The sequence below is a fragment of the Synergistales bacterium genome, assembly GCA_021736445.1.
Lineage (GTDB): Bacteria > Synergistota > Synergistia > Synergistales > Aminiphilaceae > JAIPGA01.
Window position 1 is genome coordinate 1 of sequence record JAIPGA010000003.1, and the last position, 57,671, is coordinate 57,671.

The 57,671-nt window shown below is 64.7% G+C and carries 50 protein-coding genes, 1 tRNA gene and 1 pseudogene (1 of these 52 running past the window's edge); 2 read left to right on the top strand and 50 right to left on the bottom strand.

The features are described 5' to 3' along the window. The 43 genes and pseudogenes from K9L28_00985 to murJ form a co-directional block, all read right to left on the bottom strand. The coding region (locus K9L28_00985; protein MCF7934909.1) for a DNA-directed RNA polymerase subunit beta at positions 1-1,724 on the bottom strand (1,724 nt) is incomplete at its 3' end. A gap of 128 nt (positions 1,725-1,852) precedes the next feature. Then, positions 1,853-1,939 (bottom strand) — tRNA-Leu (locus K9L28_00990). A 107-nt stretch (positions 1,940-2,046) separates the two neighbouring features. Continuing rightward, positions 2,047-3,030 carry a threonylcarbamoyl-AMP synthase gene (locus K9L28_00995; GenBank protein ID MCF7934910.1) on the bottom strand — a complete coding sequence of 328 codons (984 nt, stop codon included), beginning with the start codon at positions 3,028-3,030 and terminating at the stop codon, positions 2,047-2,049. Beyond that, a complete protein-coding gene (gene tgt / locus K9L28_01000; GenBank protein ID MCF7934911.1) occupies positions 3,027-4,163 on the bottom strand; it encodes a tRNA guanosine(34) transglycosylase Tgt in 1,137 nt (378 codons plus the stop codon). Before tgt ends, K9L28_00995 begins: the two co-directional genes overlap by 4 nt. Next, on the bottom strand, positions 4,160-4,963 hold the full coding sequence (locus K9L28_01005; GenBank protein MCF7934912.1) for a TatD family hydrolase: 804 nt from the start codon (positions 4,961-4,963) through the stop codon (positions 4,160-4,162). Before K9L28_01005 ends, tgt begins: the two co-directional genes overlap by 4 nt. Positions 4,964-5,004: 41 nt before the next feature. Then, entirely contained in the window at positions 5,005-6,936 is a 1,932-nt protein-coding gene (gene metG, locus K9L28_01010; protein MCF7934913.1) for a methionine--tRNA ligase, read from the bottom strand. Positions 6,937-6,972: 36 nt separating this feature from the next. After that, positions 6,973-7,791, bottom strand: a complete 819-nt coding sequence (gene rsmI / locus K9L28_01015) for a 16S rRNA (cytidine(1402)-2'-O)-methyltransferase (protein MCF7934914.1) — start codon at positions 7,789-7,791, stop codon at positions 6,973-6,975. Then, entirely contained in the window at positions 7,782-8,561 is a 780-nt protein-coding gene (locus K9L28_01020) for a methyltransferase (protein MCF7934915.1), read from the bottom strand. Before K9L28_01020 ends, rsmI begins: the two co-directional genes overlap by 10 nt. 32 nt (positions 8,562-8,593) lie before the next feature. Then, positions 8,594-12,016, bottom strand: a complete 3,423-nt coding sequence (smc, locus tag K9L28_01025; GenBank protein ID MCF7934916.1) for a chromosome segregation protein SMC — start codon at positions 12,014-12,016, stop codon at positions 8,594-8,596. A gap of 58 nt (positions 12,017-12,074) precedes the next feature. Continuing rightward, positions 12,075-13,487: pseudogene (locus tag K9L28_01030) on the bottom strand (Rne/Rng family ribonuclease). Then, positions 13,474-14,097, bottom strand: a complete 624-nt coding sequence (locus K9L28_01035; protein ID MCF7934917.1) for a TIGR03936 family radical SAM-associated protein — start codon at positions 14,095-14,097, stop codon at positions 13,474-13,476. Before K9L28_01035 ends, K9L28_01030 begins: the two are co-directional and overlap by 14 nt. Position 14,098: 1 nt before the next feature. Further along, positions 14,099-15,931: a TIGR03960 family B12-binding radical SAM protein gene (locus K9L28_01040; protein ID MCF7934918.1), complete on the bottom strand. Its 1,833-nt coding sequence runs from the start codon at positions 15,929-15,931 to the stop codon at positions 14,099-14,101. 48 nt (positions 15,932-15,979) lie between these two features. Continuing rightward, complete coding sequence (gene rodA / locus K9L28_01045) at positions 15,980-17,083, bottom strand: rod shape-determining protein RodA (protein MCF7934919.1); 1,104 nt, start codon at positions 17,081-17,083, stop codon at positions 15,980-15,982. Beyond that, on the bottom strand, positions 17,073-17,354 hold the full coding sequence (minE, locus tag K9L28_01050) for a cell division topological specificity factor MinE (protein MCF7934920.1): 282 nt from the start codon (positions 17,352-17,354) through the stop codon (positions 17,073-17,075). The genes rodA and minE overlap by 11 nt, the downstream gene beginning before the upstream one ends. A 20-nt stretch (positions 17,355-17,374) precedes the next feature. Next, positions 17,375-18,175, bottom strand: coding sequence for a septum site-determining protein MinD (minD, locus tag K9L28_01055; protein MCF7934921.1), 801 nt, complete (start codon positions 18,173-18,175; stop codon positions 17,375-17,377). A 63-nt stretch (positions 18,176-18,238) separates the two neighbouring features. After that, positions 18,239-18,928, bottom strand: coding sequence for a septum site-determining protein MinC (minC, locus tag K9L28_01060; GenBank protein MCF7934922.1), 690 nt, complete (start codon positions 18,926-18,928; stop codon positions 18,239-18,241). 15 nt (positions 18,929-18,943) lie between these two features. Next, on the bottom strand, positions 18,944-20,656 hold the full coding sequence (mrdA, locus tag K9L28_01065; GenBank protein ID MCF7934923.1) for a penicillin-binding protein 2: 1,713 nt from the start codon (positions 20,654-20,656) through the stop codon (positions 18,944-18,946). A 10-nt stretch (positions 20,657-20,666) separates the two neighbouring features. Beyond that, on the bottom strand, positions 20,667-21,128 hold the full coding sequence (locus tag K9L28_01070) for a hypothetical protein (GenBank protein ID MCF7934924.1): 462 nt from the start codon (positions 21,126-21,128) through the stop codon (positions 20,667-20,669). After that, the gene (locus tag K9L28_01075; GenBank protein ID MCF7934925.1) at positions 21,128-21,913 is read right to left on the bottom strand and encodes a rod shape-determining protein MreC; all 786 of its coding nucleotides are present in this window, start codon (positions 21,911-21,913) and stop codon (positions 21,128-21,130) included. The genes K9L28_01070 and K9L28_01075 overlap by 1 nt, the downstream gene beginning before the upstream one ends. A gap of 24 nt (positions 21,914-21,937) precedes the next feature. Beyond that, a complete protein-coding gene (locus K9L28_01080; GenBank protein ID MCF7934926.1) occupies positions 21,938-22,993 on the bottom strand; it encodes a rod shape-determining protein in 1,056 nt (351 codons plus the stop codon). Further along, positions 22,987-23,685 carry a DNA repair protein RadC gene (gene radC, locus K9L28_01085; protein MCF7934927.1) on the bottom strand — a complete coding sequence of 233 codons (699 nt, stop codon included), beginning with the start codon at positions 23,683-23,685 and terminating at the stop codon, positions 22,987-22,989. Before radC ends, K9L28_01080 begins: the two co-directional genes overlap by 7 nt. Positions 23,686-23,691: 6 nt before the next feature. After that, on the bottom strand, positions 23,692-24,321 hold the full coding sequence (locus K9L28_01090) for an MBL fold metallo-hydrolase (protein ID MCF7934928.1): 630 nt from the start codon (positions 24,319-24,321) through the stop codon (positions 23,692-23,694). Beyond that, positions 24,318-24,773 (bottom strand): D-tyrosyl-tRNA(Tyr) deacylase, encoded by a 456-nt coding sequence (dtd, locus tag K9L28_01095; GenBank protein ID MCF7934929.1) that lies wholly within the window; start codon positions 24,771-24,773, stop codon positions 24,318-24,320. Before dtd ends, K9L28_01090 begins: the two co-directional genes overlap by 4 nt. Before the next feature lie 4 nt (positions 24,774-24,777). Next, positions 24,778-26,967 (bottom strand): bifunctional (p)ppGpp synthetase/guanosine-3',5'-bis(diphosphate) 3'-pyrophosphohydrolase, encoded by a 2,190-nt coding sequence (locus K9L28_01100; GenBank protein ID MCF7934930.1) that lies wholly within the window; start codon positions 26,965-26,967, stop codon positions 24,778-24,780. 153 nt (positions 26,968-27,120) lie between these two features. After that, positions 27,121-28,818 carry a DHH family phosphoesterase gene (locus tag K9L28_01105; GenBank protein ID MCF7934931.1) on the bottom strand — a complete coding sequence of 566 codons (1,698 nt, stop codon included), beginning with the start codon at positions 28,816-28,818 and terminating at the stop codon, positions 27,121-27,123. Continuing rightward, positions 28,787-29,107 carry a hypothetical protein gene (locus K9L28_01110; protein ID MCF7934932.1) on the bottom strand — a complete coding sequence of 107 codons (321 nt, stop codon included), beginning with the start codon at positions 29,105-29,107 and terminating at the stop codon, positions 28,787-28,789. Before K9L28_01110 ends, K9L28_01105 begins: the two co-directional genes overlap by 32 nt. A gap of 96 nt (positions 29,108-29,203) precedes the next feature. Continuing rightward, positions 29,204-30,076 carry a protein translocase subunit SecF gene (secF, locus tag K9L28_01115; protein MCF7934933.1) on the bottom strand — a complete coding sequence of 291 codons (873 nt, stop codon included), beginning with the start codon at positions 30,074-30,076 and terminating at the stop codon, positions 29,204-29,206. 22 nt (positions 30,077-30,098) lie between these two features. Then, positions 30,099-31,481 (bottom strand): protein translocase subunit SecD, encoded by a 1,383-nt coding sequence (secD, locus tag K9L28_01120; protein MCF7934934.1) that lies wholly within the window; start codon positions 31,479-31,481, stop codon positions 30,099-30,101. A 127-nt stretch (positions 31,482-31,608) separates the two neighbouring features. Then, complete coding sequence (yajC, locus tag K9L28_01125) at positions 31,609-31,920, bottom strand: preprotein translocase subunit YajC (GenBank protein MCF7934935.1); 312 nt, start codon at positions 31,918-31,920, stop codon at positions 31,609-31,611. 145 nt (positions 31,921-32,065) lie between these two features. Then, positions 32,066-32,707 (bottom strand): redox-sensing transcriptional repressor Rex, encoded by a 642-nt coding sequence (locus K9L28_01130; protein MCF7934936.1) that lies wholly within the window; start codon positions 32,705-32,707, stop codon positions 32,066-32,068. 53 nt (positions 32,708-32,760) lie between these two features. After that, positions 32,761-33,141, bottom strand: a complete 381-nt coding sequence (locus K9L28_01135; GenBank protein MCF7934937.1) for a RidA family protein — start codon at positions 33,139-33,141, stop codon at positions 32,761-32,763. A 99-nt stretch (positions 33,142-33,240) separates the two neighbouring features. Then, a complete protein-coding gene (gene eno, locus K9L28_01140; protein ID MCF7934938.1) occupies positions 33,241-34,518 on the bottom strand; it encodes a phosphopyruvate hydratase in 1,278 nt (425 codons plus the stop codon). Between the two features lie 34 nt (positions 34,519-34,552). Continuing rightward, entirely contained in the window at positions 34,553-34,831 is a 279-nt protein-coding gene (locus K9L28_01145) for an RNA-binding S4 domain-containing protein (GenBank protein ID MCF7934939.1), read from the bottom strand. 91 nt (positions 34,832-34,922) lie between these two features. Next, positions 34,923-36,080, bottom strand: a complete 1,158-nt coding sequence (gene rpoD / locus K9L28_01150; protein ID MCF7934940.1) for an RNA polymerase sigma factor RpoD — start codon at positions 36,078-36,080, stop codon at positions 34,923-34,925. A 52-nt stretch (positions 36,081-36,132) separates the two neighbouring features. Next, positions 36,133-37,884, bottom strand: a complete 1,752-nt coding sequence (gene dnaG / locus K9L28_01155; GenBank protein ID MCF7934941.1) for a DNA primase — start codon at positions 37,882-37,884, stop codon at positions 36,133-36,135. A gap of 163 nt (positions 37,885-38,047) precedes the next feature. Further along, entirely contained in the window at positions 38,048-40,012 is a 1,965-nt protein-coding gene (locus K9L28_01160; protein MCF7934942.1) for a sodium-translocating pyrophosphatase, read from the bottom strand. Positions 40,013-40,164: 152 nt separating this feature from the next. Continuing rightward, positions 40,165-40,824, bottom strand: a complete 660-nt coding sequence (locus K9L28_01165; GenBank protein MCF7934943.1) for a molybdopterin-guanine dinucleotide biosynthesis protein MobB — start codon at positions 40,822-40,824, stop codon at positions 40,165-40,167. 40 nt (positions 40,825-40,864) lie between these two features. Continuing rightward, positions 40,865-42,955, bottom strand: coding sequence for a ribonuclease R (rnr, locus tag K9L28_01170; GenBank protein MCF7934944.1), 2,091 nt, complete (start codon positions 42,953-42,955; stop codon positions 40,865-40,867). Positions 42,956-43,012: 57 nt separating this feature from the next. Beyond that, positions 43,013-44,551, bottom strand: a complete 1,539-nt coding sequence (gene guaA, locus K9L28_01175; GenBank protein MCF7934945.1) for a glutamine-hydrolyzing GMP synthase — start codon at positions 44,549-44,551, stop codon at positions 43,013-43,015. 166 nt (positions 44,552-44,717) lie between these two features. Then, positions 44,718-46,373, bottom strand: coding sequence for a chaperonin GroEL (groL, locus tag K9L28_01180; protein ID MCF7934946.1), 1,656 nt, complete (start codon positions 46,371-46,373; stop codon positions 44,718-44,720). Positions 46,374-46,441: 68 nt separating this feature from the next. After that, positions 46,442-46,729: a co-chaperone GroES gene (groES, locus tag K9L28_01185; GenBank protein ID MCF7934947.1), complete on the bottom strand. Its 288-nt coding sequence runs from the start codon at positions 46,727-46,729 to the stop codon at positions 46,442-46,444. 192 nt (positions 46,730-46,921) lie between these two features. Beyond that, positions 46,922-47,926, bottom strand: a complete 1,005-nt coding sequence (gene tsaD / locus K9L28_01190) for a tRNA (adenosine(37)-N6)-threonylcarbamoyltransferase complex transferase subunit TsaD (GenBank protein ID MCF7934948.1) — start codon at positions 47,924-47,926, stop codon at positions 46,922-46,924. 27 nt (positions 47,927-47,953) lie between these two features. Next, entirely contained in the window at positions 47,954-49,498 is a 1,545-nt protein-coding gene (murJ, locus tag K9L28_01195; protein MCF7934949.1) for a murein biosynthesis integral membrane protein MurJ, read from the bottom strand. 84 nt (positions 49,499-49,582) lie between these two features. Between murJ and K9L28_01200 the strand changes: the two genes are divergently transcribed. Further along, on the top strand, positions 49,583-50,068 hold the full coding sequence (locus tag K9L28_01200) for a hydrogenase maturation protease (GenBank protein MCF7934950.1): 486 nt from the start codon (positions 49,583-49,585) through the stop codon (positions 50,066-50,068). Here K9L28_01200 and lptB read toward each other — a convergent pair. From lptB to thrC, 6 genes are read right to left on the bottom strand one after another with little or no spacing between them, the layout of a single operon-like run. Beyond that, a complete protein-coding gene (gene lptB / locus K9L28_01205; GenBank protein MCF7934951.1) occupies positions 50,041-50,766 on the bottom strand; it encodes an LPS export ABC transporter ATP-binding protein in 726 nt (241 codons plus the stop codon). The genes K9L28_01200 and lptB overlap by 28 nt on opposite strands. A 15-nt stretch (positions 50,767-50,781) precedes the next feature. Then, complete coding sequence (locus tag K9L28_01210; GenBank protein MCF7934952.1) at positions 50,782-51,606, bottom strand: LptA/OstA family protein; 825 nt, start codon at positions 51,604-51,606, stop codon at positions 50,782-50,784. A gap of 11 nt (positions 51,607-51,617) precedes the next feature. Then, complete coding sequence (locus tag K9L28_01215) at positions 51,618-52,628, bottom strand: aspartate-semialdehyde dehydrogenase (protein ID MCF7934953.1); 1,011 nt, start codon at positions 52,626-52,628, stop codon at positions 51,618-51,620. Further along, entirely contained in the window at positions 52,625-53,839 is a 1,215-nt protein-coding gene (locus K9L28_01220; GenBank protein ID MCF7934954.1) for an aspartate kinase, read from the bottom strand. The genes K9L28_01215 and K9L28_01220 overlap by 4 nt, the downstream gene beginning before the upstream one ends. Further along, on the bottom strand, positions 53,827-54,765 hold the full coding sequence (gene thrB, locus K9L28_01225) for a homoserine kinase (protein MCF7934955.1): 939 nt from the start codon (positions 54,763-54,765) through the stop codon (positions 53,827-53,829). Before thrB ends, K9L28_01220 begins: the two co-directional genes overlap by 13 nt. Continuing rightward, entirely contained in the window at positions 54,762-55,802 is a 1,041-nt protein-coding gene (gene thrC, locus K9L28_01230) for a threonine synthase (protein MCF7934956.1), read from the bottom strand. The genes thrB and thrC overlap by 4 nt, the downstream gene beginning before the upstream one ends. Positions 55,803-56,348: 546 nt before the next feature. Here thrC and greA point away from each other — a divergent pair. After that, on the top strand, positions 56,349-56,843 hold the full coding sequence (gene greA, locus K9L28_01235; GenBank protein MCF7934957.1) for a transcription elongation factor GreA: 495 nt from the start codon (positions 56,349-56,351) through the stop codon (positions 56,841-56,843). Here greA and K9L28_01240 read toward each other — a convergent pair. Beyond that, on the bottom strand, positions 56,815-57,671 hold the 3' portion of the coding sequence (locus K9L28_01240; GenBank protein MCF7934958.1) for a D-alanine--D-alanine ligase. Its footprint extends 160 nt past the window's final position; the window shows 857 of its 1,017 coding nt (coding positions 161-1,017); its start codon lies off the right edge, out of view; the stop codon is at positions 56,815-56,817. The two genes, greA and K9L28_01240, sit on opposite strands and share 29 nt — an antisense overlap.

The window sequence follows — 57,671 nt, forward strand, 5'->3', positions numbered from 1 at the left end:
CCTTCGGTGACCAGTTCGTCGCTCAACACCCGTCCCTCGTCGTCGAGAGGGGTGTTGGCACGTCCTACGTAGAACTCGTCTTCCTCGTCGGCCGAGAGATAGGTCACCTCGTCGGTCACCACGCCCTCCTCGACCCGGCGTTTGGGTGTCACCAGGAAGCCGTACTCGTTGATCCGGGCGTAGGTGGCCAGCGAGGTCACCAGCCCGATGTTGGGCCCTTCGGGGGTCTCGATGGGGCAGACCCTGCCGTAGTGGGTGTAGTGGACGTCACGGGCCTCGAAACCGGCGCGTTCGCGGCTGAGGCCTCCCGGTCCCAGAGCGGAGAGACGCCGTCGGTGGGTGAGCTCCGAGAGGGGGTTGGTCTGGTCCATGAACTGCGAGAGCTGGCCGGAACCGAAGAACTCCCGCAGCGAAGCGGAGATGGGCCGGATGTTGACCAGCTCCCTGCCGGTGGCGCTGGAGAGATCCGGGATGGTGGTCATCCGCTCCTTGGCGATACGCTCCATACGGAGCAGTCCGATGCGGACCTGGTTCTGGAGCAGCTCGCCGACGGCGCGCACCCGGCGGTTGCCCAGGTGGTCGATGTCGTTGGTCTGCCCCTCGCCGTTGCGCAGGTCGATGAGACCCTTGATGATCTCCACGACATCCTCCACCGTCAGCAGCCGTCTGGACTCCGGAATGGCGAGACCCAGCCGCTTGTTGGCCTTGTAGCGCCCCACGCGGCCGAGGTTGTAGCGCCGGGAGTCGAAAAAGAGGCTGTTGACATACTCGCGGGCCTGCTCCATCCGTGCGGGCTCGTTGGGACGCAACCGACGGAAGAGTTCCAGAATGGCGGCGTCGGCGCTCCTGGTGTTGTCCCGCTCGAAGGTGGCCGCCAGGGAGCTGTCGACGTTCCAGATGTGGACCCTGGTGCGTCCCAGGTTCCACAGCTCCTCCAGATGCTCCTTGGTGAGGCGGTCGTTCTTTTTGATCACCTCGTCGCCGGCATCGTTCACGATAGGCTCGGCGATGAGCCGCCCCCGCACCTCCTCCTCGATGAGCTCCACCTCTTCGGCGTAGCCGCCGAAGAGGTGGAGAATCTCATCCTCCTCGGCGATCCCGAAGGCCTTGAGGAGCATGGTGACGGGGATCTTCTTTCTGTTGTCTATATTGACGGAGAGCACGTCGCCGGGAGTGAGGTCGAACTCCAGCCAGGCGCCGCGGTCGGGGATCACCTTGGCCGTAAAGGTCTCCTGCCCCGGCACGCCGTCGCCGCCGCTGAAATACACGCCGGCGGAGCGGGCCAGCTGGTTGACCACCACCCGTTCCGTTCCGTTGACGATGAAGGTTCCGTTTTCCGTCATCACCGGGAAATCGCCGAGGAAGATCTCCTCTTCCTTGATCTCCCCGTTTTTTCTGTTGACCAGTCTGATGGTTCCCCGGACAGGGCGGGACCAGGTCAAATCGCGCTGCCGCCCCTCTTCCTCGGAGATATTGGGGGGGCCGACATAGTAGCGGACGAATTCGAGAGCGAAGGAGCCGTCGTAACTTTCGATGGGAAAGATCTCTTCGAAGAGCTCCTGCAATCCTACGTGGCGCCGGTTGTCAGGGTCTTCCTCGGATTGGAAAAAGGTTTGGTACGAGTTCCGCTGAACCTCGATCAGGTCCGGCAGATCCACAAGGTCCCGGGTGCGCCCGAATGTGTAGCGCTCCCGCCTCACGTCCGTGGGGGCGACTTGCCTCATGGGAGCTACGACCTCCCTGTTAGTAGAGTTAAAATCGTTGCGGGACAGATGTGACGAGCGTGCATCATAGCAAAAGGGCCTCTCCGTGTCAATACACACGGATGGCCCTTCCGTTATCAGTCTTTCTATGGTGTCGGGAGGGGGACTTGAACCCCCACGGTCTTGCGACCACTAGATCCTGAATCTAGCGCGTCTACCAATTCCGCCACCCCGACATCTCTCATGACGGCGAAGATTGTAGCAATATACGGCGGCTTTGGCAAGTACCCCGACGCATTTCGGTGTTTCAGGAACCGCTGCGGACGGTCGCAGCCATCGGCGGTCACCTGCCTCCGGCGGCCCTGGAAAGACGGTCCCGCAAGGCTCTGCCTATGCCTTCCTCCCCGGGCCACTGGGCGACGATACGGGTCACACCGCTCCGTTCCAGTCGCCGCAGGGCCTGGAAGAACGACGCGGCATACTGCTCCGGCGTGGCGAAACGGATCTCTTCGGCGCACGGGAAGGGAGGAGGGGCTATCCCCATGTAGGCGAGGGCCTCCCCCCTTTCGAACCGATCGGCAAGGCGCCGGCTCTCCTCCTCCGTGCCGTCCCAGAGCAGCAGGGGGATCCGGGGGGCGTAGTGGCGGTACCGGGTGCCGGGGGAACGGTGTCTGTCCCCCGAGCCGCCTGCATCCACAGGACCCGAGAGTTCCTCGATCTCCTCCACGGGAAGCCCGCCGGGGCGGAGCAGCACAAGCCGCTCCCCCGTGGCGTCGATGACGGTGGACTCCAGGCCGAGACTGGTGCTCCCGCCGTCTACCACGATATCCACCCTGTGGTCGAGATCCTCCAGAACGTCGGCGGCGCAGGTTGGGCTCGGCCGGCCGCTGGAGTTGGCGCTGGGGGCGGCGACGGGACAGCCCGCGGCGGAGAGCAGGGCGAAGGCCACGGGATGGGCCGGGATCCGCACGCCTACGGTACCGAGGCCGGCGGTGACCTCCCCGGGCACATCCGGCGATGCGGGAAGCACGAGCGTCAGCGGCCCGGGGGCGAACCGCCGGAAGAGCCCTTCGGCCCGGGCGTCCACCCTGGCGATACGGTGCGCTTCGCTGTAGTCGGCGAGATGCACGATCAGGGGGTTGTCGACGGGGCGGCCCTTGGCGGCGAAGATGGCCCGCACCGCCCCGGCATCCAGGGCATCGGCGCCAAGGCCGTAGACCGTCTCGGTGGGGAAGGCCACCAGTCCTCCCCGGCGGAGGGTCTCCGCCGCCGGGGCCAGCCGCTCCGTCTCGGGGAGCAGGGGGTCCACCCTGATGGTGCGGGTCATGGGATGTAGCCTCCGTCACGGAACCGCCGCATGGTATCCCGCCGGAAGGCCGGGAAGCCCCCCTCCAGGATGGAGGCACGCATAGCCTCCATGAGTCGCTGGAAGAAGGTGAGGTTGTGGATCGTCCCCAGCCGCGCCGCCAGGATCTCGCCGGCCTTGTAGAGATGCCGCAGGTAGGCCCGGCTGAAGTTGCGGCAGCAGTAGCATCCGCACTGGGGATCCAGGGGGGAGAAATCCCTGGCGTAGGCGCTGTTGCGGAGGTTCTTCCGTCCCTCCCAGGTGAAGAGTGTCGAGGTCCGGGCGTTGCGGGTAGGCAGCACGCAGTCGAACATGTCGATCCCTCTGGCCACCCCCTCCACCAGGTTGGGGGGGTAGCCCACCCCCATCAGGTACCGGGGCTTCCCTGCGGGCAGCTCGGGAACCACGGCATCCAGCGTCTCGTACATCTCGTCGTGGGACTCCCCCACGGAGAGACCGCCCACGGCGAAGCCCGGGAAGGGCAGCCGCACCAGCTCCCTGGCGCACTGACGCCGCAGCTCCGGATAGACCGAGCCCTGGACGATGCCGAAGAGCTGCTGGTCCTCTCTATGGTGGGCCTCCAGACAGCGTTCCGCCCAGCGGATGGTGCGGGTGACGCCGGTTTGGGCCTCCTCCTCCGCGGCGGGATAGGCCACGCACTCGTCGAAACACATGGCGATATCGCTGCCCAGCCTCTGCTGGATCTCCATGGAACGCTCCGGCGAAAAGAACAGCTCGCTCCCGTCGAGATGGGACCGGAAGAGCGCGCCCCGGTCGTCCAGTTTGCGCAGATCGGCCAGCGAGAAGACCTGGAAACCGCCGCTGTCGGTGAGCACGGGGCGGTTCCAGCCCATGAAGGACTGGATCCCTCCGGCGTCGCCGACCACCTCCTCGCCGGGCCGGAGGGAGAGATGATAGGTGTTGCCGAGGATCATCTCCGCTCCGATCTCGGTGAGCTCGTCGGGCCCAGCAGCCTTGACGGCGGCCTGGGTGCCCACCGGCATGAAGGCCGGGGTGCGCACCGTACCATGGGCCGTCTCCAGCCACCCCGCCCTGGCCCCGGTCACCGGGCACTGCGCCTCCAGGGTGAAACGGCTCTGCTCCCGGGGCTTCACGGGGAATCCTCCCGGGTGTTCCAATGGAAGAGCGCCTCGGCGTTGGTCGCGACGATTCGGGCTATCTCGTCGACCGAGCTGCCCCGGGCCGACGCGGCGGCGCTGTAGACAAACCGGACCAGCGCCGGTTCGTTCCGGCGGCCCCGTCTGGGCTCCGGCGCGAGGAAGGGGGCGTCGGTCTCGCAGAGGATTCGGTCGTCGGGCACACGGGCGGCCACATCCCTGAGGGTGGTGCTCTTCTTGAAGGTCAGCACCCCGGCGAAGGAGATGTACCAGCCCAGGTCCAGGGCCGCTCTGGCATGCTCCCACTGGCCGGTGAAACAGTGGACGATCCCGGCGATCCCGTCGGCCCCTTCGCTGCGCATGATCTCCAGGGCATCGTCGTAGGCATCCCGGACATGCACCACCAGGGGCTTCCCCACGGCCCTGGCCCAGTGGATGTGTTCGGCGAAACTGCGTTTCTGCTGCTCTCTGGGGGAATGGTCGTAGTAGTAGTCGAGCCCTGTTTCGCCCAGGGCCACCACACGCGGGGCCTCTGCCAGTTCCCTGAGAGACCGGGGAAGTCCCTCCGAAACGGTGGAGGCCTCGTGGGGATGGACCCCCACGGCGGCGTAGACGCCGTGGGATGCGCACTCCCCGGCGAGCCGAACGGCTTCGCTGCTGGATTCCTCCCGGGTGCCCACGGTCAGCATACGGACAATCCCGCGCTCGCGGGCCCCCTCCAGGACATCGGCCAGATCGTCGGCGAACTGGGGCATCGTCAGATGGCAGTGTGTGTCCACAAATGTTGGTTGCGGCATGAGCGGTTCCTCCCTTCTCGCCGGAGCGCGGGCTCCCGGTGCTAGTGCACCCTGGAGCCCAGGGTGATGTCGCTGTCCACGGTGAGCAGCGAGAGCCCCTTGCCGTCGGGGGTCTCCGCCGCGCAGAGCATGCCGTTGCTGGTCACGCCCCGCAGTTTGGCGGGCTTGAGATTGCAGACCACCACAATCTTTTTGCCGATCAGCTCCTCGGCGGTGAAGTGCTCCCGGATGCCCGAGACGATGGTCCGCTCCTCGTAGCCCAGGTCGGCGGTGATCCTGAAGAGCTTGTCGGCCCCTTTCACCGGCTCGGCGGCGGTGATCACGGCAACCCGGAGTTCCACCCGGGCGAAATCGTCGATGGCGATGGTCTCCTCGTGGTCGCCGGGGTCCACGGGTTTGCCCTTTTTCATGTCCCGTTCCAGTTTGCGCTCGCTCCACTCCTTCATGTCGATCCGCGGGAAGAGCACGCCTCCTTTGTGCACCCTGGTGCCTTCCGGCATGCCGCCCCAGGGCGAATCGGCGAGCCCCGTTTCGTCAGGGGTGCCCGGGAGGCCGAGCTGCTCCCACATGCTCTTCGCGGTATCGGGGAGGAAGGGGGCGATGAGGATCGCTGTCGTACGGAGGACCTGACAGAGGCTGTTGAGCACCGTCGCCAGCCGCTCCCGCTCCTGTTCTCTGCCAAGCTTCCAGGGCATGGTCTCGTCGATATACTTGTTGCCCCGGCGGACCAGCGTCCAGATGGAACGCAGCGCTTCGTCGAAGCCGCAGCGCTGCATCGCCTCGTCAACGGCGGCGACGGTATCGCCGGCCAGGGCCTGCAGCTCCCTGTCCAGATCGTTGCACGGCCCGGGTGCGGGGAGTGTGCCGTCGCAGAACTTCTCCAGCATCTGGAGCGACCGATTGAGCAGGTTGCCCAGGTCGTTGGCAAGATCCGCGTTGATCCGCTGCACCAGGGCCTCCTCGGAGAAGTCGCCGTCCAGGCCGAAGGTCACCTCCCTGAGGAGGAAGTAGCGGAAGGCGTCCCGGCCGTAGAGCTCTACCATCTCGAAGGGATCCACCACGTTCCCCAGCGATTTGGACATCTTCCGTCCCTCTACGGTCCACCAGCCGTGGGCGAAGACGAGGCTGGGCGGCTCCAGGCCGAGGGCGAGCAGCATGGAGGGCCAGATGATACAGTGGAAGCGCGTGATGTCCTTGCCCACCAGGTGGGTGACGGCGGGCCAGAAGGTACGCACCTTCTCCTCGTCCCGGGGGTACCCGCAGGCGCTGAGGTAGTTGATCAGTGCGTCGAACCAGACGTAGACCACATGCTTCTCGTCGTCGGGGACGGGGATGCCCCAGTCCAGGGTGGTCCGGGAGACGGACTGGTCCTTCAGACCCTGACGGAGGAAGGAGACGATCTCGTTGTAGCGCCCCCTGGGACGGATGGCCCCGGGGTGCTCCTCGTAGTACTCCAGCAGCGGCCGGGCGTACCTGGAGCTTCTGAAGAAGTAGCTCTCCTCGGTCATCCACTCCAGCGGCCGGCCGCAGTCGGGGCAGGTGCGGTCTTCGGCGATCTGCGCCTCCGGCACGTAGGACTCGCAGGGTACGCAGTACCAGCCCTCGTAGGTGCCTTTGTAGATGTCGCCCTGGGCCGAGAGCTGCCTGAAGATGTGCCGCACCACCTCTTCGTGGCGGTTCTCGGTGGTGCGGATGAAGTCGTCGTTGCTGATACCCAGAGTCTTCCAGAGCTCCCGGAAGTTGGTGACCGTCCGGTCGGCGAGCTGCTGGGCCGTGATGCCCTGCTGTTCGGCGGTCCGCTGGATCTTCTGCCCGTGCTCGTCGGTACCGGTGACAAAGAGCACCCTGTCGCCCCGCAGACGGTGGTAGCGGGCCAGCACGTCGGCGGCGATGGTGGTGTAGGCGTGCCCGATATGCGGCACATCGTTGACATAATAGATCGGCGTGGTGACGTAGAATGCCTTCTCACTCATGGTGAACCCCTCCTCGTAGGTTAGCTGCGTTCTCCTCTATTCCGACTGCCCCAGTAGAAAGTCTTTGACGCTGTTTCTGGCCGCCCCGCACTGTTCGGCAACCACGGCGGCGATATCGCGGTCCGAGAGGCCCCGGTCATGCAGGGCGGCGGCCAGCGCCCGCCAGTCGCCTTTGCTCTGCCGGCTCTCCCCGCAGCCATCCACCACCAGGACGAGCTCTCCTTTCAGCCGGCCTCCGGCTGCGGTCTCCTCCAGCTCCGAAAGGGGGCCCCGGTGCACCGCCTGGTGGATCTTGGAGATCTCCCTGACCACGGCGGCCCGGCGATCCCCCAGGACCCGGCGGATGTCGGCAAGATGGCGCTCCGCCTTGTGGGGCGAGAGATAGAAGACCACCGTGCCGGGAACCTCGGCGATCCCCTGCAACGCCCGGCGGAACTGGCCGCTCTTTTCCGGCGGGAACCCGAAGAAGAGAAAGGGAGCGGTGGGAAACCCCGAGAGCACCAGGGCGGGGATCACCGCATCGGGTCCGGGAAGCACATCCACCGGAATCCCTTCGTCCCGCGCCGCCTGGAGCAGATAGCCCCCCGGATCGGAGAGGACGGGCATCCCGGCATCGGAGACCAGCGCCACCAGCTCGTCTCTGTGGAGGCGTTCCACCAGCTGGATTGTCCGCCGCCGCTCGTTGTGTTCGTGGCAGGAACACAGCGGCGTGGAGATCCCGTGGAAGCGCAGCAGCTTGGCTGTCCGCCTGGTGTCCTCGCAGGCGATGACGTCGGCTTCCTTCAGGACGCGCAGAGCCCGAAGCGTGATGTCTTCCATGTTGCCGATAGGTGTGGGAACGACGGTCAGAGGCAGGGCAATCCACTCCTGGTGTAGGCCTCCAGAAAGGCACCGCTCTCCCTGCCGTCGCTCCCGCGCACAAAGAGCGGCGGGAAGACCTTCAGTCCCGGACGCCCGTCCCGGACAGCCTTGAGCAACACGGTCTTCGCCTCCTTCGAGGGATCGGGGTGGACACACCGAAGGCCCTTGGGTTCCATGTTCCGCCCGGACAGCTCGCCGAGGAGCGTCACCAGACGGGGTGCTCGAAACACAATATAGATCCTTCCCCGGGACCGCAACAGATAGTGTGCGGCCTCGGCCACATCGCGCATTGTACAGCAGAGCTCGTGGTTGGCCACCGCCTCCTCCGGTGTCGGGCTGGGGCGGCCGCCGGAGGTGGTGCCGTAGGGCGGGTTCACGGCCAGCACATCGAAGCCCCCCGGGGGGAAGAGCCGCCGGTGTTCCCGCAGGTCGCCCTCCCGCACGGCGATCCGGTGGCCCAGCCCGTTGCGTTCGGCGTTGCCCCTGGCCATGGCGGCAAGCTCCGGCTGGATCTCCAGCCCCTCGACCGATGCATTCGGGCAACGCCAGGCGGTGAGCAGCGCCACCGCTCCGTGGGCGCAGCCGAGGTCCAGAAAGCGCTCCCCGGCTTTGACCTTCAGGGCCGCCGCAAGCAGGACGGTGTCCAGGTTGACGCGGGGCCCCCTGTGGGGCTGGCGGATGGTCAGCGAGCCGTAGAGCAGGTCATCCTCGGTATAGCCCTGCGGCTGCGCGCCCCCCGGGGATCCGTTGTGCCCCGTCGCCATGCCCGGGGTCTCCTCCGCTCCGGCAGAAGGGTTCATTCCCAGTCCTCGAGACGGACGCCCACGACTTGCGAGAGCCCCGGTTCCCTCATGGTTACCCCGTAGAGCAGGTCGGCCTGTTCCATGGTGTACCTCCGATGGGTCATCACCAGCAGCTGGATCCTTGCGGCGTACTCCCTGGCCAGATCGGCGAAGCGCCTGAGGTTCACCTCGTCCAGCGCCGCGTCCACCTCGTCCAGTACGGCGAGGGGCACCTGGGCGATCTCCATGGCGGCGAAGAGGAGGGAGATGGCCGTCAGCGACTGCTCGCCCCCCGAAAGCTGTCCGATGTGCTGGGGTTTCTTCCCGGGCGGCCGGGCGATCACCTCCACGCCGGCATCCCACAGTGTGGCGTCGCCGGTGAGCCGCAGATAGGCCTCCCCACCGCCGAAGAGGCGGCCGAAGAGGCTGTCGAAACGGTTGTTGATGCCCTCCATGGCGGCGGAAAAGAGCTCGCCGGCCTGGTGGTCGGTATGGCTGATGAATCCCTGGAGCTCCTCCCGCCCCTGCTGCAGATCGGCAAGCTGTGCGTCCAGATAGGAGAGGCGCTCTTCCAGTGATGCGTCCTCGGAGAGCACCCCGAGGTCGTAGGCGCCCAGTGCGCGCTGCTCCCGTTCCAGGGCGCGCATGGAGGAACGCAGGCTCCGCGCACCGGCGTCCGCCCTGATCGTTCCGGGGCCGGGATAGGGGAAGCGTTCTTCCCAGCTGTCGACCAGCTCTTCCCGCTCCCTTCGGAGCGCACTACGGGACATCTCCGCCTGTTCGATTCGGTGCCGGAGTGCCTGCAGCCGCTTGCGGGCCGCTTCAAGGCGCGCCTCCTTCCGCCGGGCTTCGCGCCGCAGCGCCGCGTCCTCCGAGGAAAGACGGCGCAGTTCTCCATCGCGGCTGCCCAGTTGCTCCCAGCTTGTGAGGTACTCCCGGCCGATCCGGCGGAGTTCGCCGAGGTGCGACTCCCGTTCGTCTTCAATCCGCCTGTGCTCACCTTCGAGGTTCTCCAGGGCATCCCGGGCCTCCCGCGCTTCTCTCCGCAACCGCTCCAGGAGTGCCCGCGCGGCGTCGACCCGTTCGACGGCAAGCTTCTCTTCCTGCCTGGCCGACGCGAGGCGGCCTTCCAGATCGGTGGGGACAGCCGCCCGCGGCGAGCCCAGGGAGGCGATCCGTTGGTCCACCTCGGCTTTCTCCCCGAGCAGAGCCATAAGCTCCCGACCGCTCCGGGAGAGGCCCTGCTGCAGCTCCTCGGACTCCTTCCGGATGCCCTCGAGCCGCCGCTCGCTCTCGGAACAGGCCTCCTCGGCGCGTCGTTTCGCCTCCTGCGCCTCCTTCAGGGCGGTCTCGGCCGCAGTCGCGGCCCCGGCAGCGCGCTCCTCCTCGCGTTCTGCCGCCTCGAAGGCTTCCCGGCGGTTCTCCGTCTGCGCCTGCAGCTCCGCCACCCTGCGCTTCGCCTCGTCGATCCGGCGCTTCTGTTCGATGGCACCGGTTTTCTTCCGCTGTCTTCCGCCGCTGATGGTGCCTCCGGGCAGAAAGACATCGCCCTCCAGGGTCACCAGAGGAAAGCGCGCACCCTGCCGCACCGCCTGCCGGCCGTCGCGGTCGGATTCCACGATCAGGAGATCGCCGAGAAGGTGCTCCACACAGGGTTTCCAGGCCTTCTCGATCTCCACGAGATCCACCGCCCACCCCACCGCAGCGAGGTCTCCCTGGCGGAATCCCCGCTGCGGGGAACGGGGCCGGGCGCGTTCCAGGGGAAGGAAGGTGGCCCTCCCCACGGCGGCGCGTTTGAGGTGGTCCAGACAGCGGCTGGTTTCATCCATGGTCTCCGTAAAGAGCCAGTACTGGCGCCCGCCGAGGAAGGCCTCCAGGGCGGGAACCAGCTCGCGTCCGCAGCTGAAGGTCTCCGCAGCCGGAACGGGGCCGACATCGATCCGGCCGAGCTTGGCCGCGGAAAGCAGATGCTGCACCGGTTTCGGATATCGGGACGTGACGGCCTCATCCTCCAGGGATTCCAGGGCGGCGCGCTCCCGGGCCAGATCACGCTGAGCACGCTGGTACCGGGCTCCCTCCTCCTTGCAGTGTTCGCCCAGCTCGCGAAGCCGCTGTCTGGCCTCCCGCAGGCAACGCTCCCGTTCCGCCAGCGTTTCGGCCAGACCGTCGTCCCCTTTGCGGTGCGATCCCAGCTCCGCCTCCTCGGCCTTCCGGCGCTTTCCCGTCTCCGCGTACTGCGATCCAAGGGCGGACAGCCGCCCACGGAGACGGCCCTCCCGGTCCTCCAGCCCGCCGCGGCGCTCCCGGAGCGTGGAGAGAAGCTGCCGGGCCTTCCTGGCCTCGGCGCCCTTTCTGGTCCACTCCTCTTCCAGGGCGACGCGGTGTTCCCGGAGCTCCTCCGCCCGGGCCTCCAGCTCGCTGTAGTGGGATTCCTTCGCCTTCAGTTCCTTTTCCAGCGGTCCGATCCGTTCCCGCATCTCCCCACTGCGCCGCGACAGTTCCTGAAGGCGCCGGCGGTGCTCCTTGACCGCCACGGCCGACGTGAATCCCTTCCGAAGGAGGGCGTCGCAGCGGTCCCGAGCGGATCGCTTTTCTCCCCCGCAGTGTTTCAGCTGCTCCTCCAGCCGCTGCCTCCGCTCCTCCAGGGGGGCGACGCCCCGCTTCCACCCCGCTGCCAGGAATCGGGCACGTTCCTCCAGGCTGCGGTCAGCGGTCAGCTCCCCCTCACGCTGCGCAAGCTCCGCGTCGATCTCCTCCACCCGCGTCCAGTAGTGGTCGCGGCGGAGGATGTCGAGCCGATCTTCGATGGCCTTGGCCTCGGTGGCCTCGGCGACCCTGGGGGCGATCTCCTCCCTCCTTGTCTGGAGCTCGGCACGGAGGGTCCTGATGCGGCGCAGCTCCTCTTCCACCTCGGAGAGCTTGTCCACGGCGCCGGAACGCTTCCTGCGGTAGGCGTCGATGCCGAAGAGGGTCTCCAGGTGCTCCCGCCGCTGGGCGGGGCGGAGCCGGATCATCTCCGCCACCTCGCCCTGGCCGATGAAGGCAAAGCGGTCGCCCTCGAGGTTCCACTCCTGCTTCCGGCGATCCAGATCCTGGAGACGGGCCCGCCTGCCGTCGACGGTCACCTGACTGGTTCCGTCGGGCGACACCGTCCGCTTGACGGCTGTCACCCGTCCCTCCTGCTCGAGCTGGAGGGACGCCGAGGCCTCCCTGGCCCCGGGGAGGGAGAGGCTTCCCTGGAAGACCAGTTCGTTCTGCCTGACGATCCGCAGCCGTCCGGCGTGGTTGTCGCCCAGCACCCAGCGCAGGGCGTCGAGGAGATTGCTCTTGCCGCTTCCGTTGGGACCCACCACGGCTGTAAACCCCGGGCTGACCGGCAATTCGTGGCGGCCGCCGAAGCTTTTGAAACCGTCAAGACATATCTGTCGAATGTACAACAGGTGGTGCCTCTTTCTGCAGTAGTTTCTCCACTTCGTGGCTGATCTGGGTGTGCTTGCCCTGATCGTGCAGCCGGAACTTGTCCCAGGCGAACTCCGGCACCTCAACGAGGAAGAGCTTGCGTTCCAGCTCCTCCTCCCAGCTATCGTGGTAGTTCTCGGCGATGTGGCGTGCGATGTCGGGGTGCAGCTCCAGAAGCAGAGCCTCCGCCTTGTTGGTGCGGGCGACCTTGCGCAGGAAACGCTTGATCATCAGGGCCACGCTGTCTTCCTTCAATACCCAGCCGTGGCCGGCACAGAAGGGGCAGCTGCGGGTCAGGGCCGCCTTGAGGTCCGGTCTGGCCCGCTTCCGGGTCATCTCCACCAGACCGAGCTTGGAGACCCCGTAGACGCGGGCGCGGTAGCGGTCGTGCTGGAAGGCCTCCCGCAGGCGGCTGAGCAGCCTTTCCCGGTCCTCTTCGTGTTCCATGTCGATGAAATCGATGACCACGATGCCGCCGACGGCACGGAGCCGCAGCTGCCGGGCGATCTCCTCGGCGGCCTCCAGGTTGGTGTTCAGCACGGTACTCCGGAGATCGGTAGAACCGATGTATTTCCCGGTGTTCACGTCGATCACGGTGAGCGCTTCGGTCTGCTCGATCACCAGGTAGGCGCCGGAGGGGAGCCAGAACTTCCGGTCCAGCGCCGTCTCCAGCTCCCGGTCGATGCCGTAGAACTCGAAGATCGGGGTGCTGCCGCTGTACACCCGGATCTCCGGGGCTTTCATATGACAGTAGCGTTCCACGTACTCCCGTACACGGTCGGCCTCTTCACTGCTGTCCACAACGATCTCCTGCACCTCTTCGTCCAGCTCGTCACGCAGGATCTTGCCCAGCAGCCCCGGGTCGCGGTAGAGCAGGGAGGGGGCCGGCTGGGTCTCGCTGTTGTGCTTGATCTCCTCCCAGAGCGTCAGAAGGCGCTGGAAGTCCTCCTGCAGCGGCTCGTCCTCCACACCTTCGGCGACAGTGCGGACGATGACGCCGTGTTTGCCGCTCCGGAGGGATTTGACAAGATTCCGCAGTCGTTTCCGCTCGGCTCCGGAGGTGATCCGTCGGGAGACGCCGATGTCGCGCCGTCCGGGAACGAGCACCAGATAGCGTCCGGGAAGGGAGATGCGGGGCGTGACCCGGGCCCCCTTCCCCTTGCGTGCCGATTTCACGACCTGGACGATGATCTCCATATTCTGCTTGATCTTCATCTTCCCGGCGTCGGCGAGATAGAGAAAGGCGTTCCGCCCATCGCCGAGATTGAGAAAGGCTGCGTGCATGCCCTTGATAACGCTGTCCACACGGGCCTTGTAGATCTCGCCGGTCCGTTGCCGCTCCCACATCCGTTCGTGGAAGAGCTCGGCGAGCCGTCCGTTTTCGACAATGGCCACCCTGTTCTCTTCTGTTTCCACTGTATTGGCGATGATTCTGTTATTCGATTCCATATCGATCATTCCTCGTTATAACGAGAGGACATACGTGATCTCCTCCATCTTCTCCCACGGCCATCCGAAGGATGGCGAGATCCTCCCATCCGGCGATCACCCCACGCTCTCCGAGCGCCTTGACCAGCGATGACACGCTGCGCTGGGGATCGTTCACCAGCATCCGGAAGGCCCCTCCCCGCTCCTGCCAGGCGCTGCAGCCCTTCCAGGGGACACCCTCCGCCTGGAACAGCCTGCGCATCGCCGCCATGGCTTCTGCCGAAAAGGGAGCCAGGAGATACTCTGCAAGGCGGCACCGCTTGTTCAGGGCGGCGCCGTCAACCTCATTGTAGTCGGTAATCATCAGTCCGGAGGGCAGTTCGTCGCTCATCCTCCCCATGGCTTCCCGGCTCCACGATTCGAGCCAGATCTCCACCGGTTCGGCAAGCCCCACCACACCGACAGGGAGAGCCGGGCCGAGGCTGAGCTTCGGTTTCGGTGAGAATCCCTCGGTATAGCGGGGCGTCATCCCGGCACGCCGGGCCGCACGGGCAAAGATCGGAGGCAGCTCCACGTGGGAAATGAAGACGGCGCGCCGCCGTTTCTGATAGAGGAAACGGAGCCGGACCATCCTACCCCTCCTCCCCGGGGACCGGGCAGAGACGCCCCTGGAGACCGCAGAGGTTGCAGCCCTCCCAGCGGCAGTCGCCGGTGGGCGCTCCCCTGTAGGCCCGTTCCCGTTCGCGCAGGAGAAAGGCCTTGTCCACACCGGTGTCGATATGATCCCAGGGAAGGGCCTGCTCTGTGGAACGCTCCGCCAGGCAGGCGGCGGGGTCGACGCCGCAGGCGGCGAAGGCCTCGTCCCAGAGCGAGATATCGAAGCATTCGCTCCAGCCGTCGAAGCGCGCGCCTCTCCGCCAGGCCGCCTCGATCACGTCGGCGATCCGCCGGCCGCCCCGGGCGATCGCGCCTTCCAGAACGGTCTGTTCGGGTTCGTGGTACTTCACCGCCACCTTGCGGTTCCGGTTGCATCCCTGCAGGAACCGTCCCTTGCGGCGCAATTCCTCCCGGCTGTTCTGGGCCTCCCACTGAAAGGGGGTGTGGGGCTTGGGGACAAAGCCGGCCACGGAGACATGGACCCGGGCCCGCCTGGTGTGCCTGGCGCCGATCTGCTGGACCTGCCGGGCCAGTTTGACGATGGCCTCCAGCTCCTCGTCGGTCTCCGTGGGGAGCCCCATCATGAAGTAGAGCTTCAGGTGCTCCCATCCCCCGGCGAAGGCCCGCTCGGCGGCGTCCAGTACGGCGTCGTCAGTGACCCCCTTGTTGATCACATCCCGCAGCCGCTGTGTCCCCGCCTCGGGGGCGAAGGTGAGACCGCTCTTCCGCATACCGTCCAGACGGGCCGCCAGCTCCACGGAGAAGGCGTCGACCCGGAGGCTGGGCAGACTCAGCCGGATGTTGCGCTCCCGGAGCCAGGGTTCGAGGAGGCCCAGAAGCTCCTCCAGTTCGGAGTAGTCGCAGGTGGCCAGGGAGACCAGCCCAATCTCGTCGTAGCCTGTGGTCTCGGCAAGGCGCCGCACCGCGTCGGCGATCACCTCGGGCGAACGCTCCCGCACCGGCCGATAGACCATGCCGGCCTGGCAGAAGCGGCAGCCCCTGGTACAGCCGCGGAATGCCTCCACGGCAGCACGGTCGTGGACGATATCCATGGTGGGCACCACCATGTCGTCGGGAAGAAAGGCGCGTTCCAGATCCTCCACGATCCGCCGCCGGACCGGGAATGTCTGCCTGCCGTCCAGGGCCCTGACGGCCCCGCCGGCGTCGGCCCGGGAGAAAAGCGGTACGTAGAGCCCCGGCAGCCGCGCGGCCGCCTCCAGCCGTTCCTCCCGTCCGGCGCCTCTGGTCTCCCTGAGACACCACAGCAGCTCCGGAAGGAGTTCCTCGGCATCTCCGGCGACAATGGCATCGAAGAAGGGGGCCGAGGCCTCGGGAGCCAGCGCCCCGGGCCCTCCGGCGATCACCAGCGGATCTCCATCCTCCCGCCGTTCCGCCCGCAGAGGGATTCCGCCGAGATCAAGCATGGTCAGGATGTTGGTGGTGTTCAGCTCGTACTGCAGACTGAACCCCACAACATCGAAATCGCAGAGCGGACGCTCCCCTTCCAGAGAAACCAGAGGCCATCCTTTGGACCGCAGCTCCGCTTCCATGTCCACCCAGGGGCAGTAGGCCCGCTCGGCGTCGGCGAAGGGGAGCCGCCGTATCAGCTGGTAGAGAATGGTGTAGCCCAGGAAACTCATGCCCACCTCGTAGACATCGGGAAAGGCGAGGCAGACCCGAAGGGGATCGCTTTCGCCGCCCTTCGGCGGCGGCGCACCGTGTTCGCCCCCGATATAGCGGGCCGGTCGCCTGACCCGCGACAGCAGCGCCCGCAGGGGGTCGCCGAATTCCGGATATCGCTGTAACACTAGGCTGTCCTCCCATCGACAGGCACGCTGGAGACCCACAGGGTCCCGTTATTCATACTGCCGCTGTACCTCCACATAGACACTCTGGACCAGTCCCAGGGCGATACCCAAAGCGAGGAGCGCACTGCCGCCATAGCTCAGAAAGGGAAGGGGCAGTCCGGTAATGGGCGCCAGTCCCATGCTCATGGCGACACACTCCATCAGCTGGAACCAGATCCAGGCGGCGATACAGCCTGTCATGACCTTGCTCCGCAGATCCCGCGTCTTGATGCCGGCGCGCATGATCCTCCACAGGAGCAAACCGAAGAGAATGAGGACCGTCGTCGTCCCGATAAAGCCGTTCTCCTCGGCGAAGACGCTGAAGATGAAGTCGGTGTGCGGCTCGGGCAGAAAGCGCAGTTTGCTCTGTGTTCCTTCCAGGAACCCCTTGCCGAGGAGCCCCCCCGATCCGACGGCAATCCGGGACTGGATGACATTGTACCCGGCGCCCAGGGGATCGATATGGGGATTGATGAAGACCAGCAACCGCAGCCGCTGGTATTCACGCAGCAGCTGCCACCCCACCGGCAGGAGGAGGAGAACGCCCCCCATCAACCCTCCCAGATAGAGCATCGGGCTTCCGGCGAGAAAGACCGCCACCAGCGTCATGACGGCGTAGACACCGGCGCTTCCGAGATCCGGCTGGGCAAGCACCAGAACCCCGCCGAGTCCGGCGACGGCGAGCACAAGCAGAAAGTTCGCGCCGCTGGTCGGGGGATGGCGCGAGAGGTGTTTGCCCAGAACCAGCGCCAGAACAACCTTCCCGAATTCCGAAGGCTGCAGCGTGAAGGGGCCGATGGCCACCCAGCTCTTCGCACCGTGGGAGCTGATCCCCACGACAAGCACCCAGACCATCACCAGGAGGAGGAGCCAGTAGAGCTGGTAGGCTATGCGGAGCGCCTCCCGGTGCCCCACCCGGAGCGTCACCAGCAGAGCGATCAGGGAAAGGACCCCCCAGACACCCTGACGCAGCGCGTAGCTCTGCCCTGTCCCGTAGGCCGCACTGTAGACGGAAACGACACCGATCATGAACAGCGAACCGGCGATCAAAAGCATCCAGAAATCCATCGCCAGCAGTCGCTCGAGGAATGTGGTTTCGCGATTATGTTCCATTACCCGTGATTCCGCTGAAACCCCGTTTGACCTTCCGCACCGGGATATTGGCGACCAGAGCGACGGAACGGTCTTCGCGTTCGAGCTGCAGTTCGATGTTCCGCTCGTCAATCTCCATATAGGAGCTGATCACCTCGATCAGATCGTTCCGCAGCCGCTCCATGGCCTCGCCGGAGATATCCGAGCGGTCGTGGATGAGCACAAGCTGCAGCCGCTCCTTGGCGTCGTTCTTTGAGCCCTTCGCCCCGAAAAGGCGCGATATCAGTGACATTCCCGTACCCCCAGACGGCCCTAGAGGCCGAAGAGTTCCTTCACCTTGCCGAAGACGCCGCCCTTGGCGCGTTCCACAAGATCCATAAAGGGGATGTCCTCGCCGATCAGGCGGGACCCGATATTGGTGAAGGCTTTGGTCGCCGGCGAGTGCCCCCTCATCGTCAACGGTTCGCCCTTGTTGCTGGAGGTCAGCACCCTGTCGTCCTCCGGAATGATACCCACAAGCTCGATGGCCAGGATATCGAGGACATCGGGGACATCGAGCATGTCGCCCTTCTTGACCATCCCCGGCCGGATCCTGTTCAGGACCAGACGGATCGGCGACTTGCCCATGGACTCCAGCAATCCGATAATCCGGTCGGCGTCGCGGACCGAGGCGACCTCCGGCGTGGCGACCACAATCGCTTCGTCGGCGGCCACGGCGGCGTTCCGAAAGCCGCTCTCGATTCCGGCCGGGCTGTCGACCAGCACGAAATCGAAATCCCTTTTCAGGGCTTCACCGAGCTCCTCCATCTCTTCCGCTTTGATGGCATCCTTGGTCCGGGTCTGGGCCGCCGGAAGCAGATGGAGGTTCGGGACCCGCTTGTCCCGCACAAGCGCCTGATGGAGCTTGCAATTCCCCTCTACATAATCCACTATGGTGTAGACAATCCTGTTTTCGAGCCCCAGCATGACATCCAGGTTCCTGAGCCCGATATCGGCGTCGATGGCGGCGACCTTGTACCCGCGGCTCGCCAGCGATACCGACAGATTGGCGGTGAGAGTGGTCTTGCCGACGCCTCCCTTGCCCGACGTCACCACGATAACCCGTGAATCCATCCTCTGTACCTCCCCCTGAGCAGTTGCTGCCTTCGTCTGCTTCCTCACTCCACGCCGACCCGGCTATTCCGGAAGAAACCGAACCACAAAGGATTCCTCCTCCAGTGAGACGAGCACAGCGCTCCGCCACCAGGAAACGCCCTCGTCCAGGTAGCTTACCTTGTCGGCGATTCGGGCCTGAGGAGCCTCAAAGGAACCACAGATCAGCGAGCTTCCGCTGTTCCCGTAACACCCCGCGTGGGCGACACCCTGGAGCCGGCCCCATACCACGATGCTGCCGCCGGCGTAGACCTCGGCGCCGTCGTTGACATGCCCCAGCAGCACCACATCTCCTCCATGTTCCACCCGCTGTCCGGAGCGAAGAGACCGATACACGTAGAGCGTTCCGGCCGCCGGGTGCGGCTGCGTTCCCGTCGATTCGGGCTGTTGGTCCGGTTCGCCCACAACGCATCCCGCTCCCCGCAGGAGCGCCAGGGTCGCCACCGAGTAGGAGACCCAGGCGATCACCTTCAAACCTGTCTTCCACACGAAGCGGCGGAGCAGCAGAGAGAGTTCCTCGGCCTCGTATTCCCTCGCCTGCAGGTCGATCACCGCCTCGGCTCCCTCAAGAAGCTGCGCCGCCTCGGCGGAAAGCAGATCGATCTCCTCCCGGAGCTCCTGGAGGGTCAGATCCTCCCGGATGGTCACCCGTACGCCGTTTTTGTCTCCCTTGAGCAGTATTCCTGCCTGCTCCCTCGATTCCGTGCTCCGCATTGCCTGCAGCCCTCCTTACCTGCCCCTGCATAGGTAGGCGAGCATCTTGCCCACCAGCGGGCTCGCCGCCCTGCTTCCGTGTCCGCCTCCCTCAACCAGAGCCACGGCGACATACCGGGGATCCTCCACGGGCGCATAGCCGACAAACCAGGCATGGTCCTCTCCGTGGGGATTCTGGGCCGTCCCGGTCTTGCCCGCCACGGAGACACCGAACTGCCCGGCACGCTCGCCTGTCCCCCCGGGTTCCACCACCTCGATCATCCCTTCCTGCACGGCCGAAAGGACCTGCTCGGGGATGCCCACAGGCACCCCCTCCTTCTGATGCCGTCGGCCCAGATATGGTTGCACGAGGGTTCCGCCGTTGGCAATCGCTGCGTAGACACAGGCCATCTGGAGCGGCGTCACCAGCAGGTAGCCCTGCCCGATGACGTAGTTGGCCGTATCGCCGGGATACCAGGATTCCCCGATCTGTTTTTGCTTCCAGCTCCTGCCGGGGGCGTTCCCGGCCTTCTCGCCCGGAAGATCGATCCCGGTCCGACGCCCCAGACCAAAACGCTCCGCCCAGCTGTGGAGGGCGTCGATGCCGGTCCGCAGTCCCAGCTCGTAGAAGTACACGTCACAGGAATCCCGGATCGCCTCGATGACGTTCTCGCTGCCGTGCCCCCAGCTCTGCCAGCATTTGAATGTCCGGTTGCCGATCTTCAGATAGCCGGGACAGTGGAAGCGGGTATGCCTGGTCACGGCCCCTTCGGCCAGGCCGGCGACAGCAGATATGGCCTTGAAGGGCGACGCCGGCGGATAGGTGCCGCCCACTCCCCTGTTCAGCATCGGCCTGTCTTCGGCGACCACAAGGTCCTTCCACTCCGACTCCACGATGCCCCAGGTCAGAGGGTTGACGTCGAAGGGCGGTGCCGAATAGAGCACATGCACCGCTCCGGTACGGACGTCCAGCGCCACGATGGCGCCCTTTCTGTCTTCCAGAAGCCTGGCGGCCAGCCGCTGGGCCCCGAGATCAAGCGTGAGATGGATATCCTCACCGGCCGCCGGCTCTTTGTAGGCCACCCGCTTCAACCGTCTTCCCCCGGCATCCACCTCGATGGCCTCCTCGCCGGGCACCCCCCGAAGCGCATCCTCGTAGTACCGCTCGATCCCGGTCTTCCCGATATCATCACCGCCCCGGTACGTCCCCTCCTGCCCCTGGGACTGGAGTTCCTGCTGGGTGATCTCACCGACATAGCCGGTGACATGGGCGGTCAGATCACCGAATGGATAGGTGCGGCGCCACACGGGATAGGGGAAGAGAAAGCGCGGAAAGTCCGGATCCGCCAGCATACCGGCGATCTGCGGCATGGTGAGGTTCGACACCAGGGTCACCGCCCGATAGGGCGTCCAGTACTGGCGCTTGATTCTTCCTTCCAGCCTGTCGGCCTCCAGGAACACGCCGTGGTCCTGAAAGAAGCCGGCGATCCGCTGAAGGCGGTCCGGCGAACGCAGGTTCAAGGGATACCCGCGTATGTCGTAGGTGCGGACATTCTGGGCCAGGGCCAGGTTGTTCCGGTCATAGACCTGTCCCCTCTGCGGCGGAACCCGGATCAGGCGGAGCCTGTTGTTGGCGGCAAGCCGGACGTATCGATCGGCTCGGGCGATCTGAAAGGAAAAGAGCGCTGCAACGAGCAGCACGATACAGGCGAGCATGACAAAGAGCCACGCCACCAGCCTGCCGTCCATACTGAGGCGCTTAGGGTGCACGGAAGGGACCCTCCTTGCGCATCAGCCACATCCCGCCCTGAACAAGAAAGGGAAGCGCCATCAGCTGCTGCAGGATCAGCAGGAGCAGCGTATCGCGTTCGGGAAAGTCCAGAAGAAGCACCCTGGTGGTTCCCGCGGCACAGTGGCAGCCTCCGGCGATCAGGACAACGATCATCGCCGTCCGGGCCTGACGGGGGATGGCGCTCCAGATACCGAACCCAACCGTCAAAATGGCGACGTAGAGAACCGAGGTGAATCCCGGAAGCCCGCTCCATCGCAGATCCCAGAGCAGGCCTCCGAGAAAGGCGCTCCAGATCAGGGTGCTCAGGTCGTATTCCTCTGTAACCCCCTGAAAAAACAGAGCAAGGAAAAAGAGCTCCGGCACAAAGAATCCCCGGGCAAGAAGCACCTGGAGCAGATCCTGGGCATACCAAAAGAACGCGAGCCACATCAGGGCCGATCTCCCCTCTTCACCAGCACCTGCACAGCGTAGAGGCGGGAGAAGGTGCTCTCCGCCGCCACACCGTAGGGACGGAGGCCTGCCGTTTCAACGCCCGGTTCACGCACCGCACCCACAGGAATCCCCGGGGGGAAGACCTCGCCCACCAGTGCCGTGGAGAGATGCATCCCCTCTTCGAGCTCCCTGTCGGGGGGGATAAACCGGAGGACCACGCCACCCCGGTTGTCTCCCTGGACAACGCCGAGATCCCTGGTTTCCTCGACCACCACGGGAATGCTGAGCCCCGAAGAGGTCAGCAATTCCACCCAGGCAAAGGATCTCCCCACATCAACCACCCGGCCGACCAGCTTCCCCTTGTTCAACACCGGATCCCCGATACCGACCCCCTGGCGGGTTCCTGCATCGACGCGGAGCCGCTGCCACCATTGGTGGGGATACCGCAGATCCACCATGGCCGTCACCAGATGGGGCCGCGCAAGGGGCTCCACGTTCGGCCTCTGTTCGGTCAGCGCTCTCCGCAGAGCGAGATTCTCCTGTTCCAGCTTCTCTATGTGGCGCATATAGTCGGTACGTTCGGCGTTCCAGCGGTAGATCGCCACCGCCCCTTCACGGAGAGCCTTCGCCGGGTATTCGGGGACAGCCAGCACGACTGTCACCGTATTCACGGCATCCCTCGTTCCGGCAAACTGCAACGAACAGCCCAGCAGAACAAGGCCGGCGATGCAGGCGATCAGGCTATGCGCCCAGGGCGACTGGATCCCCTCCCAACGCATCATGGTCTCTCTACCGGCGGACCGGCACTACTGCACTCCCTTGTCCACGGAGATCAGCACCTTTTTCATACTGTCCAGCTCCTCCAGCACCTTCCCCACACCATTGGCCACGCAGAACAGAGGGTCTTCGGCGATGGTCACAGGGATCTTCAGCGCCGACTGCAGGTAGGTCCCCAGTCCGCGGAGCAGGGCACCGCCGCCGGTGAGCACCAGCCCCTGATCCACGATATCCCGGGCCAGCTCGGGCGGGGTGCGCTCCAGGGCGTCCCGCACGAGGTCCTCGATATTCTGCACCGTGGGCTCCAGGGTCTCCCTGATCTCCTCGGAGGTGATGCGCACCGCCTTGGGCAGACCGTCCATGAGATCCCTGCCCTTGACCTCCATGGTCATCTCTTCTTTCAGGGGCACGGCGCTGCCGATGTTCTTTTTGATCTCCTCCGCGGTCACCTCCCCGATGCTCAGGGTGTACTGCTGCCGCAGCATGGAGACAATGGACTGGTCCATCTCGTCGCCTGCGGAACGCAATGAGCTCTTGATCACAATGCCGCCCATGGAAAGCACGGCCACCTCCGTGGTGCCCCCGCCGATATCCAGGATCATGTTGCCGGTGGGCTTGTAGATCTCCAGACCGGCACCCAGGGCCGCGGCGATAGGCTCCTCGATGACATAGGCTTCGCGGGCTCCGGCACCGAGGGTGGCATCGATAATGGCCCGCCGCTCCACCTCGGTGACACAGGCCGGGGCGCAGATGACGACCCGGGGATGGGAGAGAAAGCGGTGGCTCGTATTCACAAGGGACATGAAGTGTCCGATCATGACCTCTGTCATCTCGTAGTCGGCGATCACGCCGTGGAGCAGCGGGCGGACCGTCAGGACACCGTTGGGGGTCTTGCCGACCATCGCTTTCGCCGCCGCCCCCACGGCGATCACATCCTCCCGGTTTTTCTTTCCTGTTCTACGCAGGGCCACAGAGGAGGGTTCGATGGCTACGACGCCTTTGCCTCGAAGGTACACCACGAAATTCGCCGTTCCCATGTCGATACCCACATCTCTGCTCAGCAACCCTGAAAAACGTTTCAGCACGTCATCCCCTCGCTTTCATCCCACAAATGTCTGGGAACGGGATACATTTCGCCACCCGCAAGGATAAAATGATCAACCAGCTTGATATCCAGCACCGCCAGTTTCCGGGCCACATTGACCGTCAGCGTGATGTCGTCGCGGCTGGGCCGCGACGCACCGTCGGGATGGTTGTGGGCCAGGATCATGGCCTCCGCGCCGAGACGAACCGCCCGCCGCAGAAGGTAGGGCAGATCCAGAAAGGCGCCGTCGAGCCCGCCGTGGGAGAGCACCTCCCTGCCAAGCACCCTCTTCCGGCTGTCGAGGAAGAGGGAGAGGATGTATTCGCGCTCCGCCGCGGCATACTGCACGCTCCACTCCCGGATCTCCTGTTCCCATCCGGGAAGCGTCGCCTGTTCCTCCCGTTTCGCCGTCAGATACCGTCTGGCCAGCTCCAGGGCCGCGGCCAGATAGGCGGCCTTGGCCTTCCCCACTCCTTTGATGGAACGCAGCTCCTTCGGGGTGGCCCGCGCCAGTCCCTGGATGCCCCCAAACTCGCGGAGCACCTCCCCGGCGAGGTCCAGCACATCCCTGCCGGCGCCGCCTGTATTGAGGAGAATCGCGATGACCTCCGATACGCTCAGGGCACCCGGCCCCTGCCCAAAGAGACGCTCCCGCGGCCGTTCTTCGGCCGGAAGATCCTTGAAGGAAGACATGGGGGATCAACGGGGCCAGAAGGGGTTGGTGCGCCGCTCTTCCCCCAGGGTTGTCTCCGGCCCGTGCCCCGGATAGACGGCAATCCCGTCGGGGAGTGCGCCGTACCGCTTCAGGGAATCCCTGAGGGTCCGCTCGTCACCTCCGGGAAGGTCCGTGCGGCCGATGCTCATGGCGAAGAGGGTATCCCCTGAGAAGAGCGCCTGTTCGTCGCCTTCGGAAACGAGGAAGGAACAGCCGCCCGGCGTGTGTCCGGGCGTATGGAGCACTTCAACGGCCATGGCTCCCGCCTGGAGGTGGTTCCCGTCCTCCAGTGATTGCTCCGGCGGGGCGCAACGGCAATCCCGTCCCATGGCTGCGGAGAGGTTCTCCGAGGGATCGGCCAGCTTGGGCGCATCCTCACGGTGGATCGCCGCAGGCGCGCCGGTCCGGCTGCGGAGCCGCTCCAGGCCCCATATGTGATCGGCATGCCCATGGGTCAGAAGGATCAGTTCCAGGGCAAGATCCTCTTCGCCGATCAACATCAGCACCTCCTCGGGGTCACCTCCGGGATCGATGAAGCAGGCCTTCCTGCCGTCATCCCAGAGGAGATAGCCGTTGGTCCAGAGCGGTCCCAGGGGAAAACGCCGTATATTCACACCTGATTGCCTCCTTTACTGTCGATCATCAGCGTCACCGGCCCGCTGTTACACAGGCTGACACGCATGAACTCCCGGAACACACCTGTCTGTACAGGAATGCCGTCTTCGCGGAGACGGGCTACAAATCTATCGTAATACTCCTCAGCCTTTTCGGGAGGCGCCGCCCCCACAAAGGAGGGGCGCCGTCCTTTCCGGCAGTCACCGTACAGGGTAAACTGCGAAATCACAAGGGCCGACCCACCGATGTCCTTCAGGGAACGGTTCATCTTCCCCTTCTCGTCTTCGAAGATACGAAGACCCGGGATCTTGCCCGCCAGCCACTCCAGATCCCTGTCGCCATCGTCGACACCCACCCCGAGAAGGATGCAGAGCCCCTCTTCTATGGCCCCTTCCCGCCGCTGGTCCACCTCGACGTCCGCCCATTCGACCCGCTGCACTACCGCACGCATCCCGTCACCCCCGAACGACCTGCATAACGCCTGGCACGGCATTGACCTTTGCGATGACATGATAGAGATGTTCGAGATCACGCACCTGGATCTCCGCTGTCATCACCGCCCTGTTGGCTCCCTTGACGCTGGCCCTGACACCGACGATGCTCGCCTCCGCAGCGTTGATGGCCTGACTGATGTCGGCAAAAAGCGTCGGCCGGTCGCCGGCCTCGACGTTGATCCGCGCGGGATACGAGTGCGCCACCCTGTTCCCCCAGCTGACGTTCACCAGCCGGTCCCGGGCCGCATTCTTGATGTTGCCGCAATGCACATGGTGGACCGTGATGCCGCGGTTCTTGGTGACATAGCCCACAATAGGGTCACCGGGTACGGGGCGACAGCAGTTGGCGATGCTGACCAGAACCCCCTCGTCCCCTTCCACGGCGATTTCCGAATCGAATTCCCGCTTGTGCTCCGGTGTCCTGGTCTCGGGAAGCTCCTCGGGCTGCGCCGGCTTCCGGCTCTTTTGCACGACTTTGGAGGCCACCGCTTCGGGGTTCCTGTTGCCGCTGCCGATCTCCGCAAGGAGCTCATCGGCGTGGGCAAAGCCGTAGTCCCGGGCCGCCCGATTCATCTGGCCCTTGTAATCCTCCACCGCCCCGGAACCTTCATACCCCTTCTTGCGGAGCTCCCGGTCGATGAGCTCCCTGCCCCGGGAGACGCGGCGCTCCCGCTCGGCCCGCTCCTTCTGCCGGAAATAGGAGCGGATCTTGGATCTGGCACGGTTGCTTCGGACGACCTTCAGCCAGTCCCTGGAGGGATGTCCCTGCGGCGAGGTGAGCACCCGGACGATGTCGCCGTTCTGGAGGGTGTAGTCCATGGAGACGATTCGTCCGTTCACCATGGCCCCCACACACTTGTGCCCCACTTCGGTGTGGATGGAATAGGCGAAATCGATGGGCGTCGATCCATTCGGGAGGTTGACCACATCCCCCTGGGGTGTGAAGACGAAGACCTCCGAGGTCAGCACGTCCTCCTTGAGGTGCTCCAGAAAGGACGAGGGCTCCTCCGCATCGGACTGCTCCTCCAGGGCCTGACGCACCCAGGTGAGACGCTGGTCCAGTTCGTCCGTCTTGTTCCTCTTTTCCTTGTACTGCCAGTGGGCGGCGATCCCGTACTCGGCGATCTGGTGCATCTCCCAGGTGCGGATCTGCACCTCCAGCGGTTCCCCGCTGGGGCCCACCACAGTGGTATGCAGCGACTGGTACATGTTGTTCTTCGGGTTGGCGATATAGTCGTCGAACTGTCCCGGAATCGGCTTCCAGAGGGTGTGGACCGTACCAAGGACAGTGTAGCACTCGGTAATGGTGGAGACGATCACCCGTACCGCCAGGAGATCGTAGACCTGTTCCAGCGACAGGTTCTTGCGCTGCATCTTTTCGAAGATGCTGAAAAAGTGCTTGGCACGGCCCGTGATATAGATATCGATGTCCGAGCTTTTCACTCTCTCCTGCAGGGCGTTGATGGCGTCTTTCACCACCGCCTCGCGTTCGGGGAGTTTCTTGCGCACCCGACGGCGGATCTCATAGTACATGTCCGGATCCTGGATCTTGAACGCCAGGTCCTCCAGCTCGCGCTTGATCTGATAGATGCCCAGGCGATGGGCAAGCGGCGCGTAGATCTCCAGGGTCTCCTTGGCGATCCGGAGCTGCTTGTCCCGCCGCAGCGACTGAAGGGTCCGCATGTTGTGGACACGGTCGGCGAGTTTGATCAGGACCACCCGGATATCCTTGGCCATGACGATGAACATCTTGCGGAGATTCTCCGCCTGGTAGTCCTCGATGGACTTGAAGGGAAGCTTGCCGAGCTTCGTCACCCCGTCAACGAGAACCGCCACGTGGTCGCCGAACTTCTCGGCCAGCCGCTCTTTGGGAACGGCGGTGTCCTCGAGGATATCGTGGAGGATCGCGGCAAGCAGTACCTCCCGCTCAAGCTGCATCTCGGCGAGTATGGTGGTCACGCTGATGGTGTGGGTGGTGTAGGGGTCCCCGGAGGAACGCCACTGCCCGTCATGGGCATCGGCGGCGAAGACAAAGGCTTCACCGAGTTCGGCGAGCTCCCCGCTGTCCATATACTGGACAGCCTTGCTCCACAGCTCCTGCCAGACCAGCTTGAGCGACGCCACGCGCTGCTGTGCCGGAACACGGCCCATAAAGCTGTCGCGGAGCTTCTGCAGGCTTTTACCGGTGCTCTTCGCCCCTCCACTGGCACCAAGCGCGCCTACAGCCGACTGCGGTGCCTTGGAGCCCTCTTTTCTGTGCGAACCCACGATACTCCCCCCTGTGCCTGCCACGCAGGCCCCTCTTCAGGGAACAACAACCCCCTCCAGGACAAACTGCCGTTCTACGCTCCCCCTGAATGCGGACAAACGGGGTCTGTAGACCCAGCCCCGGATATCTGCAATCCCCTCCAACGCCTTTTTCCCGTTAAAGGCAAGCAGTTCCGCCGCCCCACAACGGACCGCCGCATGCCGTTCGCCCTTCCCAAGCGTACGCAATTCCGGTGTCCCACAGGCATCCACGTAGAACCGTGGAGGACTGTTGCCCATACCAAAGGGACCGAGACGCTCCAGATCGGCCACCTCTTCAAACTGGATCTCACCGGGAGGGACGGCGAGCACCTCTACTCCCCGCTCCTCAGGGACGATCGCTCCCAGTTCGGCTTCCAGTCGCTCCGCCACCTCTTCCCAGTGTTCCGGGAGTACGCTGAAACCCGCAGCCGCATGGTGCCCGCCCCAGGCCTCAAGCTGCGGATCCAGCGGCTCCAGGACATCCAGGGCATTCCCGCCTGGCGGAACACGGAGGGAACCGCGGATCAGCGGCCCCATTTCGGTAGCCAGCGCCACAGGTTGATTGTACGTTCCACAGATACGGCCCGCAATGCCGCTGAGCAACCCCGCGGGCCAGGCGTCCTCCTTGAGGACCTTTCGTCCCGCTTCGTAGAGAGGGGCGATCTCTTTGACCATGCGTGTGGAGAGGGTGCGGCGTTTCCTGTTGAGCTCCACCAGCCTGGAGACATGCTTCTCGAAACCTGGATTGTCCAGCAGCACCTCCACCGCCACGTCAGCCAGATGCATCCTGCCTGCCGCGTTGATCGAAGGCCCCAGCCGCATGGCGATATCCCGCTCCGTCATCCGCTTCGGGTCGATATACAGGGCTTTCATCAACAGGCCGAGACCGTTACGTCGGGGGGAACGCAGTCTCTCCAGTCCATCAGCGACCAGCGCACGGTTCAGCGGACCCAGCTCCATGCAGTCCGCCACCGTGGCCAGGGCGACCAGGTCCGTCTGTTCCTTCAACCAGGAACGCGGGACCACGGCATGCTGATACGCCCAGACCCAGAGAACCGCCGCAGCGCAGAGCCGGCGGGCCTCCAGCCGGGATTCCCGGACGAAGGGATTCACAATCTGCACACCCCGGGGGATCTCGCCCTCTCCGGGACGATGGTGGTCGAAGACCAGCACGGGGATCCCCGCTGCAGCCGCCACCTCCAGGGCCTGTTCGTCCCGCGTGCCGCAGTCGACGGCAAGCACCAGATCACATCCGCGCGAGACGATCTGCTTCATCACCCCGCTGTGCAGTCCGTAGCCGTCCCTGTTGCGATGGGGGATGAAGTACCGCACCGTTGCTCCGAGGCGCATACAGATCCGCACCGCCAACGCCGTGGCGGACACGCCGTCGGCATCGTAGTCACCGTAGACCACCACCTGTCGACCCGGACCCGCCCGGTTGGCGAGAAGCACGCTCTCGTCGCCGTCTCCAAGTCCCTGCAGGGAGGACACGGCCTCTTCCAGTGGAGGGGTGAAGAGATCCCGTTGCTCCGGCGCCCCGTCGCGACAGAGACGTGCTGCGGCCGCCACCAGAGGCGTCGTCCCCAGTTCCTCCGCGTCGCGCTCCGCCGTGCTGTCGATGGTCCTGTATGTGATCTCCCCGGCTTTCCAAAAGGCAAGCATGCGATCGGTCAGAAGCCGGTCAGCTGGATTCGCCCCGGCCCGGCTCTCCATCCTTCATGGTGCGTTCCAGCTGGTCCACCCGCTCCTGAAGCTGCTGGAATCGATCCTGCGGAACCAGGGGAAGGAGCGCCAGCACCCTGGAGAGCTCACTCCTGGCGCCTTCGAGAAGGACCTCCCGCCGCTCCCGCAACGTGGAGGCCATACCGTCGGTGATCCCCTGGACATCCTCGCGTGTCAGCCGTCCCTCCTCCACGAGGGGCTCGAGGTTTTTCCTGCAGGCTTCGACAGCCGATGACTGCACTCCGATGCCTTCCATGATCAGCTGCAAGATGGATTCCATACCGTTACCCCCTTTCTGTCGTACCACAGTATACCAACCTACGAAAAATGGGGACGATGGACCCCACCATCATCCCCATTGACAGGACAGAAGATCCTAACGCTCGGGGCTACGCTCGTACCACGCGCAGAGCACCCCTCCGGAGATGTAGATGGAGCTGTAGGTCCCCACCACGATACCCACCAGCAGCGCAAAGGAGAAGTTTGCGATCACCGGGCCGCCCCAGATAAAGAAGGCGAGCACGGGAAGGAAGGTGGTCAGCGAGGTGTTGATGGTCCGGGAGAGCATCTGGTTGATGGAGGTGTTGAGAAGCGGCGCGATGCCCCAGTTGCGCAGGAAGCGCCAGTTTTCCCGCACCCTGTCGAGAACGACGATGGTGTCGTTCAGTGAATAGCCGACAATGGTCAGGATCGCCGCAATGAAGGGAAGCGAGATCTCCCGCCAGGTGAGGCTGAACACACCCAGGGTGATGATGGTATCGTGCAGCAGCGCCAACACGCTGGATACGGCGAAACGGAAGCGGAACCGCACCGTAATATAGGCCAGTATCCCGATCAGGGCGATGGCGACGGCCAGAAGCGCCTCGTTGCGCAGCTGCTCCCCCACCACGGGACCCACCTTTTCCAGACGGAGGACATCCACATCGGGATGCTGTGTGCGGATCGCGGCAAGCGTCTGCTCGCGCACCTCCCCCTGGTGGCTCTGAAGGCGGATCAGGATCCCCCTGTCGCTATAGGCCTGAATCTGCGCGCCCTCCTGCCCGACATCGCCAAGCAGGGTGCGCATCTCGTCCACCGAGACCCGGGAGGGGAACTCCAGCTGCATCAGGATCCCGCCCTGGAAATCGATCCCAAGATTCAGCCCCCGCGTCACAAGCAGCCCAAGGCTGGCCACGATGAGCACGATACTCACCAGAGCCGACACCTTTCTGCCCTTCATGAAGTCTATATTCCAGTTGCGTGCAAACATGGGTCGCTAAACTCCTTTCGCTTCACTTCAACCTGGCGGCGTGCTTGGCGAGAAACGTTTGCAGCAGGACTCTCGTTACGAGCACAGCGCTGAACACACTGGCCACGATACCGATACTCAGCGTAACGGCAAACCCCCGTATCGGTCCGCTCCCGAAATAGTACAGCACCGCAGCCGCGATCAGTGTGGTGATGTTGGCGTCGAGGATGGTGGTAAGCGCCTTCCGGAAGCCGGAGTCGATGGAGGCGAAGGGGGTCTTTCCGGCTCGGATCTCCTCCCTGACTCGTTCGTAGATCAGGATGTTTCCGTCCACCGCCATCCCGATGGTAAGGATGATCCCGGCGATGCCGGGCAGTGTCAGCGTCGCTTTCAGGCTGATCAGGGCGGCGAAGACGAGGAGCAATGTGACGCCCAGCGCCGTGACGGCTGCGGTCCCCAGCAATCGGTAATACGCCAGCATGAAGAGGATGACCAGAGCGGCGCCGATGAGCCCGGCCCGGAGCCCGTCCTGGATGGAATCCGCACCGAGGGTGGGTCCGACCGACCGGTTCTCCAGGATCTCCACGGGCACGGGCAGTGCGCCGGCACGGAGCATGATGGCCAGGCGGCGCGCCTCGGAGGAGGTGAACTTGCCCGATATCTGGGCGTTGCCGCCGCTGATCCGTTCCTGCACCACCGGTGCGGAGACAACGGTACCGTCAAGAACGATAGCAAGCTGTTCGCCTACCAGCTCGCTGGTGGCCTGGTCAAAGAGCCTGGTCCCCTCGGCGTTGAACTCCAGGGTGACCACCGGGCGTCCCAGACTGCCGTAACTCGTGCTCGCATCCTTCAGCGACTTGCCGGACACCATGGTTTCCCCAAGCAGATAGGTGCGGCCCTGTTCGTCCCCGGCAACAGTCAGATCCGGATTGCCCTCGGCCCGCTCCTTCATCCGCTCGGCGTACTGTGCCGCTTCTTCCCTGGCCTGCTTCCACCGCTCCAGGGTCTTCCGGTAGGCCTCTTCGGAATCGTAGTTCTCCCGTTGCGGAGGCTCGGGCAGCGTCGGCGATGCCGACTCCACAGGCTTGAACTCCAGCAAAGCGGTCTTCCCGATCAGTTCCAGCGCGGCCTCCGGATCCTGCACGCCGGGCAGGTCGACGATGACCCGGTCTGTTCCGGAGCGCTGGATCACCGGTTCGGTGACACCGTACTGATCGATCCGGTTCCGCAGGACAGCCAGCAGCCGCTGGATACTGTCCTCGGTCACCGGGTTCTGGGGTGTGGATTTCGCCTTCAGGAGAATGTGCGCTCCGCCTTTGAGATCCAGTCCAAGGCGGATCTTGTCTTTAATCGGGAACACGGAAATCGCGGCTGCGGCTACGATAACAAGCACAAGCATCAGCCGCCAGCGATCACGTCTCAGCATTCTTTACCCTCCCCGTACCAAAACACCTGTCATCTGTGGTCCTCTCTATCCAACCGGATTCACGAAAAACGGAGTAGGCGCTGCCGCACCCACTCCGCAACAACACTCAGAGCCTACAGGCGGCTCACTAGTCTCCGCTTCCGCTCTCCTGCTCGGTCTCCTCCTCGGAGGATTCCTCCATGGCCTCCTCCTGGGCGCTGTCCATCTTGAAGGAGATAGAGGCTTTCATCACCCGGGCCTTGATGCCGTCGGCAATCTCAACGATGAAGCTGTCGCCCTTGAGATCCTTGACCGTGCCCCAGAATCCTCCGGCGGTGACCACCTTGTCGCCCTTCCGGATCGAGGCAAGCATCTCCTCGTGCTGCCGTTTCTTTTTCTTTTGCGGACGAAGAATCAGAAAATAAAAGATGACACCGAATAATACCAGAGGCATCAACATGCCCAGAACGCTGCCTTGCTGCTGCACTCAAACCGCCTCCCTTAGGTTGGTTCCCTTCATGGTCGCGAAACGAACAGGGCTTATTGTACCATGCACGGTGGAGAGAAAAAACACTCACGAAAATCTGCCGCAGGAAGCCGCGACTTCAGTCGTGGCTCGCTGACTCCTGCGCCTGTTTGAGATAGAAGAGCAGCTTCTCCAGTTCTACGGAGATATCGACGCTGTAGACAAGCACGTCCTCCGGCGCCACCACCGGCGTGGGGGAAAAGGAGAGTATCCCCTGGATCACCCCGCTTTCCGCGGCCTTGTCCACACAGGACTGCGCCGCATGGCCGGGGACGGTGAGGATCACCACCTCTATCTCCAGTTCCCGGATCCGCTGCGGCATCTCCTCTACATGGTAGCAGGGGATGCCGTGCACCTCGCCGCCCACCTTGCTCTCATCCACATCGAAGAGCGCATGGATATTGAACTTCTCGCTCCGCAGCGAATTGTACCCCAACAGCGCCTCGCCGAGGTGTCCCACCCCGACGAGGCCGATATGCCACACCTGCGGGGAAGCGAGGATCTCCCGTATGTGGGAATACAGCCGGTCCACATGGTAGCCGACGCCCCGCTTCCCGATCTCGCCGAAGTAGGAGAGATCCTTCCGGACCTGGCTCGCCTTGAACGCGAGGATCTCGCCGATATCCTGGGAGGAAACGACCTTGCGCCCCTCTTCGTGCAGTTGCTTCAACAGTCTGTAGTACTGTACCAGTCGTTCTACGGTGGGTTCTGCAATCTTCATTCAGCCGATTCCCCTTCCCCGTACCGCATTCTCGCCTGACTCGGGGACCGGCATTACCCCTTCAATGCCACCGTTTCGATTTCCACCTTCGCGCCCTTGGGGAGCGCCGCTACCTGGATAAAGGACCGCGCCGGGGGAGCATCGGCGAAACGCTTGCCGTACACCTCGTTGACCGCCTGGAAATAGGCGATGTCTGTGGCGAAGATGGTCGTCTTCACTACATTGTTGAAATCCAGCCCCTGGGATTCCAGCAGTGCGGCGATGTTCTCCATGGTTCGCACCGCCTGCTCCTCAACACCCTCACCTACAAGCTCTCCCGTCGCCGGGTCGAGGCCGACCTGCCCGGAGAGAAAGAGCATGTTTCCGGCCCACATCCCCTGACTGTAGGGCCCGATAGCCGCCGGAGCATTGTCTGTGGAGATTGCCTGTTTCATCGTTTGTCCTCCTTTTGCCGACATCCGTCAAAGAGCCCCGGAGGGGCCCCGTCCGATCCTCCTCTACGCCACTGCCGTGCGGTGTTCACCGCATCGTCGCTACCTGCAGCGGATTCGTTTCTTCCCGGCGAAGCCGCCCTGCATGCCGACCTCTTCGGCGATACGGAGCAGCTGGTTGTATTTGGCGACACGATCCATCCGCGCGGGCGCTCCCGTTTTGATCTGCCCCACACCGGTGGCCACGGCGAGATCGCTGATAAAGGCATCGTCGGTCTCACCGGAGCGATGGGAGACGACGGCACCGTAGCCGTTCCAGAGCGCCATCCGGATCACCTCCAGCGTCTCGCTCAAAGAGCCGATCTGATTGAGCTTGATCAGGATGGCGTTGGCGATCCCCTCATCGATCCCCCTGGTAAAACGCCTGGGGTTGGTGACAAAGAGGTCGTCGCCCACAAGCTGCACGTCGTTCCCGAGCCGCTCCGTCAGGGCGGCCCAGCCGTCCCAGTCCTCCTCGGCCATGCCGTCCTCGATGGAAATGAGCGGATAGTCCTCACACAGGCCCGCATAGTAGTCCACAAGCTCCTGGGGCGTCAACGTCGCCCCTTCGCCCTTGAACCGGTAGACACCGTCGCCGTACATCTCGTTGGCGGCGGCGTCTACGGCGAGACCGATCTGATCGCCCGGCGCATAGCCGGCCTTCCCGATGGCCTCCATCAAAAGGTCCAGGGCCTCCCGGGAACCGGCGAGGTCCGGAGCAAAGCCGCCTTCATCGCCCACAGCGGTGCTCATGCCGCGCTCGGCGACAATGGATTTCAGTGCAGCGTAGGTTTCCGTCCCCATCCGCAGCGCCTCGGCGAAGCTCCCGGCGCCGTGGGGGACAAGCATAAATTCCTGGATATCCACGTTGTTGTTGGCGTGCTCCCCGCCGTTGATCACGTTCATCAGGGGAACAGGCAGGACACCGCCGTTGAGACCGCCGAGCCATGCCCAGAGAGGGAGCTCCCGCTCGCGGGCGGCCGCTCTCGCCGTGGCCAGGGAAACCCCGAGGATGGCGTTGGCCCCCAGCTTGTCCTTGTTGTCCGTTCCGTCGAGTTCGATCATGGTATCGTCGACCTCGTGCTGGTCGGCGGGATCCATCCCCAGCAGCTCCGGCGAGATCAGCGTATTGATGTTGTCCACAGCCTGCTCCACGCCCTTGCCGCGGTAGCGTGTTCCGCCGTCCCGGAGTTCCAGTGCCTCAAAGGTCCCCGTGGAAGCTCCGGAGGGGACGGCCGCCCTGCCCACGATACCGCTGTCGAGCCACACCTCGGCCTCGACTGTAGGGGTGCCCCTTGAATCCAGGATCTCCCGTCCGTGTACACCTACGATATAACCCATCTCTATCCTCCCTGCTCTCTCCATTTCGAAGGCGCTATTCCTCCCAGGGAACACGCTCTCCGGAGACACGCCGCTCTTCGAGCACCTCGAAGGCTTTCGCCCCGCGCTTCAACTGTTTGTCGTCGGTTTCGACGACACGAACCACCAGCAGCCGTCTCGGATAGGCGATCTCGATCCGCGCCCCTTCCGTTACGGCAGTGGCGGGCTTGCCCTCCCTGCCGTCGATCCGGACCGCTCCGACCTCCACCATCTCACGGGCCCTGGCGCGCCGTTTGACGAGTCTGGAGCGCTTGAGGTAGAGATCCAGTCTCATGATTGCGCCTCTGTGCACGAACCGCGTGCAGTATAGCAAAGAAAGCATATTGGAGACAAGGCAATCGCTCGACAGGCCATGTATTCCTCCATCATTCCAGGAAATCCCTGAGTTTCCGGCTTCTGCTGGGATGGCGCAGCTTCCGCAGCGCCTTGGCCTCGATCTGCCGGATCCGTTCGCGGGTCACACCAAAGCGCCGACCCACCTCTTCGAGGGTGTAGGGATGACCGTCCTCCAGCCCGAAGCGCAATCGCAGAACCTCGCGTTCCCGGTCGGTGAGGTCGCCGAGCATGCCCTCCAGCTGCTCCCGAAGCAGCTGACTGGAGGCGGCGTCCTCGGGGCTGGGGAGATCCTTGTCTTCCAGAAAGTCGCCCAGCTGGCTGTCTTCCTCCTCGCCGATGGGCGTCTCCAGCGATACGGGGTCCTGGGCGATCCGCTGGATATCCTCCACCTTCTCGGCGGGGATATCCATCTCCCTGGCGATCTCATCGGCGGCGGGCTCCCTGCCGAGACGCTGCACCAGCTGGCGCGAGACCCGGATCAGCTTGTTGATGGTCTCCACCATGTGCACGGGAATCCGGATGGTCCGCGCCTGGTCGGCGATGGCCCGGGTGATGGCCTGCCGGATCCACCAGGTGGCATAGGTGCTGAACTTGTATCCCTTGCGGTAGTCGAACTTCTCCACCGCCCGGATGAGTCCCAGGTTCCCCTCCTGGATGAGATCGAGGAAGAGCATCCCCCGGCCGATGTACTTCTTGGCGATACTGACCACCAGACGGAGGTTGGCCTCCACCAGGGCGCGCTTCCCCTCGGGGTCACCCGCCTCGACAAGCTTGGCCAGCCGCACCTCCTCCTCGGGAACCAGCAGCGAGATCTTGCCGATTTCCCGGAGATACATCCGCACCGGATCGGAGAGGGGGAGGTCTTCCAGTGTGCCCAGATCCTCCTCGGAGAGGGGGACAAGATCGCTCCTGGCCGCGTTCTCCTTCTCCTGGGCGGCCTCCTCGCGGACGTCGATCCCCAGTTCCATGATCTCCGAATAGAGGTTGTCCAGGTTCTCGGCATTCAGGTACTCCGGCGGAAGCATCTTCTCGATGTCCTCATAGGAGATGCAGCCCTTTTTCTGCCCCTCCTGCAGGAGCTTCCGAACACAACGGTAATAGGTCTTGATCTCCTTGTTCACAGTCTCCTGATCGGGTTTCGTCTTTGCGGCCGCCTTCCCGCCGTTCTGCAGCTGCTCGTCCTGCATGCTCCGCATGCCTCCCGTTCTCACCTTGGTATCACAGGTTACCTGCCCCATGCTATCTGTGTCGATGCCCTCCTTTGAGCTCCCTGCCCAGTTCCTTGAGCAGGGAGAGATCCTCCGGTGTCGCACTGCCCCGCCGGAATCGCTCCTGCACTTCCAGATACCGCTTCTGCTGCTTCTTCCGCTGCAGGCTCTCCAGCACGACGCGCAGCGTATTGCCGCTCTCCTCGAAGCGATCGCACATGGCCGCACCCAGAGCCAGGGCGCGCAGAGGCCGTCTGTCGCCGGTGATCAGCCACCGGCTCTCCAGCTCTTCCGGCGACTCGCCCTGCAGCAGCGCCGCAGCGATATGTGCCAGCAGTTCGTTTTCCAGCAGCGGCAACACCTGCGCCGTCGGGGGAATCTCCCCGCTCCCCCGGCCGTTCCAGAGCAGATAGACCAGGGCGGATTCCAGGGAATCGGGGGTCTCCTGCTGTTCTGCCTCTATCTGCATTCCCTCTGCACTACTAGATACGTCCCCGGAAGGCCGATTCCCTGCCCGAGGTTTGCGGCCCTTTCGATATTCCTCCACCGTCTGCTGCACCTGGTGGGCGAACAACCCCAGTCCCGAGGCGACCTCGGGCAGGTAGGGCGCCGTGTCGATGTCAGGCAGCTCGGCCATCTTCTCGAGGATCTCCCTGGCCGCCGCCGGACGCCGCGCCTGATCCTGCAGAGCGGGACTCCGGAGTTTGAGATGATAGTTCAAAAGGGGAAGCGCCGATCGCTGTGCTTCTTGGAAGGTCTCCTTCCCGCCTTCCTCCCTGAGCAGATCGTCGGGATCGCTGCCTTCGGGAAGCGACACAACCCGCACATCCAGGCCGCGGGACTGCAGCAGATACATCCCCCGGAGCGTCGCCTCCTCCCCGGCAGCGTCGGCATCGTAGCAGATCAGGCACTGCGAAGCGAAACGGGTCAGGATGTCCGCCTGTCCCTCCGTGAGGGAGGTGCCCAGGGTAGCTACGGCATTGGTGAACCCGTGCATGTGCAGTCGGATGGCGTCCGTGTAGCCCTCCACCAGGATCGCCCGCCCGGCTTCACGCATGCCCTGTTTCGCCTTGTGGATCAGATAGAGAGAGCGGCGTTTCCGGAAGAGCTCGTTTTCCGGACTGTTGATGTATTTCGCCCCGTCGCCGCCCACGAGCCGTCCGCCGAAGGCCACCACGCGTCCCGATACATCGTGGATGGGAAAGATGATCCGACCCCGGAAGCGATCGTAGAGGCCGTTTCTGCCCTCCAGCACCAGTCCCGACTCGAGGGCCGCCCTGGTGGGCACCCCCTGTCGGTCCAGAAAGCGGCAGAGTCCGTCCCAGCTTTCACCGGCCCATCCGAGCTCAAAGCTCCTGGCGGTGGTGGCGTCGATCCCCCGGCGCTCCAGATAGCGCCTCGCCGGAAGGCCGGTCTTGCCGGTGAGATTCTCCGAGAAAAAACGGTTCGCCAGCGTCAGCAGCTGATAGGCGTCGGTCTTCCCCCCTTTTCCGCCCTCCCGCCGGAAGGTGACGCCGGCCCGCGGTGCGAGCAGCTCCATGGCCTCCACAAAAGAGAGCCCCTCCATCTCCATGACGAAGGAGATCAGGTCCCCGCCGGCGCCGCACCCGAAACAGTGGTAGGACCCACGCTCCGGGGAGACGTAGAAGGAAGGGGTCTTCTCGCTGTGGAAGGGACAGAGCCCGCGGTAGTTGCTGCCTACCTTGCGGAGTGCCACATAGTCGCCGATCACGTCGACGATATCCAGCCGTTCTTTCACGCTTCGCACAGCATCGTCCTGCATCCCATACCTCCTCCAGAGAGGAAGGAAGAAGGGGGCGCAAAGGGCCCCCTTCCAGCGCTTCCTATGGTGTTCCACACTCCCGTGCGCCTCCGGGGCCCCGCAGAACCGCCGGGACACACGTCGGGAAGAGGGTCCGTACCGTACGGATCCCCCGCGACATCCGCTACATCAGCAGCGGTGCGATCACCAGAGCCACCACGGACATGAGCTTGATGAGGATATTGAGGCTCGGCCCGGCGGTGTCCTTGAAGGGATCCCCTACCGTATCGCCGGTCACCGCAGCGGCGTGGGAGTCGGAGCCCTTGCCGCCGTGGTTCCCCTCTTCGATGTACTTCTTGGCGTTGTCCCAGGCGCCGCCTGCGTTGGCCATGTAGATGGCCAGCATCACGCCGGTGATGATGGCGCCGGCCAGGAGGCCGCCCAGCGCCTCGGCGCCGAGAAAGACGCCGATCACCACGGGAACCACCACCGCCAGCATGCCGGGCACAACCATCTCCTTCAGCGAGGCCTTGGTGGAGATATCCACACAGCGCTCGTACTCGGGACGGCCGGTCCCTTCCATGATGCCGGGGACCTCCTTGAACTGCCGGCGGACCTCCTCGATCATGGAACGGGAGGCCCGTTCCACAGCCTGGATGGTCAGGGCGCTGAAGAGGAAGGGCAGCATGCCGCCGATAAAGAGCCCCACCATGACTGTGGGACGCATCAGGTCGATGGCTTGCAGCTCCACCGCCGTTCCGTAGGCGGAGAAGAGAGCCAGTGCGGTCAGAGCTGCCGAGCCGATGGCCAGGCCCTTCCCCATGGCCGCCGTGGTGTTGCCCACGGCGTCGAGCTTGTCGGTGATCTGCCGGACACCCTCGGGCAGGTCGGCCATCTCGGCGATGCCGCCGGCATTGTCGGCGATCGGTCCGTAGGCGTCCACACTGAGGGACATGCCGGTGATGGAGAGCATCCCCACCGCGGCGCAGGCGATGCCGTAGAGACCGCCGAAGTTGACGCCCACCAGAATGGCGCCGCAGATCAGGAGCACCGGGATGGCGGTGGAGCGCATGCCGACACCGACACCGGCGAGGATGTTGGTGGCGTGCCCGGTGACCGACGAGGCGGCGATATCCTTGACGCTCTTGAAGGCCGAGGAGGTGTAGACCTCGGTGACATAGCCGATCAGGACACCGATCAGGACACCGGAGACAACGGCCAGAAAGAGCGTGCTGTCGCCGTCGAAGACGCTCCGGGTCAGGAAGAAGGTGCCCGCGATCATCAGCAGGCCGGTGCTGATCTGGCCATTCCGGAGGGCCACCTGCGGATCGCCGCCCTCCTTCACCCTGACGAAGAAGCTGCCGATAACGGCCGACACGATCCCCAGCGCCGCCAGAAGCAGCGGGTAGATGATCCCGGCGTCGCCGAAGCTGACCACGCCGATGGCCATGGCGGCGATGATGGAGTTCACATAGGATTCGAAGAGGTCGGCGCCCATACCGGCGATGTCGCCCACATTGTCGCCCACGTTGTCGGCGATGACCGCCGGATTCCGGGGGTCGTCCTCGGGGATACCGGCTTCCACCTTCCCCACCAGGTCGGCGCCCACATCGGCGGCCTTGGTATAGATACCGCCGCCGACCCTGGCGAAGAGGGCGATGGAACTGGCCCCGAAGCCGAACCCGGTGATGACGCCGGGATCACCGAAGATCATGTAGGAGATCACGACACCAAGCACACCGAGCCCCACCACGGACATGCCCATGACCAGTCCGCCGGTGAAGGCGATCCGCAGTGCGGGGTTGACACCTTCGATGGCAGCGAAGGCTGTCTTGCCGTTGGCCCCGGTGGCCACACGCATTCCCACCAGACCGGCCGTAGCGCTGCAGAGCGCGCCGAAAACAAAACAGATCGCCGTGGGGGTACTGATCTTCCACCAGAGAAGCAGCGCAACGACAACGACAAAGGGAAAAAGCCAGCGGTACTCCGTGGAAAGAAAGGTCATCGCGCCCTTCTGGATAATCCTCGAAAGCTCGTTGACCCGTTCGTTGGAAACGGAGAAACTCCGCACCCTGCCGAGCGCGACAAGGGCGAAGACCAACGCAAGAAGCCCCGAACCTCCTACCAACATTACGATTTGTGTGCTCATCTGCACAACTCCCTCCTTTTTTTGTTTCCACACAAGATCAGACGGCACCTGCCGGCACCGCCTGAAAAGTGCCTTACATTATAGACACTGGCCGCACTGACGACAACCCATACCAGCCGAAACCGCGGGTGATACGCCGCTCGCGGGGGAGGCTATTCTTCCCGTTCACCCCGTCTCCGGGGCGGCGCAGCCAGGACAATGCCGCCGGTTTCCGGATCGGAGACCCCCTTGAGGGCGCGGATCATTCCGGCCACGCCGCCGCGGATGAACTCGCCCACAAAGGCCTTGACGGGAACCCTGCGCCCCCCGACATAGACCTCCAGAGGGCCGGTGCCGCCCTCCTGCAGGATTCCGTCGACCCGTTCGAAGAGCCGCTGCGCTCCATCCTTCCCGTAGAGGGCCGGCTCCCTCCGATGGTCGTCCTCGGGGGCCTCGCGGTCATGGACGGCGAAGACCCCGGTGACCCCCTCGGGAATGGAGGAAGGCGGTCCCAGCCAGATCCGCGGGAACGGGAGCTGTTTTCCCCCTTCCAGTACCACCAGATCGAAACCGGGGAAACAGCGGGCGGTGATCTCGTGGATGTCTTCGGTTCCGGGGAGCTCCATCCGCGCGCCGTCCTCACCCCACCACACGGAGGGGACACTCCCTGCGAAGCCGCCCATATCGGTCCCCTGGGGGCTGCAGACCTCGTGCCGACTGTGTTTGATATAGCCCACCTGCCAGTTCCGCTCCGTCAGATACTGCACCAGGGAACGGCAGAAGGTGGTCTTTCCCGATGCTTTGAAACCGCTTACCGCAAGCACATAGGGCATTGCGCGACCTCCCTGTTTCTCCGCGGCGCCGGCAGAGGCGTCACGCCGGTTCCAGCTCCATCTGGCCGAGCTGCTGCTGCACGCGCACCACACGGGTCCTGATCGGGTCGCCGAGACGATAGGTCTTGCCGCTTCTGCTCCCGATCATCGCCTGCTGGGGCTCCACATAGCGATAGAAATCCCCTTCCAGAAACCGTACCGGCAGAAAGCCTTCGGCGGTGTTGGAGAGCTCCACAAAGAGCCCCTGGGAGACCACACCGGAGATATTGCCCTGGAAGACCTCGCCGGTGCGGGTGGCCATGTATTCCAGGATCTTCATCCGTTTCGAGGCACGCTCCAGCTCGTCCACCGTCTCCTCGCGGGCGGTGGCGTGTTCGGCGACGGCCTTGAACTCGGCATAGCGATCCATGAGCCGTGCGGGCGGCGTTCCGTGGACCACAAGCGCCTTGACCACCCTGTGGACCACCAGGTCGGCGTAGCGCCTGATGGGAGAGGTGAAGTGGAGATACCGCTCCAGAGCCAGGCCGAAATGCCCGCTTGGTGCGGGCTTGTACTGGGCGCGGGGCAGCGACCGGAGCAGCAGCGTCTGGATGAGGCGCCGCCGCCTGGTCTTCTTCGCCTTCTCCGTGATCGCCCGCATGGCGCTGTGGTCGGGGCGGATACGGCCTTTCCAGATCCCGAGGATCTCCAGCAGGTGCCGCAGCCGGTCGAGCTTCTCCTCGCTGGGCGTATCGTGGACACGGAAGACCGCAGGCACCTTGCGCTCCTCCAGAAAACGGGCCACCAGCTCGTTGGCCAGCACCATGTACTGCTCCACGATCCGGTAGGTCCAGTACCGCTCCTTGACCCGGACCGAAAGCGGGGTCCCCGCGGCATCCAGCCGCACCTCCGCCTCGGGCATATCGAAGCCCAGCATCCCTGCTTTGGTGCGCTTCCGCTCCAGGAGCGCGGCGACCTCGCTGAGCGCCCTCAGGGTGCCGAGCAGCTGCTTCCCGCCGGCACGCTCCGCTCCCCTGTCCAGGATATGCTGGGCCTCGGCGTAGCTCAGCCGCTCATCCACCTCCACGAGCGCCGGGGTGATGCGGTACCGCTCCACCTCACCCTCTCTGTCGAGCTCCACCATAACGGAGAGGCTCTCCCTGGACTCCCCGCTGCGGAGACTGCAGCGGTCGGAGGAGAGCTGGGGGGGAAGCATGGGCACCACCCGGTCCACCAGGTAGAGCGAGAAGGCCCGCCGTCGGGCCTCGCGGTCCAGGGCGCTCCCTTCGCGCACATAGGCCGAGACATCGGCGATATGCACCCACACACGCCACCCTCCTCCCTCGCGGGGCTCGATGGAGAGGGCGTCGTCGAAGTCCTTGGCCTCCTCGGGGTCAATGGTGACGGTAAAAAGGGACTGCAGATCCTCGCGTTCCTCCTGCCCTCTCTCTGCAACCGCAAGGGCTTCGTCGGCCTCCCGCCAGGCGGCCTCGGGAAACTCCGCCTGCACATCGTACTGCTCCATCAGGGCGGCGACACCCGTGCCCGGCTCCTCCTCGCCGCCGAGATGCCGCGTAATCCGCACCGAAGGCTCTCCGGCGCCGGGATAGCGGAGGATCTCGGCCACCACCACCGAACCGTCTTCCACCGCAGCTCCGCCATCTTCAAGGAGAAATTCCTCTTCGATGCGGGGATCCCTGGGGAACAAGCGGGGCTTCCCCTTTCGGCCCTGCCGCCGTACGGTCCCGACAATCTTGGACATCCCGCGGTGGAGCACACGGACCACGCTTCCGGAGGGGCGCTCCTCTTCGCCGTTGCTCCGCACCAGCACATGGTCGCCGTGCATGGCGCTCCCCTTGTCATCGGGGGGAATGAAGATGTCTTCCATATCATCCTCGTCGGGAGCGACAAAGGCAAACTGCCGGGGATGCACACTGATGATACCCGGGAGCATGCCGACGGCCCGGGCCCAGAAGATCCGTCCCTGGCTGTCCCGGTACACCCGGCCTTCCTGTTCCAGAGTTCGGAGAAGCTCCTTGAGCTTCCCCCGATCCCGGCCGCTTGCGTTCATCGCTTTGGCAAGTCTGGAAAGCCGTATCCCTTTCCTGGAGGAGCTCCGTTGCAGCGCATCGATCACCTGCTGTCGTTCCACCGATATTCCTTCCTCACTGATTTTGTCAAACAGTCACATCCATTCTTTCTCCTGTTGCTACTCCCATTCGATTGTAGCAGGGGGCTTGCCGGTTACATCGACAACCACCCTGTTGATCTCGGGGATCTCGTTACAGATCCTCCGGGCCACCCCGTCGAGCAGGTCGGCGGGGAGACGCGTCCAGTCGGCGGTCATGCCGTCCTGGGCTTCCACGGCGCGCAGCGCCGCCACCTCCGCATAGGTACGGATATCGCCCATCACACCGACGGTGCGTACCGGCAGCAGCACCACGAAGGCCTGCCAGATCTCGTTGTAGAGACCTGCCTTCCGGATTGCGTCGATAAAAACGGCGTCGGCCCGGCGGAGGGTCTCCAGCCGTTCCGGAGAGAGCTCGCCGAGGCAGCGCACCGCAAGACCCGGGCCGGGGAAGGGATGCCGCTCCAGGATACCCCCCGGCACACCGAGGAGCCTCCCGATACGCCGGACCTCGTCCTTGAAAAGGTCCCGCAGGGGCTCCAGCACCTGGAGATCCATGTCCTCCGGCAGACCACCCACATTGTGGTGGGTCTTGATGGTCGCCGCCCCCTTGCCGCGCTTGCCGCTCTCGATGATATCGGGATAGAGTGTCCCCTGCAGCAGCCAGTCCGCACCGCCGTCGCGCTCCGCCGCCTCCTCGAAGACCCTGATGAAGACCTCGCCGATGATGCGTCGTTTCCGCTCGGGGTCACTGACCCCCTTCAGCGCCGTGAGGAATCGCTCCGAGGCGTCGACATGGCGCACCCTCAGGTCAAGAGCCTCGAAGGCCTGCATCACCTCCCGGGCCTCGTTCAGACGGAGGAGGCCGTTGTCGACGAAGATGCACTCCAGCCGGTCGCCGACGGCGTGGTGGGTCAGCGTGGCCGCCACGGTGGAGTCCACACCCCCCGACAGACCGCAGACGATCTTCTCGCCCCGGGTCTGTTTCCGGATCTCCGCTATCTTCTCCTCGCTCCAGGCGCCGAGATCCCAGCTGGGTTCGCAGCCGCAGATACCGTAGAGGAAATTCCGGAGGATCTCCTGTCCGTACTGGGTATGGACCACCTCCGGATGAAACTGGATGGCGATCAGGTGGCCCTCCGGGGTGGCGAAGCCCGCCGGAACACCACCGGCGCTCTCGGCAAGCGAGACGGTCCCCTCCGGAAGTGTCGCGACCCGATCCCAGTGGCTCATCCAGACGGTAAGCTCCCGGGGGATCTCCGTAAACAGCGGATGGTCGGCGGTGATCCGGATGTCCGTTCTCCCGTATTCGGCGCTCTCTCCCTTGGTCACCTCACCGCCCATCACGTGGGCCATGGTCTGCATGCCGTAGCAGATGCCCAGAACGGGAAAGGTTTGCCGCAACAGCTCCGGTGCGATGGCCGGCGCCCCTTCCTCGGGAGCGCTGGCGGGCCCGCCGGAAAGCACCACGCCGGAGGGGTCTCTGGCGATGATCTCTTCGCAGGGCGTGTCCCAGGGGAGGATCTCGCTGTAGACCTTGGCGTCCCGGATTCGACGGGCGATAAGCTGGGTGTATTGCGAACCGAAATCGATGACGATGATTGTATCGCTTCCTTGCATTGGACCAGGCGCATCCTTCGGCGCCCTTCACCTCCAGAGATACTACATATGCCCCGTTACAGGCATCATACCAGAAGTCCCGCCTGAAGGAACGTGCAAAAAAGAGAGGGCCCCCGCGAGGGGGACCCTGCTCCGCTGATCTCTATGGTACGGGTCGGAGGCCGGACTAGAATCCGCCCATGCCTCCCATGCCGCCCATTCCACCCATGCCGCCCATATCGGGGGCACCGCCGCCTTCGCCCTTCTCTTCGGGCTTGTCGGCGATGAGGCTCTCGGTCGTCACGACCATGGCCGCGATGGAACCGGCGTTCTGGATGGCGCTGCGGGTCACCTTGGCGGGATCGATGATGCCTGCCTGGATGAGATCCTCGTAGCCGCCGGTGACGGCGTTGAGACCGTGGTTTTTCTCCAGGCCGCGGACCTTTTCCACGACCACATCTCCCTGCATGCCGGCGTTGGCGGCGATGAGATGCAGCGGGGAGGAAAGGGACTTCAGGACAGCCGTGGCGCCGGTCTTCTCGTCGCCTTCCAGCTTCTCGATGTATTTCTCGAGAGCGCTGATGCTGTTGACCAGGGAGACACCGCCGCCTGCGACGATCCCCTCTTCGACAGCAGCGCGGGTGGCGTTGAGGGCGTCCTCGATGCGGTGCTTGAGCTCCTTCTGCTCCGTCTCGGTGGCCGCGCCGACCTGGATCATGGCGACACCGCCGACGAGCTTGGCCAGACGCTCCTGCAGCTTCTCCTTGTCGTAGTCGGAGGTGGAATCCTCAAGCTCCTTGCGGATCTGGGCGGCCCGCTTGCGGATCTCCTCGGGCTTGCCGCCGCCTTCGACGATGGTGGTCTCCTCTTTGGTGACGCGGACCTTCTTGGCCTCACCGAGCATGGACATGTCGGCGTTCTCCAGCTTGACACCCAGTTCCTCGCTGACGACCTGGCCGCCGGTGACGGTGGCGATGTCGTGGAGCATGGACTTGCGGCGTTCGCCGAAACCGGGAGCCTTGACAGCGGCGACCTGCATGGTGCCGCGGAGCTTGTTGACCACCAGGGTGGCCAGCGCTTCGCCCTCGATATCCTCGGCGATGATGAGGAGCGGCTTGCCGGACTGGGCCACCTTCTCAAGGAGGGGGAGCATGTCCTTCACGTTGCTGATCTTGCTGTCGTGGATCAGGATCTGGGCCTTGTCGAAGGAGGTCTCCATCCGCTCGGGATCGGTGACCATGTAGGGGCTCACGTAGCCCTTGTCGAACTGCAGGCCTTCCACCATCTCCAGCGTGGTGCCGACGGTCTGGCTGTCCTCGACAGTGATGACGCCTTCCTCGCCCACCTTCTCCATGGCTTCGGCGATGAGCTCGCCGATGGCCTTGTCGTTGGCGGAGATCGCGGCGACCTGGGCGATCTTGTTGCGGTCTTTCACCTCGATGGAAAGACCCTTGATCTCATCGACAACCACGTCGACGGCCTTCTCGATGCCGTTGCGCATCAGAATGCCGTTGGCGCCGGCTGCCACATTCTTGAGCCCTTCGCGGATCATGGCCCGGGCGAGAACGGTGGCGGTGGTGGTGCCGTCACCGGCCACGTCGTTGGTCTTGCTGGCGACCTCCTTGATCAGCTGGGCGCCCATGTTCTCGAAGGCATCCTCCAGCTCGATCTCCTTGGCGATGGTCACGCCGTCGTTGGTGATCGTGGGGGAACCGAACTTCTTCTCCAGCACCACATTGCGGCCCTTGGGACCAAGGGTGGCGCCTACTGTATTCGCTACGTGGTCTATGCCGTCTTCCAGGGCCCTGCGGGCGTTTTCACCGTACTTGATAATCTTTGCCATTCTCTGTTGCACCTCCTGTAATGATAACGTAGTTCTCGGTCAGGTCTGCTATGCCGCCGACAGATCGGTTATTCGGCGATGGCGAGCACGTCGCGCTCGCTGAGGATGAGGTAGTCGTCGCCCTCAACGTTGACCTCCGTGCCGCCGTACTTGCTGAAGATCACCTTGTCGCCCTTCTTCACTTCCAGGGGAAGCTTCTGTCCGTTGTCGAGAACCTTGCCGGTGCCGACAGCGACAACCTCACCTTCCTGGGGCCGCTCTTTGGCGGTGTCGGGCAGGTAGATGCCGCCCTTCGTCTTCTCGTCCTGAGTCAGTACCTTGATCACGATCCGGTCTCCAAGGGGCTTGAGATTCACGTGCAATCCCTCCTTATTGATTTATCGCTATTAGCACTCAACGAAGATGAGTGCTAACTTCGCCAGGGCAAATACTACGTCCTCACCGCCTCAAGCTCAACGTCGCTCAAGGCGGTTCAGGGCGAAATATTATCCAAAATTGCCTCTGGGCTTCCTTTAAGGCGTCATTGCTCCCTATTTGTTCGAAAGGGCTTAGAGCAACGGCAGAGGGAGCGAGGGGTCCGGCGCAAGGGAGAGGTCGGAACGCACCCCCCGCCGCCAGGCGCTGTACCCTGCGGCGGCGATCATGGTGGCGTTGTCGGTGCAGAGCCCCCGGGGCGGCAGATAGGTCTCCAGGTCATCGAGCAGAGCCATCCGCCTCCGCAGCTCGGAGTTGGCGGCCACACCGCCGGAGACGGCGACCCGGGAAACACCGGTCCGGCGGGCAGCCAGACGGATCTTGGCCAGCAGTGCAGAGACCGCAGCGTGCTGGAAGGCAGCGCAGATATCCGCCCCCGGGAGGTCGGCGCCGGCCTGTCGGCACGCCCGCACCACCCAGAGCACCGCCGTTTTCAGGCCGCTGAAGCTGAAGGCGATCTCGTCGCTATTCTTCATGGGAACGGGGAAGGCAAAGGAACCGGGGTCTCCGCTCCCGGCGAGACGGTCCACCTCGGGGCCTCCCGGATAGTCGAGATCCAGGAGTTTGGCCACCTTGTCGTAGGCCTCCCCCACGGCGTCGTCCCGGGTGCGGCCCAGGACCCGGTAGTCCCCCAGAGCACGGACGAGGACAAGCTCCGTATGGCCGCCGGAAGCGATCAGGCTGAGGAAGGGAGGAGTCAGCTCGGGGAAGGCGGTGACGTTGGCGAAGATATGCCCCTCCAGGTGGTTGACCCCGATCAGCGGCAGCTCCCATGCCTGGGCGAGGCCCTTGGCGCACATCACCCCCGTCAGGAGCGACCCCATGAGCCCCGGTCCGGCGGTGACGGCGATGAGGTCCAGCTCCCGGGCCGGATTGTTGACGCCCGCCTCGGCGAAGACCTCCTGCAGCAACGGCAGCAGCACCTCCTGATGCCGCCGCGACGCCCGCTCCGGGACCACCCCGCCGAAGGGGGCATGGTCCGCATTCTGGCCGGCGATCCTCGAGGCCAGCTCCTCCCGCTGCCCCCTGAGGACGCAGACCCCCGTATCGTCACAGCTTGTTTCAATGCCCAGGGTCATCCCTTCGGTCACTGACTACGCCTCCTCTCATACATCCTTACCCTTCTGTTTGCGCCGCAAGGCCCCGCGTATCCAGCTCCACTCGTCACAACCGATCCGGAGCGTCAGCAGGGTATAGCAGGCAGCACCCACCAGAATCGTGACACCCATCCAGCCCGCCCGGAGCAGTGCGCCCGCAGCCTCAGGATAGGGAATCCAGCCTGTCCACAGCACAACACTCCCGGCCATGGCCCCCGCTGCGGCGAGGATCTTTGCGTTCCATGCCGATTCGAAAACGGGAATGCCCCGCCCCAGAGCATGCCTGAGGATCAGGTATCCACAGAACGCCGAAGCGGTGAAACCAGAGGCGATGCCCAGAGCGATCCCCCTGTAGCCCAGGAACTGCATCAGCGTGAGGCTCGCCGTCAGGTTCACCACCACGCCCGATCCCGTCACCACCATGGCGCCGCGGGGCAGACCCAGGGCGTAGAGCGCCCGCATCAGCACGGTGGTGCAGGCCATGCCCGGCAGACCCAGGGCGAACATGGCCAGGGCGCCGCTGGTCCGCTCCAGCGCCCAGAGATCGAAGGCCCCGCGGAAAAAGAGCAGATGCACCAGCTCCCGGGAGACCAGCACCATCCCCGCCATCACCGGCACCACGATAAAGAGGGCGAAGCGGAGGGCGTCGCGCATGAAGTCGACAAAGGCATCCCCTTCGTCCGCAGAGAGACGGGAGAGCAGCGGCAGCACCGCCTGGGAGATGGCGACCACAAAGAGCCCCAGCGGCAGCTGCAGCACCCGGTCGGCGTAGTTCATGGCGCTGATGGTCCCCCCTTCGAGGAAGGAGGCCAGCATCCGGCTGATCACCGGATTGACCTGATTCAGGGAGAGCCCTGCGGCATAGGGCAGAAAGAGCGCCAGCATCCGCCGCAGCTCCGGGTCGTCCCGCCTCGGCTTCGCGGGGATCAGGGGCATGGCCAGGTGGGCCGCCCAGAACCACTGGAGCAGCCACTGGATCAAGCCGCCGAGCAGCACCGCCGCCACCAGGCTCCACACGCCTATCCGTTCCGCCAGGAGCACCGCCACGGTGATGAAGGCGATATTGCTGCATGCCGGCGCCACCGCCGAGACAAAGAAGCGTTCCATGCTGTTCAGCACCCCCATGGCCAGCGCCGCCAGGGAGACAAAGAGCAGAAAGGGGAAGACCATCCGGGTCATGCGGGCCGCCAGCGCCAGTCCCTCGCCGCTGAATCCCGGCGCCAGGATACGTGCCAGCCAGGGCGCACAGAGGATGCCCCCGACCACCGTCAGGGTTCCGGCGACGAGGAGCACCGTCATGGCCTGCCGGGCCAGCGAAAGCGCCCGCCGCTTCCCGGCGCTCTCGAGCGTCCGGGAAAAGACGGGGACAAAGGAAGCGGAGAGGGCGCCTTCGGCGAGGAGCTGCCGGGAGAGATTGGCCAGCGTATAGGCCACGTAGAAGGCGTCAAGCTGCCTGGTGGCGCCGAAGAAGGCCGCTACCAGGATCTCCCGGGCCAGACCGAGAAAACGGCTCGCCAGGGTTCCCAGCATCATCGTCAGTGCGTGTCGGACCATCCGGATATTGCGGGAACTCACCGTTTCGGCTACCCTCCTTGCGTGCGGTACAGTATGGGATATGCGCGGAAAGGAATGAGAGGCATGATACACGATAGCAAGGAAACCGTCATCTGGGGCGTCGGCAATCCTCTCTACGGCGACGACGGCGCCGGCGTCCGGCTGGCCGAGAGACTGCAGCGGCTCGCCCCCGCCGGCATGGAGGTCCAGATCTGCGAGACCGTGCCGGAGAACTACCTCGCCCCGCTGCGGAAGGCACCGCCTGCGCTCCTGCTGGTGGTCGACGCCGCCGACATGGGGCTCCCCGCCGGAACGGTGCGCCGCACCACCACGCCAGGCTGCGCCGGGGCTCCCTGGAGCAGCCACGGCATCGGCCTCCCCCAGCTCCTGGCGACACTGGATGGGACAACGGACATATGGTACATCGGCATCCAGCCCCGCTCCACGGAGCTCTCCCTGGAGCTCACCGACGCCGTCGCCGCAAGCGTGGGCGACCTCTCCGCCACCCTCGCCGCCGGAAGGTGGGAATCCATCCCGCTCCTCTACCAGGAGAACCGTTCACCGAGGTAGAACTTGCGGGCCACCTCGCTCTCGGCGACCTCTTTGGGGCTCCCCTCGATGACGATCTGTCCCTGGTGGATCAGACAGGCACGGTCGGTGATGGCCAGGGTATCCCGCACATTGTGGTCCGTCAGGAGGATCCCGAAGCCCCTGTCGCGCAGCCCCAGGATGATCTGCTGGATATCGTAGACAGCGATGGGGTCGATCCCGCTGAAGGGCTCGTCAAGCAGCAGGAAGGCCGGCGAGATGGCAAGGCAGCGGGCGATCTCCAGCCGTCGCCGCTCACCGCCGCTCAGGGCGTAGCCGGGCACGTCGGCCACCTCGTTGAGCCCCAGATCGTCCAGGAGCCGTTCCAGCATGGCGTACCGCTCCCCCTGTTCGTACTCCTGCTCTTCCAGGACCAGGGCCAGGTTGCGGCGCACCGAGAGATCCCGGAAGACCGAGGCCTCCTGAGGGAGGTAGCCCAGACCGAGGCGCGCCCGGCCGTACATGGGCAGATCGGTGAGGTGCCGGTCGTTGAGATAGACCACCCCGCTGTCCGGCGGGACAAGACCGACGAGCATGTAGAAGGTGGTGGTCTTTCCCGCTCCGTTGGGGCCCAGAAGCCCGACGATCTCCCCTTCGGCCACCTGGATCTTCAGCGCGGACACGACGGTGCGTCCCTTGTAGGATTTGCCGAGTCCTCTGCCTACCAGCATCGAGCCCATGGCATCACTCCTCTGTCAGGGATTGGTATTCAGCGGAAAGGTCAACTGTGGCTTCCCGATGGCTTCAATGCGACGGGAATCCATGTGGTAGACGATGCTCTCGGCGCTGATGGAACGCTTCCCCTGCTCCGCATGGGCCCCGCCGGTGATCACCGTGGTCCCCCGGTCGATGGAATAGACACATCTCTCGCCAGTGATCTCCACAGGCTCCGTCTCCGGCCTGTCCACCCTCAGGCGGATACCGCCGGAGGCGACGAAATCGGTGATCTCCGTCCCGTCCACCTCTCCCTCGATGGCCGCTGCCGAAACGGTGAGGGATTCCTCCCTGTCCACATAACGCCTGAGCGTGTCGACACGCCACTGGTTCCCCTCCCGGATAAAGGAATCGGCTTCCACCAGCTGTTCCCCCATGACGGCCTGGATATCGCCGCTGGCGCTGTAGCGGGGCGGTGTCCCGGGAGAGAGACGGACGTTGTCGGCGATCAGCAGGCTGCCGGCGTGGCGCAGTTCGACGCCGCCGGAGACGCGCACCTCCATTTCCGTTCCCTTGACATACTCCAGCGACTGGCAGAGCAGGGAAAGCTCCTCGTTGGGCCAGTCCGCCGACACGGCCCCCGAAAGATTGACATAGCCTCCATCTCCCTTCGCCCAGCCCCGCTCCGCGGTGAGGACGCCCCCCTGGGCGCTCACCCGCACATCGCCCGAGGCGGCCACCATCGAGCGTTCGGCGTCGTAACGGAGCACATCCGCCGTGAGATGGGTCTGCCCGGCGGCCCATCCGCAGGAGATCCATCCACACCATACCAGCACAAGCGCCAACAAAGCCGGCACACGCCGCATCGTTCCACCCCCTATTCCTGCCTCCCCTCCGGGGAGACAAGCAGTTCGGCGATCTGGACGGCATTCAGCGCCGCCCCCTTGCGGAGGTTGTCGGCCACCACCCAGAGGGCGACACCGCCGAGCATCCCCGTGTCCCACCGGATACGCCCCACATAGACCGGATCGGTGCCGGCGGCGGCCAGGGGAGTCAGACAGCCCTCGCCCCGGTCGGGACCGCAGACCTCCACCCCCGGCGCGTCCTCCAGCAGTTCCGCAACCTCCCCGGGGGTCACCTCCTCGGCACAGCGCACCGTCACGGAGACAGCGTGCCCGCGCCGTACCGGAACACGCACCGCCGTACAGCTTACCTGGAGCCAGGGAGCATCGAGGATCTTCCGGGACTCCCGGACCATCTTCCACTCCTCGCCGCTGATGCCGTACTCGTCAAAGGAGCCGATCTGCGGCAAGACATTGAAGGCAATCGGCTCGGGGTACACCGACGGCGCGAAGGCTCCGTCCCGCAGCGCCGCTTCGCTGCCCCGGTCCAGCTCCTCCACGGCGGCGTTGCCGCTTCCCGATACGGACTGGAAGGTGACGGCATGAAAGGAAAGCAGCTCCCTGGCCCGGTGGATCGGGTGCAGCGCCGCCACGGTCTGGATGGTGGCGCAGTTGGGGTTGGCGATGATCCCTCGATGGCCCAGCGCCGCTTCGGGATTGACCTCCGGCACCACCAGGGGGACATCCGGTTCCATCCGCCAGGCGGAGCTGTTGTCGATCACCACCGCTCCGGCCTCGGCCGCAACGGGCGCCCACTCCCGGGAGACCCCGGCGCCGGCGGAAAAGAGCGCGATATCCACCCCATCGAAGGCCTCTGCCGAGACGGGGCACACCTCCACACGCTCGCCGGCGAAGGAAACGCTCCTGCCGGCGGAACGTTCCGAGGCAAGGGGCACCAGGCTGTCCACAGGAAAGGAACGCTCTTCCAGAATGGAACACATCTCCCCACCCACCAGGCCTGTGGCGCCGAGCACGGCGACCCTCATTGGAGCGCCTCCTCCACGAAGTGCCGGTGCAGCGCCGCCACCGCCTCCTGCACATTCTGCGAGGTCACGACACAGGTGATGGACTGCGCCGAGGAGGCGATCATATCGATGTTGATCCCCTCCTCGGCAAGCAGCGAGAACATCTGCGAGGGCACCTCGGGATGGTTGGCGATCCCGGCCCCGACCACGGAGATCCGGGCCACCTCGGTATCGAAGGTCACCCCCTGGGCCTCGATCTCCTTCGAAAAGGCCCGGCAGACATCGATGGCCTCGCCGAGCAGGTCCTTGCGGATCAGGAAGGCCATATCCTGCACATCACCGCGCATCACGCTCTGGATGATCATCTCCACTCCCACGCTCTCCTCGGCCAGCTCCGTGAGCAGCCGGGCGGCCACCCCCGGCACATCCGGAACGCCGAGGACGGCGACCTTGGCCACGTTGAGATCGTGGGTCACCGCCTGGACAACCAGTCGTTCGTGCACATCTTCCCGCATCACCCATGTCCCCTCCTCTCGATCAAAGGACGAAGCAACATAGACCGGCATCCCGTACCGGGCGGCCAGCTCCGCGCTCCGACCCTGCAACACCCGTGCCCCCGTCACCGCCATCTGGAGACAGACCTCCCAGGAGACGGCGCCGAGCTTTACGGCTCCCGGGACCACCCGCGGGTCCGCCGAGTAGATCCCCGGGACATCCGTATAGATACGGCAGCTCTCGGCCTCCAGGGCGGCCGCCAGCGCGATGGCCGACAGATCGGAACCGCCCCGCCCCAGGGTGATCACATCACCCCTGGGACCCTGGGCCTGGAATCCCGCCACCACGGGGATACAGCCTTCATCGAGGGCCTGCTGGACCTGCCCGGCGCGGATCTCCCGCACCCGGCCCTCCATGAAGTATCCGTCGGCCCGGAAGCCGGCCTGCGGCCCGGTGAAGGACCGGGCGCGCATGCCCATCTTTCCCAGGGCCAGGGAAACCAGGGCAATGGTCTGCTGCTCGCCTGTGGCCAGCAGCTGGTCCATCTCCCTGCGGTCCAGAGCGCCCACCTCGTCGGCCAGAGAAAGCAAGCCGTCGGTGGTCTTGCCCATGGCCGACACCACCACGACAACCTGATTCCCCTGTTCACGGAAGGCGTGGACGCGCTCCGCCACGGCCCGGATGCGCTCCGGCGTGGCCACGGAGCTCCCCCCGAACTTCAGCACTAACAGGGACATAGGGCTCCCTCCCGGTGGACCTGCGCCCCGCCCTCGTCGATATCGAGCACGTAGAACCGCGAACGGACGCCGTGTTCGGCGAAGATCCGGCACATCCGTTCCGCCGCGTATTTGGGCGTTCCCTCCACAAAGGCCATCATGCTGGGGCCGGACCCGCTGATGGCCACCCCCCGGCAGCCGGGGCACTCTTTGACCTCCTCGAGGATGTTCTCCCCGCCGGGGAAGAGGCGCGCCCGGAACTGCTGGTGCAGTTTGTCCTCCGTGGCCCAGGCAAGGTGCTCCCAGGCTCCGGTGGCCCAGGCCGCCGTCAGCAGGGCCGCCCGACTGACATTGAACACCGCATCCTTCAGCGGCACCGATTCCGGCAGGGCATCCCGGGCGTCGGCGGTATTCACCAGATACTCCGGTACGGCGACAACCACCGTCATCCGTTCCGGCAACGAGGAGAGCTTCACGTGCCGCAGCGTTCCGTTGTCGAGACAGCTGACCACCATCCCGCCCAGACAGGCGGGCACCACATTGTCGGGGTGCCCCTCCAGCCGGACCATCAGATCCAGAAGTTCCTCCCTGGGGAAGGGCCGTTCCCGCAGCGCATTGGCGAGCAGCACTCCCCCCACCACGGCGCTGGCGGAACTCCCCAGACCGCGGCAGAGCGGCACGGCGTTGAGGGCCCGGAAGGCGAGCCCCGGGGGCTCCCGGCCCCACTCCGTAAAGGCCTGTTCGTAGCAGCGTATGGCCAGATTCGCAGCGGGATCGTCCAGCTCCCGGCTCCCTTCGCCGACCACCTCCAGGCGGTACTCCCCCACTTCGAGGATCTCCAGAGCCTCATAGATATTGTAAAACGAAAGCGCCATTCCCAGTGTATCAAATCCCGAGCCCAGATTGGCACTGGTCGCCGGAACCCGGACACGTACAAGCGGCGTCACCGTCCAAGCACCCCCTTCAGGGCATCCCAGCTGTCGTCGATCTCCCGAGGGGCCGGGAGGGCATCGATCACCGCCTGGGGGTCCTTCAATCCGTTGCCGGTGAGCACCATGACCACCTTCTTCCCTGCGGGAAGCTCCCCTCTCTCCGCAAGCCGCTTCAGACCGGCAAGCGGCGCACAGGAGGCGGGCTCGGCAAAGATGCCCTCCCGGGAAGCCAGTTCCCGCTGTGCCGCAAGGATCTCCCGGTCACTGACCGAACCAAAGGCACCTCCGGACATCCGCGCCGCCCAGCGGGCCTTGGCCGCGTTCACCGGCCGGCCGATCCGGATGGCCGTAGCGACGGTCTCCGGGGTATCCACGGGCCGCCCCGTCACCATGGGCGAGGCACCTTCCGCCTGGAACCCCATCATCTGCGGTACCCGGGAGGTCATACCTATCCGACGGTACTGGACAAAGCCCGCCCAGTAGGCGGTGATGTTCCCGGCGTTGCCCACCGGGATGGCCAGCCATTCCGGCGCATCGCCCAGCTCGTCGCAGATCTCCCAGGCCGCCGACCGTTGCCCCCAGAGGCGGAAGCGGTTGACGGAATTGACAATGGCCAGTCCCAGCTGGTCCGAGGCCCGGCGGGCCAGTTCCAGGGCCCTGTCGAAGTTGCCTCGGACCGCCACCACCTGCGCCCCGTAGAGCAGCGCCTGAGCCAGCTTGCCCATGGCCACATTCCCTGCGGGCAGCAACACATAGCAGGGGATGCCGGCATGGGCCGCGTAGGCCGCGGCGGATGCCGAGGTGTTCCCCGTGGATGCGCAGACCACCGCCCCGGCTCCTTCCTCCAGCGCCTTGGAGACAGCCAGCACCATCCCCCGGTCCTTGAACGACCCTGTGGGGTTCATCCCGTCGAACTTCGCGTAGAGGTCTATGCCCAGGGCACGCCCCAGGTGGCCGCACCGCACCAGCGGCGTGCCTCCCTCCTCCAGGGAGAGCCTCGGTGTGGCTCCGGCCAGCGGCAACAGCCTCTCATATCTGCGTAACAGTCCCATCTCGTCACCTCCATACAAAAAGGACGTTCCCTCTCCCTATGGAGACGGGGAACGTCCCGCGGTTCCACTCCACTTCCGGCCCTTCGGGCCGGCTCTCTCGACGCGCCCTGGGGGCGCCTCCCGTGCCTTAGCGCAGATGGGATCGGCACATGCTCCCGGGTGGTACGCATCCCCCTGCAGCAGGGACTCTTGCAGCCGCGGAGTCCCTCTCTGTGTGCCGCACCTGGGGGTACGGTCCCGTTCATCGCGTTGGTTCGCATCATAAAGAATGTCTGAAACTATACGACCCAGCGTCAAGCCTGTCAAGCTGAGGAACCGCGTCCGCCAGGAGGGAAGACAGCCGCGACAGCCCGGGTTTCCCGAAGGCGGACAGACAGGCCCGGGAGATGCGGTGGGACCTTTCCGCCGCTTCGCCCCGCGGAAGCGCGCTCTCGCGGCGAGAATGGGCTGCAGACGGGAGAGCGGCGATTGCCATTTTCGGAAGAACTTGTTACAATCCTTCTCCAATGGAGTGGGTCCTGAAATGAGAAGCGGAGGTCGATTTTTATGACACAAGCACAGACGCAAAACGGCAAAATTCAGATGACCAAAGAAGGCTACGAAAAACTCAAGGAAGAGCTTGTTTCCCTTCGAACCGAAGGCCGCTCGGAGATCGCCCGCAAACTCGAAGAGGCCAGGAGTTTCGGTGATCTCAGCGAAAACGCCGAATACCACGCCGCAAAGGAAGAGCAGGCCCAGATGGAGACCCGGATCCAGTGGCTCGAATCCCGTTTGAGCCGGGTGGATCTCGTGGACACCAAGAGCATCGACACCAGCAAAGTGGGGCTCGGCGCCACGGTGACGATCCGGGATCTGGGCAACGCCAGGGAGTACACCTACACCATCGTCGGCTCCGACGAAACAGACCCCAAACAGAGCCGCATCTCCCAGGCCAGCCCCGTCGGCCAGGCGCTGCAGGGCAAATCCATCGGGGATGTCGCCCAGGTCAAGGTGCCCAAGGGAATCCGGGAGCTCAAGATCCTCGATATCCGCGCCAACTAGAAGGCGATCCGGCGGCGAAGGCGGTCCCGCTGTCAGAGGCCCTCTGCACCAGGTGACCAAGGAGATCGGCGAAGGAATAGCCGGCGGCCTTCGCCGCCTTGGGCACCAGGCTGGTTCCCGTCATCCCCGGCACGGTGTTCACCTCGAGCAGGGCGGGTGCGCCTTCGCCGGAAAACCGGAGATCCACGCGGCTGTATCCTCTGCAGCCGAGCGCGATATGCGCACCGAGGGCATGCCGGCGGACCGCATCGGCGGCCTCCTCCCCCAGCGCGGCGGGCACCACGTAACTGCAGCAGCCCCGGGAGTACTTCGCCTGATAGGAGTAGAGACCGTTCAGCTCGTCGGGCACGATCTCCACCACGGGGAGCGCCTCCAGACCGCCCCGGAGGTCTTCGAGCACCGTAACCGTCAGCTCCCGACCGGGGATATAGCGCTCCGCCAGGATCGCATCATCGTGGCGGAACGCCCTGGCGGCGGCATGCTCCAGTTCATCCCGACGCTCCACGATGGTGATGCCCACAGTGCTGCCGCAGGAACAGGGCTTGACCACCACCGTCCCGAAGACATCCAGCAGCTCCGACGCCACGCCGAGGAAACGCGCTTCGTCGGCCGCGCTCCCCTCCACCCACTCGGGGGTAGGCAGCCCCTGGGCCCGGAAACGGAGTTTGCTCAGCGATTTGTCCATCGCCACCATGCAGCTCTCCGGACCGCTCCCCGTATAGGGGACCTCCAGCAGCTCCAGCATCGACTGCAGTCGCCCATTCTCCCCCCAGGAGCCGTGCAGGGCGACAAAGACCACCGGGCGGGCTCCCTCACGCCGGACCTGCT

Bases quoted from the DNA above. Each gene is read 5' to 3' on its own strand.
- K9L28_01165 (MCF7934943.1), bottom strand. From the start codon at position 40,824: ATGCCCTATGTGCTTGCGGTAAGCGGTTTCAAAGCATCGGGAAAGACC.
- K9L28_01215 (MCF7934953.1), bottom strand. From the start codon at position 52,628: ATGAGGGTCGCCGTGCTCGGCGCCACAGGCCTGGTGGGTGGGGAGATG.
- minC (MCF7934922.1), bottom strand. From the start codon at position 18,928: ATGCGGAGCACGGAATCGAGGGAGCAGGCAGGAATACTGCTCAAGGGA.
- K9L28_01200 (MCF7934950.1), top strand. From the start codon at position 49,583: ATGATACACGATAGCAAGGAAACCGTCATCTGGGGCGTCGGCAATCCT.
- K9L28_01070 (MCF7934924.1), bottom strand. From the start codon at position 21,128: ATGTGGCTCGCGTTCTTTTGGTATGCCCAGGATCTGCTCCAGGTGCTT.
- secF (MCF7934933.1), bottom strand. From the start codon at position 30,076: ATGTTTGCACGCAACTGGAATATAGACTTCATGAAGGGCAGAAAGGTG.
- K9L28_00995 (MCF7934910.1), bottom strand. From the start codon at position 3,030: ATGACCCGCACCATCAGGGTGGACCCCCTGCTCCCCGAGACGGAGCGG.
- K9L28_01100 (MCF7934930.1), bottom strand. From the start codon at position 26,967: ATGGGCCGTGTTCCGGCACAGCAGCGCGTGGCGTCGCTCAAGCTGGTC.
- mrdA (MCF7934923.1), bottom strand. From the start codon at position 20,656: ATGGACGGCAGGCTGGTGGCGTGGCTCTTTGTCATGCTCGCCTGTATC.
- dnaG (MCF7934941.1), bottom strand. From the start codon at position 37,884: ATGCAGGACGATGCTGTGCGAAGCGTGAAAGAACGGCTGGATATCGTC.
- greA (MCF7934957.1), top strand. From the start codon at position 56,349: ATGACACAAGCACAGACGCAAAACGGCAAAATTCAGATGACCAAAGAA.
- K9L28_01110 (MCF7934932.1), bottom strand. From the start codon at position 29,107: ATGGAATCCATCTTGCAGCTGATCATGGAAGGCATCGGAGTGCAGTCA.
- murJ (MCF7934949.1), bottom strand. From the start codon at position 49,498: ATGGTCCGACACGCACTGACGATGATGCTGGGAACCCTGGCGAGCCGT.
- secD (MCF7934934.1), bottom strand. From the start codon at position 31,481: ATGCTGAGACGTGATCGCTGGCGGCTGATGCTTGTGCTTGTTATCGTA.
- lptB (MCF7934951.1), bottom strand. From the start codon at position 50,766: ATGGGCTCGATGCTGGTAGGCAGAGGACTCGGCAAATCCTACAAGGGA.
- metG (MCF7934913.1), bottom strand. From the start codon at position 6,936: ATGAGTGAGAAGGCATTCTACGTCACCACGCCGATCTATTATGTCAAC.
- K9L28_01020 (MCF7934915.1), bottom strand. From the start codon at position 8,561: ATGGCGACGGGGCACAACGGATCCCCGGGGGGCGCGCAGCCGCAGGGC.
- K9L28_01005 (MCF7934912.1), bottom strand. From the start codon at position 4,963: ATGCCGCAACCAACATTTGTGGACACACACTGCCATCTGACGATGCCC.
- K9L28_01035 (MCF7934917.1), bottom strand. From the start codon at position 14,097: ATGGTCCGGCTCCGTTTCCTCTATCAGAAACGGCGGCGCGCCGTCTTC.
- K9L28_01145 (MCF7934939.1), bottom strand. From the start codon at position 34,831: ATGAGACTGGATCTCTACCTCAAGCGCTCCAGACTCGTCAAACGGCGC.
- radC (MCF7934927.1), bottom strand. From the start codon at position 23,685: ATGTCTTCCTTCAAGGATCTTCCGGCCGAAGAACGGCCGCGGGAGCGT.
- K9L28_01075 (MCF7934925.1), bottom strand. From the start codon at position 21,913: ATGATGCGTTGGGAGGGGATCCAGTCGCCCTGGGCGCATAGCCTGATC.
- K9L28_01105 (MCF7934931.1), bottom strand. From the start codon at position 28,818: ATGGAGAGCCGGGCCGGGGCGAATCCAGCTGACCGGCTTCTGACCGAT.
- eno (MCF7934938.1), bottom strand. From the start codon at position 34,518: ATGGGTTATATCGTAGGTGTACACGGACGGGAGATCCTGGATTCAAGG.
- thrC (MCF7934956.1), bottom strand. From the start codon at position 55,802: ATGGGACTGTTACGCAGATATGAGAGGCTGTTGCCGCTGGCCGGAGCC.
- yajC (MCF7934935.1), bottom strand. From the start codon at position 31,920: ATGTTGATGCCTCTGGTATTATTCGGTGTCATCTTTTATTTTCTGATT.
- guaA (MCF7934945.1), bottom strand. From the start codon at position 44,551: ATGCAAGGAAGCGATACAATCATCGTCATCGATTTCGGTTCGCAATAC.
- K9L28_01135 (MCF7934937.1), bottom strand. From the start codon at position 33,141: ATGAAACAGGCAATCTCCACAGACAATGCTCCGGCGGCTATCGGGCCC.
- minD (MCF7934921.1), bottom strand. From the start codon at position 18,175: ATGGATTCACGGGTTATCGTGGTGACGTCGGGCAAGGGAGGCGTCGGC.
- groL (MCF7934946.1), bottom strand. From the start codon at position 46,373: ATGGCAAAGATTATCAAGTACGGTGAAAACGCCCGCAGGGCCCTGGAA.
- dtd (MCF7934929.1), bottom strand. From the start codon at position 24,773: ATGCGTGCGGTAGTGCAGCGGGTCGAATGGGCGGACGTCGAGGTGGAC.
- minE (MCF7934920.1), bottom strand. From the start codon at position 17,354: ATGTCACTGATATCGCGCCTTTTCGGGGCGAAGGGCTCAAAGAACGAC.
- K9L28_01220 (MCF7934954.1), bottom strand. From the start codon at position 53,839: ATGTCCCTGTTAGTGCTGAAGTTCGGGGGGAGCTCCGTGGCCACGCCG.
- tsaD (MCF7934948.1), bottom strand. From the start codon at position 47,926: ATGACCCTGGGCATTGAAACAAGCTGTGACGATACGGGGGTCTGCGTC.
- K9L28_01130 (MCF7934936.1), bottom strand. From the start codon at position 32,707: ATGAAGATTGCAGAACCCACCGTAGAACGACTGGTACAGTACTACAGA.
- rpoD (MCF7934940.1), bottom strand. From the start codon at position 36,080: ATGCAGGACGAGCAGCTGCAGAACGGCGGGAAGGCGGCCGCAAAGACG.
- rodA (MCF7934919.1), bottom strand. From the start codon at position 17,083: ATGGAACATAATCGCGAAACCACATTCCTCGAGCGACTGCTGGCGATG.
- K9L28_01160 (MCF7934942.1), bottom strand. From the start codon at position 40,012: ATGAGCACACAAATCGTAATGTTGGTAGGAGGTTCGGGGCTTCTTGCG.
- K9L28_01210 (MCF7934952.1), bottom strand. From the start codon at position 51,606: ATGCGGCGTGTGCCGGCTTTGTTGGCGCTTGTGCTGGTATGGTGTGGA.